Origin of the sequence: Pontixanthobacter sp. CEM42 (assembly GCF_017812015.1) — a bacterium.
In the GTDB taxonomy this organism is placed as follows: Bacteria; Pseudomonadota; Alphaproteobacteria; order Sphingomonadales; family Sphingomonadaceae; genus Pontixanthobacter.
In genome coordinates this window covers 396,288-451,266 of sequence record NZ_JADQTN010000002.1, presented here as the reverse complement: position 1 = coordinate 451,266, position 54,979 = coordinate 396,288, and the positions used below count along the sequence as shown (strand labels likewise).

General features: G+C 56.3%; 61 protein-coding genes (2 of these 61 only partly in view). 27 read left to right on the top strand and 34 right to left on the bottom strand.

Going from position 1 to position 54,979, the window contains the following annotated elements:
• A protein-coding gene (locus J9777_RS12185; RefSeq protein ID WP_209349090.1) for a PQQ-dependent sugar dehydrogenase crosses the window boundary here: on the bottom strand, positions 1-1,038 show its 5' portion. Its footprint begins 423 nt before the window's first position; the window shows 1,038 of its 1,461 coding nt (coding positions 1-1,038); its start codon is at positions 1,036-1,038; its stop codon lies beyond the left edge, outside the window.
• Positions 1,039-1,099: 61 nt separating this feature from the next.
• Between J9777_RS12185 and J9777_RS12180 the strand changes: the two genes are divergently transcribed.
• On the top strand, positions 1,100-1,582 hold the full coding sequence (locus J9777_RS12180) for a GAF domain-containing protein (protein ID WP_209349089.1): 483 nt from the start codon (positions 1,100-1,102) through the stop codon (positions 1,580-1,582).
• A 131-nt stretch (positions 1,583-1,713) separates the two neighbouring features.
• Positions 1,714-2,667 (top strand): glycine zipper 2TM domain-containing protein, encoded by a 954-nt coding sequence (locus J9777_RS12175; protein ID WP_245228726.1) that lies wholly within the window; start codon positions 1,714-1,716, stop codon positions 2,665-2,667.
• Positions 2,668-2,717: 50 nt separating this feature from the next.
• Here the strand turns inward: J9777_RS12175 and J9777_RS12170 are convergent, their stop codons facing one another.
• The 11 genes from J9777_RS12170 to J9777_RS12120 form a co-directional block, all read right to left on the bottom strand.
• Entirely contained in the window at positions 2,718-5,147 is a 2,430-nt protein-coding gene (locus tag J9777_RS12170; protein ID WP_209349088.1) for a fimbria/pilus outer membrane usher protein, read from the bottom strand.
• The gene (locus tag J9777_RS12165) at positions 5,119-5,859 is read right to left on the bottom strand and encodes a fimbria/pilus periplasmic chaperone (RefSeq protein WP_209349087.1); all 741 of its coding nucleotides are present in this window, start codon (positions 5,857-5,859) and stop codon (positions 5,119-5,121) included. The genes J9777_RS12170 and J9777_RS12165 overlap by 29 nt, the downstream gene beginning before the upstream one ends.
• Positions 5,860-5,887: 28 nt before the next feature.
• Complete coding sequence (locus J9777_RS12160; protein ID WP_209349086.1) at positions 5,888-6,376, bottom strand: spore coat U domain-containing protein; 489 nt, start codon at positions 6,374-6,376, stop codon at positions 5,888-5,890.
• Between the two features lie 218 nt (positions 6,377-6,594).
• Positions 6,595-7,101, bottom strand: coding sequence for a spore coat U domain-containing protein (locus J9777_RS12155; protein ID WP_209349085.1), 507 nt, complete (start codon positions 7,099-7,101; stop codon positions 6,595-6,597).
• A gap of 77 nt (positions 7,102-7,178) precedes the next feature.
• On the bottom strand, positions 7,179-7,646 hold the full coding sequence (locus J9777_RS12150) for a hypothetical protein (protein WP_209349084.1): 468 nt from the start codon (positions 7,644-7,646) through the stop codon (positions 7,179-7,181).
• A gap of 241 nt (positions 7,647-7,887) precedes the next feature.
• Positions 7,888-8,913, bottom strand: a complete 1,026-nt coding sequence (locus J9777_RS12145; RefSeq protein ID WP_209349083.1) for a ParB/RepB/Spo0J family partition protein — start codon at positions 8,911-8,913, stop codon at positions 7,888-7,890.
• Positions 8,910-9,686, bottom strand: coding sequence for a ParA family protein (locus J9777_RS12140; RefSeq protein WP_209349082.1), 777 nt, complete (start codon positions 9,684-9,686; stop codon positions 8,910-8,912). Before J9777_RS12140 ends, J9777_RS12145 begins: the two co-directional genes overlap by 4 nt.
• Positions 9,683-10,339: a 16S rRNA (guanine(527)-N(7))-methyltransferase RsmG gene (gene rsmG / locus J9777_RS12135; protein WP_209349081.1), complete on the bottom strand. Its 657-nt coding sequence runs from the start codon at positions 10,337-10,339 to the stop codon at positions 9,683-9,685. The genes J9777_RS12140 and rsmG overlap by 4 nt, the downstream gene beginning before the upstream one ends.
• Entirely contained in the window at positions 10,336-12,192 is a 1,857-nt protein-coding gene (mnmG, locus tag J9777_RS12130) for a tRNA uridine-5-carboxymethylaminomethyl(34) synthesis enzyme MnmG (protein WP_209349080.1), read from the bottom strand. Before mnmG ends, rsmG begins: the two co-directional genes overlap by 4 nt.
• Before the next feature lie 67 nt (positions 12,193-12,259).
• Positions 12,260-13,534, bottom strand: coding sequence for a tRNA uridine-5-carboxymethylaminomethyl(34) synthesis GTPase MnmE (mnmE, locus tag J9777_RS12125; protein ID WP_209349079.1), 1,275 nt, complete (start codon positions 13,532-13,534; stop codon positions 12,260-12,262).
• A gap of 22 nt (positions 13,535-13,556) precedes the next feature.
• Positions 13,557-13,817: a DUF6489 family protein gene (locus J9777_RS12120; RefSeq protein WP_209349078.1), complete on the bottom strand. Its 261-nt coding sequence runs from the start codon at positions 13,815-13,817 to the stop codon at positions 13,557-13,559.
• A 116-nt stretch (positions 13,818-13,933) separates the two neighbouring features.
• Here J9777_RS12120 and J9777_RS12115 point away from each other — a divergent pair, with 116 nt between their 5' ends.
• Both J9777_RS12115 and J9777_RS12110 read left to right on the top strand, forming a co-directional pair.
• Positions 13,934-15,523 (top strand): FMN-binding glutamate synthase family protein, encoded by a 1,590-nt coding sequence (locus J9777_RS12115; protein WP_209349077.1) that lies wholly within the window; start codon positions 13,934-13,936, stop codon positions 15,521-15,523.
• Entirely contained in the window at positions 15,520-15,939 is a 420-nt protein-coding gene (locus tag J9777_RS12110; RefSeq protein ID WP_209349076.1) for a nuclear transport factor 2 family protein, read from the top strand. Before J9777_RS12115 ends, J9777_RS12110 begins: the two co-directional genes overlap by 4 nt.
• Before the next feature lie 39 nt (positions 15,940-15,978).
• Here J9777_RS12110 and J9777_RS12105 read toward each other — a convergent pair whose 3' ends face one another.
• The 5 genes from J9777_RS12105 to hemE all read right to left on the bottom strand — a co-directional run bounded on the left by J9777_RS12105 (position 15,979) and on the right by hemE (position 20,446).
• The gene (locus J9777_RS12105) at positions 15,979-16,371 is read right to left on the bottom strand and encodes a BLUF domain-containing protein (protein ID WP_209349075.1); all 393 of its coding nucleotides are present in this window, start codon (positions 16,369-16,371) and stop codon (positions 15,979-15,981) included.
• A 79-nt stretch (positions 16,372-16,450) separates the two neighbouring features.
• Complete coding sequence (locus J9777_RS12100; RefSeq protein WP_209349074.1) at positions 16,451-17,398, bottom strand: 2OG-Fe(II) oxygenase; 948 nt, start codon at positions 17,396-17,398, stop codon at positions 16,451-16,453.
• Between the two features lie 42 nt (positions 17,399-17,440).
• Positions 17,441-18,706, bottom strand: coding sequence for a transcription termination factor Rho (gene rho / locus J9777_RS12095; protein WP_209349073.1), 1,266 nt, complete (start codon positions 18,704-18,706; stop codon positions 17,441-17,443).
• Positions 18,707-18,905: 199 nt separating this feature from the next.
• Positions 18,906-19,361, bottom strand: coding sequence for a CopD family protein (locus tag J9777_RS12090; RefSeq protein ID WP_209349072.1), 456 nt, complete (start codon positions 19,359-19,361; stop codon positions 18,906-18,908).
• Between the two features lie 59 nt (positions 19,362-19,420).
• The gene (gene hemE / locus J9777_RS12085) at positions 19,421-20,446 is read right to left on the bottom strand and encodes a uroporphyrinogen decarboxylase (protein WP_209349071.1); all 1,026 of its coding nucleotides are present in this window, start codon (positions 20,444-20,446) and stop codon (positions 19,421-19,423) included.
• A 320-nt stretch (positions 20,447-20,766) separates the two neighbouring features.
• On the opposite strand from hemE, the gene J9777_RS12080 reads away from it, so the two are divergent.
• The 10 genes from J9777_RS12080 (at position 20,767) to J9777_RS12035 (ending at position 27,335) form a co-directional block, all read left to right on the top strand.
• A complete protein-coding gene (locus J9777_RS12080; protein WP_209349070.1) occupies positions 20,767-21,612 on the top strand; it encodes a pyruvate, water dikinase regulatory protein in 846 nt (281 codons plus the stop codon).
• A gap of 24 nt (positions 21,613-21,636) precedes the next feature.
• Positions 21,637-22,221 (top strand): Maf family protein, encoded by a 585-nt coding sequence (locus tag J9777_RS12075; protein WP_209349069.1) that lies wholly within the window; start codon positions 21,637-21,639, stop codon positions 22,219-22,221.
• The gene (gene aroE, locus J9777_RS12070; protein ID WP_209349068.1) at positions 22,218-23,081 is read left to right on the top strand and encodes a shikimate dehydrogenase; all 864 of its coding nucleotides are present in this window, start codon (positions 22,218-22,220) and stop codon (positions 23,079-23,081) included. The genes J9777_RS12075 and aroE overlap by 4 nt, the downstream gene beginning before the upstream one ends.
• Positions 23,078-23,677, top strand: a complete 600-nt coding sequence (gene coaE / locus J9777_RS12065) for a dephospho-CoA kinase (RefSeq protein ID WP_209349067.1) — start codon at positions 23,078-23,080, stop codon at positions 23,675-23,677. The genes aroE and coaE overlap by 4 nt, the downstream gene beginning before the upstream one ends.
• A 65-nt stretch (positions 23,678-23,742) precedes the next feature.
• A complete protein-coding gene (gene dnaQ, locus J9777_RS12060; protein ID WP_209349066.1) occupies positions 23,743-24,429 on the top strand; it encodes a DNA polymerase III subunit epsilon in 687 nt (228 codons plus the stop codon).
• A gap of 57 nt (positions 24,430-24,486) precedes the next feature.
• Positions 24,487-25,062 carry a ribosome-associated translation inhibitor RaiA gene (gene raiA, locus J9777_RS12055; protein ID WP_209349065.1) on the top strand — a complete coding sequence of 192 codons (576 nt, stop codon included), beginning with the start codon at positions 24,487-24,489 and terminating at the stop codon, positions 25,060-25,062.
• 153 nt (positions 25,063-25,215) lie between these two features.
• Positions 25,216-25,677 carry a PTS sugar transporter subunit IIA gene (locus J9777_RS12050; protein ID WP_209349064.1) on the top strand — a complete coding sequence of 154 codons (462 nt, stop codon included), beginning with the start codon at positions 25,216-25,218 and terminating at the stop codon, positions 25,675-25,677.
• Between the two features lie 4 nt (positions 25,678-25,681).
• Positions 25,682-26,146 (top strand): PaaI family thioesterase, encoded by a 465-nt coding sequence (locus tag J9777_RS12045; RefSeq protein WP_245228797.1) that lies wholly within the window; start codon positions 25,682-25,684, stop codon positions 26,144-26,146.
• A 9-nt stretch (positions 26,147-26,155) separates the two neighbouring features.
• Positions 26,156-26,497, top strand: a complete 342-nt coding sequence (locus J9777_RS12040; protein ID WP_209349559.1) for a DUF1491 family protein — start codon at positions 26,156-26,158, stop codon at positions 26,495-26,497.
• Between the two features lie 190 nt (positions 26,498-26,687).
• Entirely contained in the window at positions 26,688-27,335 is a 648-nt protein-coding gene (locus tag J9777_RS12035) for a cell wall hydrolase (RefSeq protein ID WP_209349062.1), read from the top strand.
• A 58-nt stretch (positions 27,336-27,393) separates the two neighbouring features.
• Here J9777_RS12035 and xth read toward each other — a convergent pair whose 3' ends face one another.
• Genes xth through J9777_RS12020 form a run of 3 tightly spaced genes read right to left on the bottom strand, consistent with a single transcriptional unit; the run spans position 27,394 to position 28,988 of the window.
• Positions 27,394-28,182: an exodeoxyribonuclease III gene (gene xth, locus J9777_RS12030; protein WP_209349061.1), complete on the bottom strand. Its 789-nt coding sequence runs from the start codon at positions 28,180-28,182 to the stop codon at positions 27,394-27,396.
• Positions 28,182-28,511 carry an iron-sulfur cluster assembly accessory protein gene (locus tag J9777_RS12025; protein ID WP_209349060.1) on the bottom strand — a complete coding sequence of 110 codons (330 nt, stop codon included), beginning with the start codon at positions 28,509-28,511 and terminating at the stop codon, positions 28,182-28,184. The genes xth and J9777_RS12025 overlap by 1 nt, the downstream gene beginning before the upstream one ends.
• 45 nt (positions 28,512-28,556) lie before the next feature.
• Positions 28,557-28,988, bottom strand: a complete 432-nt coding sequence (locus J9777_RS12020; protein ID WP_209349059.1) for a CBS domain-containing protein — start codon at positions 28,986-28,988, stop codon at positions 28,557-28,559.
• A gap of 107 nt (positions 28,989-29,095) precedes the next feature.
• On the opposite strand from J9777_RS12020, the gene J9777_RS12015 reads away from it, so the two are divergent.
• On the top strand, positions 29,096-29,398 hold the full coding sequence (locus J9777_RS12015) for a hypothetical protein (protein ID WP_209349058.1): 303 nt from the start codon (positions 29,096-29,098) through the stop codon (positions 29,396-29,398).
• Here J9777_RS12015 and J9777_RS12010 read toward each other — a convergent pair.
• Genes J9777_RS12010 through J9777_RS11990 form a run of 5 tightly spaced genes read right to left on the bottom strand, consistent with a single transcriptional unit; the run spans position 29,395 to position 34,653 of the window.
• Positions 29,395-29,799: a (2Fe-2S) ferredoxin domain-containing protein gene (locus J9777_RS12010; protein ID WP_209349057.1), complete on the bottom strand. Its 405-nt coding sequence runs from the start codon at positions 29,797-29,799 to the stop codon at positions 29,395-29,397. The two genes, J9777_RS12015 and J9777_RS12010, sit on opposite strands and share 4 nt — an antisense overlap.
• A 7-nt stretch (positions 29,800-29,806) precedes the next feature.
• Complete coding sequence (locus J9777_RS12005) at positions 29,807-32,002, bottom strand: S9 family peptidase (RefSeq protein ID WP_209349056.1); 2,196 nt, start codon at positions 32,000-32,002, stop codon at positions 29,807-29,809.
• Between the two features lie 59 nt (positions 32,003-32,061).
• Positions 32,062-32,532, bottom strand: coding sequence for a DUF2497 domain-containing protein (locus tag J9777_RS12000; protein WP_209349055.1), 471 nt, complete (start codon positions 32,530-32,532; stop codon positions 32,062-32,064).
• 26 nt (positions 32,533-32,558) lie between these two features.
• Entirely contained in the window at positions 32,559-34,040 is a 1,482-nt protein-coding gene (locus tag J9777_RS11995; RefSeq protein ID WP_209349054.1) for a TolC family outer membrane protein, read from the bottom strand.
• Between the two features lie 4 nt (positions 34,041-34,044).
• Complete coding sequence (locus J9777_RS11990; RefSeq protein WP_209349053.1) at positions 34,045-34,653, bottom strand: protein-L-isoaspartate O-methyltransferase; 609 nt, start codon at positions 34,651-34,653, stop codon at positions 34,045-34,047.
• A 193-nt stretch (positions 34,654-34,846) separates the two neighbouring features.
• On the opposite strand from J9777_RS11990, the gene J9777_RS11985 reads away from it, so the two are divergent.
• From J9777_RS11985 to J9777_RS11975, 3 genes are all read left to right on the top strand, one after another.
• Positions 34,847-36,367, top strand: coding sequence for a fumarate hydratase (locus J9777_RS11985; protein ID WP_209349052.1), 1,521 nt, complete (start codon positions 34,847-34,849; stop codon positions 36,365-36,367).
• 97 nt (positions 36,368-36,464) lie between these two features.
• Positions 36,465-37,691: a histidine kinase gene (locus J9777_RS11980; RefSeq protein ID WP_209349051.1), complete on the top strand. Its 1,227-nt coding sequence runs from the start codon at positions 36,465-36,467 to the stop codon at positions 37,689-37,691.
• 5 nt (positions 37,692-37,696) lie between these two features.
• Positions 37,697-38,452: a LytTR family DNA-binding domain-containing protein gene (locus tag J9777_RS11975; protein WP_209349050.1), complete on the top strand. Its 756-nt coding sequence runs from the start codon at positions 37,697-37,699 to the stop codon at positions 38,450-38,452.
• A 357-nt stretch (positions 38,453-38,809) separates the two neighbouring features.
• Here J9777_RS11975 and J9777_RS11970 read toward each other — a convergent pair whose 3' ends face one another.
• Positions 38,810-39,103 (bottom strand): UrcA family protein, encoded by a 294-nt coding sequence (locus tag J9777_RS11970; RefSeq protein WP_209349049.1) that lies wholly within the window; start codon positions 39,101-39,103, stop codon positions 38,810-38,812.
• A gap of 216 nt (positions 39,104-39,319) precedes the next feature.
• On the opposite strand from J9777_RS11970, the gene J9777_RS11965 reads away from it, so the two are divergent.
• Together J9777_RS11965 and J9777_RS11960 are read left to right on the top strand one after the other, a co-directional pair.
• The gene (locus J9777_RS11965; RefSeq protein ID WP_209349048.1) at positions 39,320-39,586 is read left to right on the top strand and encodes a hypothetical protein; all 267 of its coding nucleotides are present in this window, start codon (positions 39,320-39,322) and stop codon (positions 39,584-39,586) included.
• Positions 39,559-40,335, top strand: coding sequence for a metallophosphoesterase (locus tag J9777_RS11960; RefSeq protein WP_209349047.1), 777 nt, complete (start codon positions 39,559-39,561; stop codon positions 40,333-40,335). The genes J9777_RS11965 and J9777_RS11960 overlap by 28 nt, the downstream gene beginning before the upstream one ends.
• A gap of 61 nt (positions 40,336-40,396) precedes the next feature.
• On the opposite strand, the gene rpsI is transcribed toward J9777_RS11960, so the two are convergent.
• The 5 genes from rpsI to J9777_RS11935 form a co-directional block, all read right to left on the bottom strand.
• Positions 40,397-40,921, bottom strand: coding sequence for a 30S ribosomal protein S9 (rpsI, locus tag J9777_RS11955; RefSeq protein ID WP_209349046.1), 525 nt, complete (start codon positions 40,919-40,921; stop codon positions 40,397-40,399).
• Positions 40,921-41,400, bottom strand: a complete 480-nt coding sequence (gene rplM, locus J9777_RS11950) for a 50S ribosomal protein L13 (protein ID WP_209349045.1) — start codon at positions 41,398-41,400, stop codon at positions 40,921-40,923. The genes rpsI and rplM overlap by 1 nt, the downstream gene beginning before the upstream one ends.
• 180 nt (positions 41,401-41,580) lie before the next feature.
• Positions 41,581-42,318, bottom strand: coding sequence for a hypothetical protein (locus J9777_RS11945; protein ID WP_209349044.1), 738 nt, complete (start codon positions 42,316-42,318; stop codon positions 41,581-41,583).
• Positions 42,296-42,652, bottom strand: coding sequence for a divalent-cation tolerance protein CutA (gene cutA, locus J9777_RS11940; protein ID WP_209349043.1), 357 nt, complete (start codon positions 42,650-42,652; stop codon positions 42,296-42,298). Before cutA ends, J9777_RS11945 begins: the two co-directional genes overlap by 23 nt.
• Entirely contained in the window at positions 42,649-43,713 is a 1,065-nt protein-coding gene (locus J9777_RS11935) for a COX15/CtaA family protein (protein ID WP_209349042.1), read from the bottom strand. The genes cutA and J9777_RS11935 overlap by 4 nt, the downstream gene beginning before the upstream one ends.
• A gap of 94 nt (positions 43,714-43,807) precedes the next feature.
• Between J9777_RS11935 and J9777_RS11930 the strand changes: the two genes are divergently transcribed.
• From J9777_RS11930 to J9777_RS11920, 3 genes are all read left to right on the top strand, one after another.
• Complete coding sequence (locus J9777_RS11930) at positions 43,808-44,191, top strand: MerC domain-containing protein (RefSeq protein ID WP_209349041.1); 384 nt, start codon at positions 43,808-43,810, stop codon at positions 44,189-44,191.
• Positions 44,192-44,207: 16 nt separating this feature from the next.
• Positions 44,208-45,203, top strand: coding sequence for a sulfur carrier protein ThiS (gene thiS / locus J9777_RS11925; RefSeq protein WP_209349040.1), 996 nt, complete (start codon positions 44,208-44,210; stop codon positions 45,201-45,203).
• A 289-nt stretch (positions 45,204-45,492) separates the two neighbouring features.
• A complete protein-coding gene (locus J9777_RS11920) occupies positions 45,493-46,020 on the top strand; it encodes a hypothetical protein (RefSeq protein WP_209349039.1) in 528 nt (175 codons plus the stop codon).
• On the opposite strand, the gene J9777_RS11915 is transcribed toward J9777_RS11920, so the two are convergent.
• From J9777_RS11915 to J9777_RS11905, 3 genes are all read right to left on the bottom strand, one after another.
• Positions 46,017-47,825: a long-chain fatty acid--CoA ligase gene (locus J9777_RS11915; protein WP_209349558.1), complete on the bottom strand. Its 1,809-nt coding sequence runs from the start codon at positions 47,823-47,825 to the stop codon at positions 46,017-46,019. The two genes, J9777_RS11920 and J9777_RS11915, sit on opposite strands and share 4 nt — an antisense overlap.
• A gap of 100 nt (positions 47,826-47,925) precedes the next feature.
• Entirely contained in the window at positions 47,926-49,662 is a 1,737-nt protein-coding gene (ggt, locus tag J9777_RS11910) for a gamma-glutamyltransferase (RefSeq protein WP_209349038.1), read from the bottom strand.
• A 10-nt stretch (positions 49,663-49,672) separates the two neighbouring features.
• Positions 49,673-50,704, bottom strand: coding sequence for a quinone-dependent dihydroorotate dehydrogenase (locus tag J9777_RS11905; RefSeq protein ID WP_209349037.1), 1,032 nt, complete (start codon positions 50,702-50,704; stop codon positions 49,673-49,675).
• Positions 50,705-51,016: 312 nt separating this feature from the next.
• Here J9777_RS11905 and J9777_RS11900 point away from each other — a divergent pair, with 312 nt between their 5' ends.
• From J9777_RS11900 to J9777_RS11885, 4 genes are all read left to right on the top strand, one after another.
• On the top strand, positions 51,017-52,822 hold the full coding sequence (locus tag J9777_RS11900) for a DUF885 domain-containing protein (RefSeq protein ID WP_209349036.1): 1,806 nt from the start codon (positions 51,017-51,019) through the stop codon (positions 52,820-52,822).
• Between the two features lie 110 nt (positions 52,823-52,932).
• On the top strand, positions 52,933-53,358 hold the full coding sequence (locus J9777_RS11895; RefSeq protein ID WP_209349035.1) for an SUF system Fe-S cluster assembly regulator: 426 nt from the start codon (positions 52,933-52,935) through the stop codon (positions 53,356-53,358).
• Positions 53,355-54,851 carry a Fe-S cluster assembly protein SufB gene (gene sufB, locus J9777_RS11890; RefSeq protein WP_209349034.1) on the top strand — a complete coding sequence of 499 codons (1,497 nt, stop codon included), beginning with the start codon at positions 53,355-53,357 and terminating at the stop codon, positions 54,849-54,851. The genes J9777_RS11895 and sufB overlap by 4 nt, the downstream gene beginning before the upstream one ends.
• 40 nt (positions 54,852-54,891) lie before the next feature.
• On the top strand, positions 54,892-54,979 hold the start of the coding sequence (locus J9777_RS11885) for a hypothetical protein (protein ID WP_209349033.1). The gene runs 395 nt beyond the window's last position; 88 of the gene's 483 nt are visible here — the first part of the coding sequence; the start codon lies at positions 54,892-54,894; its stop codon lies off the right edge, out of view.

Here is a 54,979-nt window from a genome sequence, read left to right as displayed (position 1 = left end):
GAGTGCGGCGACATGCGGCCCAAGAGCATATTCAGGACGACGAGCATATTCCTGCAGATAGGCCGGCATTGGCTCATCTACGCGGCGATCGACATTGTCTTTGAAATAGAGCCAAGGCCAACCGTATCGGGCGCCCAGCGGCACATTGGTCAAGTAATCAGGCACTAGGTCCGATCCGAGCATGTCGCGCTCGTTTACTGTGGTCCACAGCTCATCGCTCCATGGACTCCAATCGAGGCCGTTGGGATTGCGCAGACCGGAGGCGAAGAGCCGCGATTTTTCCTGCACCAAATCATATTCATGGATAGCGGCGCGCCCTTGCTCCATCGCCATCCCTTGTTCGCCAATATTGGAGACCGAGCCAACGGCGACATAGATCTTCGTGCCATCAGGGCTCAGTTCGATATTCCGCATCCAGTGTCCGCCGCCAGGTGGCAGATCCATCAGCTTCTTACCTTCGCCCGGAACGCTCGCGTCGCCCAGCGCGTATGGGAATGCCAGAAGAGCATTATGATTGGCGATGTAAAGCGTATCGTCACCCCAAGCGATGCCCGACGGTGAGTCGAGGGTGTCGGTTAGAACCAATTTCTCGTCAGAGACGCCGTCACCGTCTGTATCGCGCAGCAGCAGCAACTCATTGGCCGATTCGCCTTTGGCACCCGCACGGCTCATCAGCATATCGGCGATCCAGCCGGTAATTCCGCCACCGTCGGACTTTGGCGAACGGGTCAGCGTGACCAGAATATCGCCATTGGGCAGTGCGTAGACGACCCGCGGATGATCGAGGCCTTCGGCAAAGCGTGTGACTGTCAGCCCTTCAGCAGCAGTCGGAAGCTCACCGTCTTTCCAACCGACAGGCTTGGCGATGTTGATCGTCGGAAATGCTTCAGAATTGGGTTCTTCGAGAACCGGATCACCGCCGGTGACCTCGTCTACCGAAAGGCCTGCGGTATCACCGCGACTTAGCCAAAAGATTACGACCGCCAGAACAGCGATGATAGCGAGGATCCAATAAAGGACTTTGCGTTTAGTGCTCATGCGCCTTTGAATAGGCACAGTCAGGGCTTGCGGCAATGGCGCATCGCCTTAGATGGAAGTGATGTTTGATTTTGCACCAGATCCAGATTTGCCTAAAGCCGAGCGCTATCGCCAATTAGTGGGTGCCGCAGCAGCATTGATTGCCGACGAGCCAGATGGCGTTGCCAATATGGCCAATGTCACGGCGCTGATGTGGGAATTCATTCCCGATCTGAACTGGGCGGGATTCTATCGTGTGATTGACGGCGAGCTTGTACTTGGTCCGTTCGTGGGGCGCCCCGCCTGCATCCGAATCGCAATGGGTGCCGGCGTGTGCGGTACCGCCGCTGCCGAAGGCAAAACCCAACTGGTCGGGGATGTTCATGCCTTCCCCGGTCACATTGCCTGCGATTCGGCCAGTCAGTCAGAGCTGGTCGTTCCCGTCATGCGCGATGGCGTGGTCTGCGCGGTGATCGATCTGGACAGCCCCAACCTCTCGCGGTTCGATGCAGAGGATGCTGCGGGCGTAGGGGCACTCGCTGAAATCCTCGAAAGTAAGATCTAACGCCCCGAACCGACCCGAAACGGGACAGCGCGATGCGCACGCTTGGGTAACACACGGATGTAATGGTAAGTTTTCCCTTAACGCCGAGATTCGGCCGGCATTGATTTGCGTGATTACTTAAGGGGAATAGCATGACCACCCGTCTTTTCATCTCGACCGGAGCAGCCTTGGGCGCGCTCATCATCGCGACACCTGCGCTCGCACAGAATGGCGATCCGGAGATGACCTATGAGGAACGCGGCTACGAATATGCTCAGCCTGCACCACCTGCTGTTCCGCAGCCCGCCCCAATCACATATCGTCAGGAAGCTGTGGTTCAGCCGCTGCCAGCGCGCACGAATTATAAGCAGCCCGTTCGGTACGTAAAAGAACAACGCTACGTGAAGGATCATGCAGGCGCAGATTACGATGTCGAATATGACTATGAAACGGCACCGCACCCGGCTCCGGCACCACAGTATCACCCACCGCGTCATGCTGTGCCAAGCTATGCACCGCATCAGGCATCTGCTTATCCCCCCCATCATCAGCAGCCTCAATTTGATCGGGCAGCGTGGATGGACGAGTGCGTAAGCCGGGTTAGCGGGCGTCATGGCCGCAGAGACAGTAATGGTAAGGTGATTGGCGGACTGGTCGGCGCAGCCGCTGGCGGATTGATCGGCAATCGCGTCGCTGGCCGCGGTGACCGTCTGGCTGGCACTTTAATCGGCGCTGGCGTCGGCGGTCTTGCAGGCCTGGCAGTGGGCAGCGCGGTCGACGGCAAGAACAGCCGCAAGAACGGCGATGCCTACGCATATTGTGAAGATTGGCTCGCCAGGTATTCCGGCGGCCACCACGGATATGGCTATCAGCACTATGGTTACGCCTACCATGCGCGTCCGATGATGCTGGTCCCGGTTTGGGTTCAAGTGCCGCAGCGCGCCGTGACCAAAGAATATGTCACATATGAATATTACGAAGAAGAAATCGTAACCTACGAAAAGGTACCGGCACGCAAACGCGTGATCAAAGCGTCTCCGGCACCCAAGCCGGTCAAGCGCTATGTCAAGCAGCCCAAGCCTGTGAAGTACTCCAAGGGAAATTGAATTAATTCAATGGGTTAGATAGTTTCTAAAAAGTTGCGCCGCGCGACTTTTTAGGGGCTGTCTCCTATTGATTGCGGAGTAGCGGTGGCGATGTTGAGCGCCACACAATCCGCCCTCGCTTCCGGAATGTCGAAATTGTCCTCGCCGATGTCGGGTAGACGGATAATGCACGAACCACCGCCACGCTGCTGAAGCGTCAGGCTCTCGTCTCCGGACAGAGCATTGAAGTCGATCAACCCGTCGAACGCAACGCTATACGGCGTGCCAGAGGGTTCCGCGACGAGCTGTGAACCAACCGGCAGCGGTTTGCCTGCAGGATCGGTCAGTTTGATAAGCTGCGAGCGATAGGCATCGACATCCAGCTTCACCGAGGCAACCGCACCGCGTGACACAACCACGCGGCGATAGGTCGAGCGCGCAACGGCGTCGAACGGCAACTTGTCGGGATCAAGATCGAACTGCACAGGAACGAGCGGCGTGAGATCTTCCACCAGTAAGCGGCCTTTGGAGTCGGTCACACCCGCCTCGCGGTTCTCCCGTGTAACAGTGATACCGCCGACCTTGCCGGTTTGGACCAGCGCATAGGAGCCGCCCGTCTGGTTGCGGGCATAAAGCGTGCTACCAGCAAAGATCAGCGTTCCTCGGGCATTGGCCCGCGCGGCAAATGCGCCCGCATTATACTCTGCCTGACCTTCAAGGCGCGTATAGCGACTGCGCCACGCCAGGCGACCGGCCACACGGGGCCGCTCAGCAGCCAGACCTTCGATCATATAGCCCACATCGCCCGCAACCACGTCAGGGCGGAAGAATGTAGCCTGAGCGCTGTTGAAGCCTCCACTGCGGCTTATAGAGGCCTGTGCGGTCCGCTTCCGGCCCAATTGGATGTTTACCCCGAGCATTGCAGACAAATTCGACTGATCGCCCGTACGATAGGACACGTCCGCATAGAGATCGATGCGATCGTTCAGCTTGGCACGCCCGCTTACGCGGAAAATGTCCAGTTTTCGCACTTGGCGCGGGAAACGGGGGTCAAATTGACGCCTTTGCCGGCTAGCGGTCATCTGTAATCGCAAATGATCGCGTAAATCGAAGTTGATTGAGGCGTTAAACTGCTTCGCGGGCAGTGGATCACCCGCTTGGGAAGCCAAATCGCGATACCCCGAGGACGGAACGATCGCCTCCGCTCTGACCGAGAACCCGCGGCCAGCAGATTCTACCCCGCCACGTATCAAAAACCCGCTGTTTTCGACAGTTTTGGAATAGCGCACCTCGGAAAAGGCCAAAGCACGGTCAAATAAAGTCATTTCTGCCTGGGCGCCGAAGTTTCGGATTCCAATTCCTACTTCTCCAGAAACACCGAAGGAGAGACTTTTTGAAAAGCCTCTCCTCAGGAAGAACGTGCTGGTTAGGTCACGATAATCATTGCTGACTTGTCCAAACCTTCGTCGGACATAGCCTATGTTGGCAGCCCCCTCCCATAATCCGGGGGCCAGCAACTCTCTCGAGACGTATATTCGGGCGGTCTGTACGACCTCTCGCCCTAATTCGTCTCGGACAATGACCGAAACCTCGCCCCGCCCGGGGCTGATCGGGATGTTTCTAACCTGGAACTTACCAGCCTCGATATCGGCACCGGTGAAGCGGCGATCATTGACGATCAGGTCCAATCCGGTTGGAACCGCAACATTACCTTCGAAGGCCGGTAACGGACTTGTCACCAGATCCGGCCTAAGGGCAAAATCGGTTCCAACTTGCAAACCGCCAATCCTGAGCGGCCGCTGGCTTTGCGAGCCTGCAGTAATCGTATCGCCTGCGCGGACAATCAGCCCTTTTTCGGGCATCGCGAAAGTTACCCGTGTATCAAGCCGGCGTATCGCAGAGCGGTCAGGGGCTGGATTGGTCAGGAACTGTACCGCACCTTCGGCCTGAAAATTGCCATAAACAAAGCGCGGCGCAACTACGCCTGCGCCAGTTGCGTCCGAGCTCGATGCTGTCGCGGTAAGGTTATAGTCAACCAAGAGCGCCGGTAGCGGCGCGCGCTCACCGGTTCCTCCGGTATAGCGCGCGAAATTCACATCATTTGCGCCATCGCCATCGCGGAGCTTGGTGATACTCAGCCGCTGGCTAAGCTTGTCGAACGACCAATCCGCAATATTGAGGTCTTTGATCTTGATAAAGCCGGTCGTACCGGGATCGAAAGGCAGACTCGCCATTTCGGCAGAGTCGGCATCAATCGCCAACTCACCGTCGATCCATGCAAGGTCGACCATCCGGACGAGCGAGCGCCCATCGACCTGAATTGCGCTCAGCCCGGGGCCATCTGCCTCGCTTTCGCGGGCATCATCAATAGAAACATCTGTCGGAAGAGCGAACGGGTCCGCGGCCTGCGCCAAGGCAGGGTTCTGCCCTGATATTAGCGCTGCAAACGCAAACGGCAGAGCGAGTAAGGTTTTACCCGCAGGTGTTTTGCGCCTGGACATCGACATTTTCGCCGTCGATCGATGCGCTTACGCGGATCGGGCCGGTAGGGCAGCCGCCGGGCATCGCCCATTTGAGCGTGCTTCCGCCTTGAATGTAGTTGAGACCGCCGGTTTCGACCGGAATTGGCTGTCCTTGAGCATTTTTTAGGCTCAAATTAACCATACGAGCTGTTTGCTCACCGGAATTTGTCGCGGTCAAACCGTCGCTCCCGATTGACCATGCCACACTGGCCGGTTTCGCGGTTGCACGATCAATGAACATCGGAATTGTGAAGCGGATGCGGGCCTGTGCCTCACCGCCGCGGAGCAATTCGGGATCCGGCAGCTGATCGACGGCAACGCGGTAGCGGCGCTCGCCTTCAGCAGGCTTGTCTCGGCGAAGTACTCGAAAAATCTGGGTGTCACCTGGCTCAATCGTGATGATCGAGGGTGAGATCATAACATCGTTGGATGCAAAATAGACGTCTTTACCCGCCTCTTGCTTCCACCCGAATGCGCGGACTTGCACGCCGATTGCGCGGCCCGATGGATTGTAAACCCGCAGCGTTTCTGCGCGCTGGTTTCCATCCAATTCGATGCGAAGCGGTGCCAATGAAACATTTGCTCCACGCGCCAGAACATCGTCTGGAACAGGGGCTTCGTCCTGCGCTGTGGCAGCGCCGCTCGAAAGCAGCATTGCCAGCGGCAGAGCTACGCCTGCACAAAGTTTCATGGCACCGTTCGTCATCTATTCTACTCGATTAGAAAGTAACGGTGACCGTTACGCTGTCCGAGTAGCTGCCAGCTGTTACAGCTGATGCAGACGCTGGGATACGACCGTAAGCAGTCAGCGTAGCAACGCCGCCAGTTGCGGTGCCGGCAACAGTGTTACCTGCGCCAGTGCCCCAAGCAGTGCTGCGCGCAGCGTCTTGGAAGAGGTTATATGGGATACGCTGTGTAGTATCAGCGCCGTTTACGAGCTCGCGCTGCGTGCCAACACCGGCGTTCAGGCCGAGGTCAAGCGATACATCGTATGCAGCGTCTGGCGTACACGCGAGAGCGATCGTAGCCGACGAATCAATGTTTGCAGTACCGAGAGTGGTCAAAGTACCGAACGCCATTGGCGAAGCGGTTACTGTGCAGCTGTCAACGACAGTTGCAGTGACAAGCATGTCATCAGAATCTTGAGCGAAAGCTGGCGACGCCGAAAGAGCGACAGCACCGGCTGTCAGCATGATTAGTTTACGCATTATATAGTCTCCTAGCCCTGGTTAATTAGGCATCAGGAGCAATACGTAGGAGGCGTATAGAAACGGTTAATTTTGGTAAGATTTACGGATTACCCGGCGAGAGACAGCTACTGCGGCGCGCAGAAATGCATCGTTTTGACGGTTAATTTTGAATGATGCGCGGTACGGAAATTTTCTTGCGGCAACGAGAAATTGATGCGCAGCGATGTCTAGCGAGACTAGAATTCGATCGTGACAGTCACAGTGTCCGCAAACACGCCTGCGCCGGCATTGGCAGGGGCCAGATTGCGAATCTGGCCATAGGCAGTGTGACTGGCAACACCTGTCGCGCCCGAATTGCCTGACACTTTACGGTTATTCCGTGTGTCCCACTGCCCGGTAAAATTGGCGTTGCGGTAGATATTGTAGCGCATGTAGCGGTTGGTGCTCGGATTATACATCCGCCGGCGACGTGTTCCTGCGGGATGCAAACCAGCGTCGATCGAAATTTCGTAATCGGTGTTGGGAGTGCACAGCAGCGAGATTGTTGAAGTCGTTGTCGGGCGACCTGTCAGCCCAAACAGGCTACCAAAGTTCATCGTAGTTGCCGAAACCTGACAACCAGCAACCACCGTTGCTTCGACATCCATCGGCTCAGTCACAGGCTGCGCCCATGCGGGAGCCGCAGCTGAAAAGCTGGCAAAGCCGATTGTTATCAATCGGATAGAGGCGAATCGTATAAGCATGGCCGTATATTCAGACCACCCAATACAATCATATCCGTTAACAAAGTTTGCTTAGCATCAGCGGGCGGCCTTCTGCTTCAGAAATCGATGGCTACGATAAGCTCTCGATTTCCGTCCCGGGCGTGCTGCGGCATCAACTTCTTCATGCGGCTTGAGGCGACGAATTTAGCCACTCTGCCCGCAGTTGCTCGATATACGCGCTTGCCGAAGGCAACCTTGGGATCGACACGAATGGATTGTTGCTGACGCTGAGCGCGCTGGCTGGTGCGGGTAATTTTGGATTTCGTCCCAACGATCGCTCCACGAAGCGAAATCGCAAATGTAGTGGGTATCCCGCACTGCATCTTTACCTTAGTTCGACCACGCTGCTTGTTAGCTGCAGTTTTTGTGAATGGTGTCGCTGAAACCCGGCAACCTTCAGAAACTGTAGCCGTAGCAAGCATAGTGCCACGCGCATCCTTTGCCTTGGCTGGCGTAGATGCCAGAACTCCAAATAGAGCTATTGCAGCAGAGGATATATATGAGAGAAAATGAGTGGCACTCATCTGATCATATTGTGATGTATCACAAGTATTATTGTCACAATCGGTGATTTTACTCTCCTTCGCTGCACTTATGCAGCAGTTGTTTGGTAGACTAGGATAGGGGAGTAATGACCGGCTGAACAATCGGTTCCGAACTAAGTCACTTAAATCAATAGTTTTTTAGACGAAATTAACCATCATGTGTATTCCCGCCCGGTGATTGCGAGAGAATTCATTGAATATCGGTGACGCTAGTACCTTACTAAATATCGCCGCCGGTTAGTCTCTGGCAGATGAGATCGAGTTGATCGAGCGTCCGATACTTGATCGTGACTGCCCCCGAACGTGGATCGCTGTCGGTCTTGATTGTTACTGGTAGCCCCAGAAACTCCTCAAGATGCCCCTGTACCGCAGCAATATCGGCATCCTTTGCCGGATCGCGCGATGGTCGCGCTTGGCGGCGCGATGTTTCGACCTCAGGCGCATTGGCACCTTTAACCAGCTTTTCGACCTCGCGAACCGATAGTTTCGCCGAGATCGCCTTTTTTGCGAGCTGGATCGCCTCATCATGACCAATCAGAGCACGAGCATGGCCCATCGATAGATCACCAGCCTCGACAAGATCCAAAACATCATTCGGAAGCGCTAGAAGACGCTGGATATTGGCTACGTGGCTACGTGACTTATCGACGAGCCGCGCAATCTCTGCCTGAGTCATACCCTCCTGCTCGGAAAGGCGTTGATACGCGCGCGCTTCTTCAATTGGGTTGAGGTCTTCACGCTGCAAGTTCTCAATAAGCGCGAGCGCCATCACCTCGCGCTCATCCAATTCGCGGACGAGCGCCGGAATTTGATGTAATTGCGCTTTTTGTGCGGCCCGCCAGCGACGTTCGCCAGCAACAAGCTGATATTTGCCCTTAGTTGTCGGGCGAACAATAATCGGCTGAATCACTCCGCGCGCCGCAATCGATGCTGCGAGTTCATCCAGCGCCGATTCGTCGAATTTTGTTCGTGGTTGGCCCGGAAGGGGCTCAATCGACGAAATTGCAAGCGAAGCTAGGCCGGATCCAGTGGTCGATACGGTTGCTGACTCCGCTGTGGGCGTTGACGTCGAGGGCGACGTGCGAACACCACCCTCACTGCGGACCAGCGGCTCTTCCTTACGCGTTTCACCCATCAGAGCGCCTAGACCGCGCCCGAGTTTCTTCTTCTTGTCAGCCGCACGGGGTGGAACAGTCAGGCGAATCGGATCACTTGGGTCGCCTTGGGGATCACGTGTCTTATTCATGCGGCTTTCCTTTTCTCGGGCAAGCGTCCAATTAGTTCGCGCGCCAAAGCGATATATGCGCGGCTTCCGGCGCAGGAATGGTCATAGACGAGCGCCGGCAAACCATGGCTCGGGGCCTCGGACAGACGGACATTGCGCGGAATCACGGCCTCAAAGACCAGGTTGCCCAAAACTTCGCGCACATCATCAGCAACTTGGTCGGTTAGGCGGTTTCGGCGGTCAAACATCGTCAAAACAACGCCAACGATGCCCAGATCGGGATTGAAGCGTTGCTGAACCTGTTCAACGGTCTTGAGGAGCTGACTAAGGCCTTCCAACGCGAAGAATTCGCACTGTAGCGGCACCATGAGGGTGTCTGCGGCTCCAAGCGCGTTAAGCGTCAGCAGGCCGAGTGACGGCGGGCAATCGATAAAACAAATGTCATGACCGCTATGAACCGCCAGCGCAGAACTGAGCCGCGCCGTGCGGTCCTCCACCGATACGAGCTCGACTTCCGCGCCGCTAAGATCAACCGTGGCAGGGACGATATCCAATCCGGGAATATTGGTTGGCGATATGCAGGTGCATAACTCGGCCTCATCAACCAGCAAATCATAGCTTGAATATTCGCGATCTTCGCTGCCGATACCCATTCCTGTGGAGGCATTTCCTTGGGGGTCGAGGTCGATCAACAGGGTTTTCCAGCCCGTCGCCGCCATTGCGGTCGCGATATTGATAGCGGTCGTGGTTTTACCCACCCCGCCCTTTTGATTGGCAATCGCGATAGTGATCATGCTTTTCCCCGTATCCCTTTCGCCAACTTACCAACCAGTATTCCCGCTTCATCGTCGGTCACAGACTGTTCCACGTGGAACATTTTTCGGACCTTCCTCGGCATGCCGTCCAATTCTTGCGCCGCAGACCGCCCCTTGGGCAACACAAACATGGTTTGGCCTGTGGAGAATCTTGCGGACAAGTCGAGGATAGATGGCAGCGGCGCAAAGGCTCTCGCCGAGATGACCGAGGCTGGCACAGTTTCCACAAGTTCGAGCCGTGACCCGGCCACTTCGCATTTGGGGAGCGCCAATTCGGTGCGCATCCGCTCCAGCCAGTCGATTCGCTTGCGGCGCGATTCGACCAGCATCACAGGGCGCTGCGGGCGCATGATGGCGATGATGAGGCCCGGCAGCCCCGCCCCGGTACCAAGATCGAGCCACAAGCCAGTTTCGGCTATACGCTCGGATGTTCCACGTGAAACAAACTCCAGAAGTTGCGCACTATCGGCAATATGCCGCTGCCACGCGATCTCGAGCGTAGGCTTAGCGACTAAGTTCTGACGAGAGTTCTCCTCGCGAAGAGCTGATACAAATGCATTCAGCCGCTCCAAAGCTTCGGCATCACAGAGATTTGCGACGTATTGGCGCGCTTCAGTCTCATCACGGATCATGCGGCAACCTGCTCAAGGCGGCGTGCCTGCACCAGCAGCGCCGAGAGCGCTGCCGGTGTAATGCCTGGAATACGCCCGGCGGCGGCAAGCGATGTCGGCTTGGCTTTAGTCAGTCGTTCGATCATTTCATTGGAGAGCCCCGGCACACTTGCGAAGGGGAAGTTCGCAGGCAGCGCAACAGCCTCGCTTGCGCGTAAATCACGAAGCTCTGCCTCCTGCCGCGCGAGATAAGGCGCATAGGCGGCATCTTCGGCCAGCTCGCTCGCTAACTCACTATCTGGTTCGAAATCTTCTCCAAGCCACGGCATAAGCGTTTGAAGATCAATCCCGCCGAGCCGCAGCCATTCACTTAACGGCTTGCGTCCTCCATCGCGGCGCACGGGCAAGTGGGCGTCGTCGAGTTCGGTAGCTGCCACTTCCGCTTCAAGGCGCTCGCCCCAATCAAGGCGTAATTCCTCGCGTGATTCATACCATGACAGTCGCTCAACCCCCACGCATCCAACTTCTGCCGCTATCGGCGTCAGACGGGTCGTCGCGTTGTTCGCCCTGAGCCGCAGACGATACTCGGCGCGCGAGGTGAGCATCCGATAGGGCTCCGTCACCCCGTGCAGCGTCAGGTCATCTACCATCACCGCGATGTATGAATTGGCGCGATCAAGTGTAGGTGCTTTGCGATCTGTAATCTTTGCCGCGGCATGCAATCCAGCAACAAGGCCCTGCGCTGCGGCCTCCTCGTAGCCGGTTGTGCCATTAATCTGCCCAGCGCAGTATAGCCCAGGCATATCGCGTAGCTCCAACCCGCTATTGAGCGCGCGCGGATCGATATGGTCGTATTCAACCGCATAACCGGGAACGACCATTTCCACGTGTGACAGTCCATCCATCGCGCGCAGCATATCGTGCTGCACATCGACAGGGAGCGAAGTGCTGATCCCGTTAGGATAGACAAGATGCGTGTCGAGCCCCTCAGGCTCCAGAAATATCTGATGCCCATCGCGATCGCCAAAACGGTGGATCTTGTCCTCGATAGATGGACAATAGCGCGGCCCCTCCGCATCGATTGCACCGGAGAACAAAGGCGACCGATCAAGGTTCGCGCGGATGATATCGTGGCTCTTGGCATTGGTCCGCGTAATGCCGCAGAAGACCTGCTGGTTGATACGCCGGCCAGTCATGGGTGACATGGTCCAATGATCAGCATCGGATGGCTGCTCCGCCAAGCTCGCCCAATCAATCGTCCGTCCATCAAGACGCGGTGGTGTGCCCGTTTTCAGCCGCGCCATCGGTAAGTCGGCGTCGCGCATTTGCGCGGCAAGTTTCTGCGCTGAGCCCTCGCCAATGCGTCCGCCCGTCAGACGTTCCTCGCCGCGGAACAACGTCCCGCCCAGGAAAGTGCCCGTGCACAGGATGACGCTACTCGCCGCCAGTTCGGTTCCATCACCAAGCGTCAGTCCGGTAACGCGCTCACCTTCGAATAACAGAGCCGCAGCCTCACCCTCGATCAGCTCCAGATCACCCTGCTTGCGGATGGCCTGCTGAACATAAGCCTTGAATAGGGCACGATCGGCCTGAATGCGCGGCCCCCACACTGCACTGCCTTTGGAGCGATTGAGCATCCTGTAATGAATCGCAGCTGCATCTGCTGCACGGCCAATAATGCCATCAAACGCATCCACTTCGCGAACAAGGTGCCCCTTCCCGAGCCCGCCGATGGCAGGGTTGCAACTCATAGCACCGATTGCATCGAGCTCGAAATTCACAAGACCCACACGCGCACCCATCCGCGCAGCAACCGCAGCCGCCTCAACGCCAGCGTGACCGCCGCCAACAACCAAGATGTCAAATGAATGCATATCCGCCCGATAGTCGAGCGCGGTTAGAGCGTCAAAGGAGTATTGGGCAATGTTTCACGTGAAACATCTACTTCCCGATGCAGAAACGCCCAAATAAGGCATCAAGCATGTCTTCGGTTGAAGTGCGGCCAAGCAAACGATCAAATGCCAGTCGGCCAAGGCGCAGGCGCTCACCGATAAGTAACGGATCGGTCTCTCCACCAATCCCGGATAACGCGTCACTCGCCTCCGCGATGATCGCGTGTTGCCGCATATTGAGCGCAACAGCGCCTGGCGCGGGCATCGCCCGACCAGCCTGGTCGACAAGCTTCTCACACAATTCAGCGACACCCTCGCCCGTCACTGCCGACACGCTAACCATGGGTGAGGTTTTGACCGTGCGATCGGGAGTGTCACATTTGGCATCGATCTCCCACGCTCCATCAGGCCCATGTCCCTCTTCGCCCAGCCACAAAACCAAATCTGCGAGATCAGTCTGTTCTCTTGCGCGCTCGATACCGATATTCTCGATAGCATCGCCACTTTCTTCGCGAAGACCAGCCGTATCCACGAACGAGAACGGAACTCCACCTAGCGAAACCGCACGTTCGAGCACATCGCGTGTCGTCCCCGCTGTCGGCGCCACAATCGCAGCTTCATCATCCAACAAAGCATTGAATAGATTGGATTTACCCGCATTGGGTGGGCCTGCCAGAACCACGCGATAACCCTCACGCAACTTTTCCGCTCTCGGGCGCTCCAGCCATTGGCGAAGTTCTGCCGCAAACGCGTCTGCCTCGACCGAAAATGCGTCGGGCAACGCCGAAACGTCGTCTTCGTCGGAGAAGTCGAGCGCTGCCTCTACCTGTGCAGACAGCCTCAGCACCGTTTCACGCCACTCCTCAGCCTGACGCGACAAGGCGCCGCCCGCCAATGCCATGGCCGAGCGGCGTTGTAGCTCGGTCTCCGCAGTTAAGAGTTCGCCCAACCCTTCGGCCTCGGCCAGATCAATCCGCCCATTTGTAAAAGCGCGGCGCGTAAATTCGCCGGGTTCTGCGCGACGCAAGCCATCTTGTTCACCTAACGCGGACTCAACTGCAGCGATAACGGCCCGCCCGCCATGCAGATGCAGCTCAGCGATATCCTCGCCTGTCGCAGTGCGCGGACCTGGCAGCCACAAAACCAGTGCATCATCAAGTATATGACCCAAATTGTCTTTGAGTTTACGAGCACTGGCCCGCCGCGGTTCAGGCAACGATCCCGCAAGCGCTGCAAGCGCATCGCCAGCCGCTGACCCGCTGACACGGACCACAGCGATACCTGCAGGTGGATTGCCGCTGGAAAGGGCGTAGATCGTATCCATAGCGCCCCGCTAGACTATCGGATCAGTCTTTCTTGGAAGGCTTCGAACCGCCGGTCGCAGCCGTACTCGCGCCTTCTACAAAGTTCTGGAACAGCTTGAAGCCAATTTGGCCCATCGGCGCGAGCTGCTTCGCAAATTGTTGCAGCTGGTCAGGGTTGCTGACACCCTTCATCGCTTTCGAAACGGTATCAACATAGATATCGTTTGCCTTTGAAACATCGGGAAGACCGAGAAAGCTCCGCGCCTCCTCAGGAGTGCATTCAATTTCGATGTTAGCCTTCATGGTTTTTCCTCTCTGGATCCCGATGGTCTTTTAACAATCTGGGTTTGGCAAAGCCTCAGCACAAGGGCTAAGCCCTTTTCGATGAAATCCCAAGGATTAACCCCAAGGACCACATTATGACAGCAACTGCGCCGCGCTACGCGATACCACTCGCGTTGATCGTGTTGACCATCTTGATCGCTGCGTCTCCCGCCACCCGCATCGGTTTGGTTGCGGTGACTCCGCTATTGCTCGTGGCTTTGTGGGATTTCTTTCAGACCAAACACACTCTGCGCCGAAACTATCCGCTAATTGCACGAACCCGTTGGGTGATGGAGGATTTACGGCCCTTTGCGCAGGCATATCTGGTAGAGAGCGACCTGGAAGGGCGGCCCTTCAGCCATCAAGAGCGGGCGCTGGTTTACGCCCGGGCCAAGGGCGATCTGGACTCGCACCCGATGGGGACGGAGCTCGATGTTTATTCGGACGAGTATGAGTGGCTGAGCCATTCGGTTGTGCCCAATGACGAGGCACCGCATGAGTGGCGCGTTGACATTGGCGGTAGCGATTGTGCCAAACCCTACTCCTCCGCGCTCCTGAACATTTCCGCGATGAGCTTTGGATCGTTGTCTGCACGCGCAATTGAGGCGCTCAATCTCGGCGCAAAGCTTGGCGATTTCGCGCATAATACGGGTGAAGGCAGTATCAGCCGTTACCACCGTATGCATGGTGGTGATCTGATCTGGGAAATCGGGAGTGGCTATTTCGGATGCCGCGCCAGCGATGGTGGGTTTGATGCAGGTTTATTCGCCGAGACCGCTGACAATGATCATGTGAAGATGATTGAGATCAAGTTCAGCCAAGGGGCGAAACCCGGCCATGGCGGAGTTTTACCTGGCCGAAAGGTCACCGAAGAAATAGCCGAAGCGCGCGGGATTCCTGTCGGGGAAGATTGTTTGTCACCGGCAGCGCATTCCACTTTCAGGACACCGATTGAGATGCTCGAATGGGTAGCGCAACTGCGCGAACTGAGCGGCGGCAGGCCTGTCGGGATCAAACTCTGCGTTGGCCAACCGCACGAAGTCTTCGCAATGGTAAAAGCGATGCTTGAAACCGGCATTACACCCGACTTTATTACGGTCGACGGCGCGGAAGGCGGCACCGGCGCTGCACCGCTTGAACTTTCAAACAGCGTTGGCATGCCCCTGCGTGAGGGATTGATTTTTGTGCGTAATGCACTGGTAGGCACTGGTCTCAAAGACCGAGTGAAGATCGCGGCATCAGGCAAGATCCACTCAGGTGCGCAGATGGCAAAGGCTTTTGCGTTGGGAGCGGATTGGTGCAACGCGGCCCGACCCTTCATGTTCTCGCTCGGCTGCGTGCAATCGATGCAATGCCATACAGGTCACTGCCCCAGTGGGGTGGCCACTCAAGAGGCCTGGCGTCAAAGCGGATTGATCGTCGAGGATAAGGGTCCGCGTGTCGCGCGCTTCCAGAAGCAAACGCTGCACAGCCTGCGCGAGATTGTTGTTGCGATGGGATTGGAGTCTCCGTGGGAAATCAAACCCGAAGATATGCGCGAACGGCTCAATGGCGCGCGTTCCAACGCGATCAGTGCGATCTATAATTTTGTCGAACCGGGGCAGTTCGTCGAAGGTGGCGTAACCGGCCAGCTTGCTGACCATTGGAAAGCAGCCCGGGCGGATAGTTTCAGGAGAGTATCATGAGCGCAGCAGCAGGTGTAGAACATTGGCACCGGGTGGCCAGTTCCGGCAGCAATCCTGATGATCTTGCCGAGATACTAGCTGAGGATGCGGTGTTCCACTCGCCCGTTGTGCATACGCCGCAAGAAGGCCGCGCCAAAGTCATTGCCTATCTCTCCGCCGCTGGATCGGTGCTTGGCAGCGACTCATTTCAATATGTCCGCGAAGTTATCGACGGCGACAATGCAATCCTCGAATTCACCAACGAATTGGATGGTATTCACGTCAACGGCATCGACATGATCCGCTTCAATGAAGACGGCAAAATTGTCGATTTCAAAGTGATGGTTCGCCCGATGAAAGCCATGAACAAGCTATGGGACATGATGGCCGCTCAGCTTGAGGCCAATCACTCAGCTACGGGCGGATCCAAGAAGTAGGCCCCACTTCCCTGTGGGTTCATCGTGAGTGAAAGAACACTAGTTCAGTGCGGCAAAATTCAGGATCGTTCGCCGAACACTCGGCGCAAGGCTCACCGGCAGAACTGCATCAAGATCGGCCCTCCGTTCGTTGACCGGGTCTATCAGGCGTAACCGTGTCATTGCCCAATCTTCACAGGTTCGCGTACCGATAGGAATATCTTCCAGCCGAACAATACCGCTATGGCGGCTATCCCGCGCGAGCTGGTTCATCAGCGAGAGTAGTGCCTCTTCCGATCCTTCGACCAATTGAAGAAAATTGCGACCATTGAAAATCAGGAAGCCGGTAATCCCGCGATCCGGATTGTTGCGCTGTGAGGATTCAAGAATCTTCGCGACGTCATCATTCGAAACGTCATGCGCAGCCGTGCTGATATAGACAAATTGGCGCATGTTATGACCCCCATTTCAACAGCTTGCCGCGTCAGAAACGCTCGCCACAACACCGGCCATTTGTCAATGACGCCCAGCCTTATGCACCCTCCCAAGGATGATAGCGTTCGCCCCTGATCCAGCGGGTTGCAATCCACTTTTCACCACCAGTAACGAGTAGACCCGCATGGAAGCTACCATCGTGCTGTTTGCCGCTCTCATCAAGATTGTCGAACAGCAGCAAGTCACCCTGCTCAGCGCGAATTTCCAAGTCGAGTTTGGGAAACACCGTTTCACCACCTTCAAAACCCGTATTGAGAAACAATATAGCCGTCTTCCGCCGTTGGTTCTCTGCCCCTGGAATCGCATCAAAATGCGGTCGGTATTGTTGGCTAGGGCGATAGCGCAAAATATGCAGTGGCTCTCCGGCGCTGAAGGCCGTGTCGCTGTGCTTCGCAATCCGGCGATTGATCCGGTTCACAACGAGATCTTCCTGCGCAGGACCAATACTCGTTCCATCAGAGGTTCTGATGGGGTGCGGTATGCGCTTGCCGGTGCGCGGATCTTCTACAAATGAGGGTTCAACATGCGCTTCAGACACCATCTTGATCCAATCGCATTCGGCACTGGATGCAAAGGAACGAAGCAATTTTATTGGCGGATCGCTGGACAATTCCTCCTCGGCAATCTCACCAGATTCAGGGTTTTCTTCCAAAACCTGCAATTGATAAGCACAAATGGAATCATGATCTTTGATCTGCTCGACAATCCGCCGCGCCCTGCCGGTATCTTCTGCCGTTCCCGTGCCGGTCAACAACAACGGGTAAAGCCGCCACAAACTCTGAATATGATCTTGCTTCGCGCCCTGCTCCAACAAAGCAACCGCACCAGGAACATCGCGCGGGATACCTTGCCCGATCAGCTTCCAGTCGCCTAGGCAGAAACAGGCCCAAGCATCGCCCTCGCTTGCACCCTGCTCGGCGCAAGCGATCGCTTCGGCATATTTCCCGGCTTGCATAAAGGCACCGACTTGCTGTTCGACAGTCATCGAGGATCCTTCATGCTTTAGCGCTCATTGATCGAAACCAGATTACTGGTTCATATTGTCGAAGAAGTCCTCGTTCGTCTTGGAATCCTTCATCTTATCGAGCAGGAATTCCATCGCATCGATCGTGCCCATCTGCATGAGGATGCGGCGCAAGACCCACATCTTCGAGAGCTTGTCCTTCTCGACCAGCAGCTCTTCCTTACGAGTGCCGGATTTACCGACATCGAGAGCCGGGAAGATACGCTTGTCGGCAACCTTGCGATCGAGCACGATTTCGGAGTTACCGGTACCTTTGAACTCCTCGAAGATAACTTCGTCCATCCGGCTGCCAGTATCAATCAGCGCCGTTGCGATAATCGAAAGCGAGCCGCCTTCCTCGATATTACGCGCGGCACCGAAGAAGCGCTTCGGACGTTGGAGAGCGTTGGCGTCAACACCGCCGGTTAAGACTTTGCCTGAGCTTGGAACAACAGTGTTGTAGGCGCGGCCCAAACGCGTGATCGAATCGAGCAGAATAACAACGTCGCGCTTGTGCTCGACGAGACGCTTTGCCTTTTCAATCACCATTTCAGCAACTTGAACGTGGCGCGTTGCAGGTTCGTCAAAGGTTGAAGAAATAACCTCACCTTTCACGCTACGCTGCATATCGGTGACTTCTTCCGGACGCTCATCAACCAGCAGAACCAGCAAGAACACTTCGGGGTGATTATCGGTAATGGCCTTGGCAATGTTCTGCAGAAGAACCGTTTTACCGGTCCGCGGTGGTGCAACGATCAACGCACGCTGGCCCTTACCTTGCGGCGAAATAATATCGATCACCCGCGCTGATTTGTCTTTGACTGTCGGGTCAAGCGTATCGAGCGACAGCTTTTGCTCTGGGTAGAGCGGCGTGAGGTTGTCGAAATTCGTCCGCGTGCGAACCTGATCGGGGTCTTCGTAATTGACGCTGGTGAGCTTGGTCAGTGCAAAATAGCGCTCACCCTCCTGAGGTGCGCGGATTTCGCCTTCAACAGTATCACCCGTGCGCAAACCCCATTTGCGGATTTGATTGGGTGATAGGTAAATATCGTCGGGCCCAGCAAGATAATTCGCTTCGGGGCTACGCAGAAAGCCGAAGCCGTCCTGCAGCACTTCGATCGTGCCAATGCCCATAATGTTTTCGGTATATTCGTCATCCTCGGCCAGTTCGCGCAGGATGCAGAACATCAAATCCTGACGGCGCATGGTTGAGGCACCCTCAACGCCGAGCTCTTCAGCCATGCTGACAAGCTCGGCCGGTGCTTTGAGTTTCAAATCTTTAAGATGCATGTGTGGTGTCTTTCACAGTCGTATTCAGACGCCTTCGTAAAGGCGGATATGGAAATGGCCGGCAAGTCATTAAGACGGGTCATGGGGCTTGGAGAAAGCAGACCCGGTTCGCCGATGCGAAACCTCAGCCGGTGTGTGATGCGGGACTAGGCGCGCGGGAACGCAGCGTCAATTCAGATTCTATCGGAACGGTCCGGATTTACGGCAAATAGAGTTTTCCGACGATCACCAGAATGACAATGATCGCCGCGGATATACCTGGCACTTCATTAAGTAGTCGCAGTCTCTTGCCCTCAAGCGGCCGCTCGCCGCGCGCCAATTTCTTAGCGTAGCCCGCCATGTATCCGTGATATCCGGATAGCAACAACACAACCAAAAACTTGATGTGGAACCATGTCTGTGTGTGCGATGCTGTCGCCGACATCAGTGCAAGACCCAGAACCCAAACCACAATCAGCGACGGTGCGAGTATGATCTTCAGCAGTTTCCGCTCTCGGTCGATCCAGACCGCATCCATTTCTGATCCCGGCGGCCCATCTTCTTGGTGGTAGACGAAGAAACGCGGCAGCATAAACAAGCCCGCCATCCAGAAGATGACGAAAATGATATGTCCGGCCTTAAGCCATTCGTAAATTGGGATCAGATATTCCTGCATTTCACTCACCTAGGGATTGAAACCGATCCAGTCATCCCCGCAAATGTCATCCGTTCAAATCAAGCACGCCAGTTTCTGACAGTTTCGACCAATTGTTCGACATGCGCAATTGGAGTGAATTGTCCGATACCATGACCCAGATTGAACACATGCGGTCGATCAGCGAAAGCCTCAAGAATCCGCTTGGCTGCAATATCCAGCGCCTCACCGCCCGACAGCACCAGCAAAGGATCGAGATTGCCCTGAACGGGCAACCCGTCCGCAAGGACACTCGCTGCCCATACAGGATCGACAGTCTCGTCAATGCCGGCCGCGTCTACATCGGTTTCGCGAATGTAAGCTGGCAGCTTCTCACCTGCACCTTTGGGAAAGCCGATAATCGGAGTGTCCGGATGGATTTTACGGAGCTTGGATACAATCGCCGCATTGGGCGCGATGACCCAGCGCTCAAACTCGGACGGTGCAAGCGTGCCCGACCAGCTGTCGAACAATTGCACAGCTTCGGCGCCCGCTTTGATCTGACCGCTTAGATATTCGACCGTCATTTCACCGATTGCATCGATGATAGCGCCAAATGCTTGGGGATCACGATAGGCCATCGCCCGGGTTTCGTGCTGATCGCGGCTACCCTCGCCCGCGGTCATATAAGTCGCGACAGTCCATGGAGAGCCTGCAAAGCCCAGCATGGTGGTCTCAGAGCCCAATCCGGCTACCACCTTAGCCACAGTGTCATAAATTGGAAAAAGGCGCTCAGGCACCGCTTTAAGGTCACTCAGAGCATGATCTACAAGCCTGGGTGAGAGCTTGGGTCCCTCGCCTGCCAGAAATTCGAGTTTCTGACCCATCGCGTAGGGAATGATCAGAATATCGGAAAACAGGATTGCCCCATCAAAACCGAACCGGCGGATCGGTTGCAGAGTAACCTCGGCTGCACCATCAGTATCGTATACCAACTCGAGAAACCCGCCTTTGTCAGCGCGGAGTTCACGATATTCAGGAAGATAACGGCCAGCCTGACGCATCAGCCACATCGGAGTCTGTTCAGCACGGTTTCCGCACAACGTATCTAAGAGAATTCCTGGCATCGAAGGCCCTCTTACTAAATAATATTATATTATAAATAGGATGATGGAGTCTGTTGGCCCTGTGGATTTCGGGGACAAGCGGGCTTTGTCCGACTTCTCCCGCGTTGAACAGCGTTTTGCATATCGCGACTCCGCAGAAATGCGAGTCCAGTGTTTGTTGTCCACGTTATCCAGCACCTGTCGAAAAGCTAGCTTTGCTGTCCACAAACTGACTCGGCAAGGACTCGCATTGGGCATGGAATCGCACCTCCGACTTGTCGCCAGCTTTATCCCGTGGTTTATGCCAATCACTATCCACAGCCCGGACACGACCTCCTTTCATGAGCCGTTTGCATCTTCATCTCGTATCGGATTCGACTGGCGAGACTTTGGAAATGATTGCCAAAGCTGCGCTGGCGCAGTTCGAGGATGCAGACATTGTCCGTCACTTCTGGCCAATGGTCCGCTCGAAACAGCATTTGGACCGGATCGTACCGGAGCTTGCCGCGAATCCCGGGCTTGTTCTGTTTACTCTGGTTAACCCCGATACACGCGAACGGCTGGAAGATCACTGTCGGCAACTCAGCCTGCCTGCGGTGCCTGCAATTGATGCCGTAACCGAAGCGCTTGAAGATCAATTGGGGCAAGAGGCACATGGTCGTCCGGGCCGGCAGCACTTGATGGACGACGCCTATTTCAAACGTGTCGATGCGATCCATTATACGATCGCACATGATGACGGGATTGGATCGGACAATTGGGAAGAAGCCGATATCGTGCTCGCAGGCGTCTCACGCTCCTCCAAAACACCAACCAGCATCTATCTTGCCAATCGCGGGTATAAGACGGCGAATATTCCTTTGGTGATCGAAAGCCCGCCGCCCGAGAATTTGTACCGGCTCAAAAACCCGCTTGTTGTCGGCCTCACTACGGCGCCCGAGCGGTTGGTCCAGATCCGCCGCAACCGGCTGCTTAGTTTGAATGAGAATTCCGAAACCTCTTACATCGACGACGAGCGCGTTCGCGAAGAGGTAAAATTCGCGCGACGCATGTTTGCGGATAATGGCTGGCCAGTGATCGATGTAACCCGTCGGTCGATTGAAGAAACGGCCGCAGCCGTGATCAATCTGGTTGGTGAGCGCGAACGGCGCGAAATTCCGCCGCGCATTGGGCCCAAACCAATATGACCAAACTAATATGAAAAGCCCGATATGATTGTCCTTGCATCCAAAAGCGCCTCGCGTCGCGCGATGCTCGATGCGGCCGGTGTGGCTTATGAAAGCGCGCCCGCTTCGCTTGACGAGCGCGCGACCGAGGCGGGTATGGTCGGTGCCGAGCCCCCAACAATCGCCGAAGGGCTGGCAGTCGCGAAGGCGCAGGCCGTTTCCCCACTTAAGCCCGATCAAACTATTCTCGGCAGCGACTCTCTGGTCGTTGTGAGTGGTCAGAGGTTCGATAAACCCGTCAATCGTGATGCCGCCGCGGAGCATTTGCGGTTCTTTTCGGGCAAGGAAATGCACTTGCATAGCGGTGCGGCGCTTGTGCGTAATGATGAAGTGCTCTGGCAGGGTAGTGATTTGGCCAAACTGCACGTTCGCACTCTCTCTGGAGAGTTTATCGAATCCTACCTTTCCGCCGAATGGCCCGCGGTTGCAGGATGTGTCGGGGTATTTCGCATCGAAGCGATGGGTGTGCAGCTGTTTGAGCGGATTGAGGGCGATCAATTCACTGTTCTTGGAATGCCACTGCTCCCCGTTCTTGGCGCGCTGCGTGAGATCGGCGAGTTACCATCATGAGCTCCGAGTTTCCTTTCGCGCAGGTCATTGGTGACCCAATCAAACAATCGAAATCGCCCGTAATTCACGGGTTCTGGCTCGAAAAACTTGGCCTCACTGCTGAGTACGGGAAAGCCCACGTTCAACCGCAGGGACTCGCGGATTATCTTTCGCGATCGCGGGTCGACGCAAATTGGCGAGGCTGCAATGTGACAATGCCGCATAAGCAGGCGATCATCCCTTTGCTTGATAGTCTAGATCCGCTCGCGCAGCGGATCGGCGCGGTGAATACAGTCGTCAGGCAAGAAGACGGATCGCTGCGCGGTTTCAACACCGACGTCGCCGGCTTCCTGGAACCACTGACGGACACACTTGCCAAAAAACACTTGTTCCGGATGGCGCGCATATTGGGAACAGGCGGTGCAGCACGGGCCATTATCACCGGGCTTTCGGACAATGGAATGGTTATCGTTCTGGCGGGCCGCAATCAGGAAAAAGCACAATCCATGATCGATGAACTCGCGCCTCAAGGCGATCATCATATTGCACCGCTCGATCATTTTGCCCAACCGACCGATTTTGAATTTGATGACCGCGAGGGCTGCTGTGACATAATCGTAAATGCCAGCCCCTTGGGCATGCGCGGCCAACCGCCTTTGGCATTTGATTTCAGCCACGCGCCGCCCGGCAGCATTGCCTATGATATTGTGATGGACCCGCTTGAGACCGATTTTCTCCGGAACGCCAAAGATGCCGGGTTTCGCACTATTGACGGGTATTCGATGCTGATCGGGCAAGCTTCCGCTGCGTTCGAGTTGTTTTTTGGCGCTGCCCCGCCGCGCGAACATGATGAAGAGCTGCGCGAAAGGCTGATGGCATGAGCAGGCCACTAATAATCGGCCTGACGGGATCGATCGGCATGGGCAAATCGACCGTTGCAGCGATGTTTGAAGCAGCAGGTGTGCCGGTCTTTGATGCCGATGCAACTGTGCGCTCTATGCAAGGCCCCGATGGGGAACTCCTTCCTGCTATCGAGGTGGAGTTTCCGGGAAGCACTAGTCCGGATGGGGTAAATCGCGATGCGCTTGGCCAGCATGTCTTCGCCAATCCCGAGGCTTTGGCGCGGCTCGAGGCGATTATTCATCCGGCAGTCGGTGAGAGGCGCCAGGCATTTCTGCTGGAGAATGCCAAAGCCGCGATGATTCTATTCGATATTCCGCTGTTGTTCGAGAAAGGTGGCCATGAGGCCGTTGATACCGTCGTTGTCGTCTCTGCTCCTGCAGAAATTCAGCGCGAACGGGTGTTGGCGCGACCCGATATGACCGCCGAAAAATTCGAACATATCCTGTCTCTTCAAACACCCGATGCAAAAAAGCGCGATCGCGCGGACCATATTATCGACACGGGTTGCACGCTCGCCGAAACCGAAGCGCAAGTTGCGCGTCTAATCGAACGGTTAACAGGACGGGCAGCATAAAAAACTCGGCCAAGCGCCTCAAAGACCCCTTGCCTAACGCGATTTGCAGGCCGATATCATGTGTAATGCGTGAGATCGTCTTTGACACCGAGACAACCGGCCTAGACCCCAAAAGCGGGGACCGGATGGTTGAAATGGGCTGCGTTGAAATGGTCAATCGAGTCGCAACGGGCGCGACCTATCACGCCTATTACAATCCAGAGCGTGATATGCCTGCAGGCGCTGAAGCGGTGCACGGTCTTTCTGCCGCGTTTCTTTCCGACAAACCACTGTTTCGCGATACCGCACAGGAATTGCTCGATTTCATCGGCGACGCTCCGCTGGTTGCGCATAATGCCGGGTTCGATTTCGGCTTTCTCAACAATGAGCTGGAGATGATTGACCGTGCGCCGGTCAATCTCGACCGGATGGTCGACACGGTGGCTATTGCGCGCAAGAAACATCCCGGCGCGAAAAATTCGCTCGATGCGCTTTGTTCGCGTTACGGCGTCGATCGCAGCCACCGGGTGAAACATGGTGCGCTGCTTGATGCCGAGCTGCTTGCGCAAGTTTATGTAGAATTACTCGGCGGCCGGCAGATCGGCCTCGAACTTGCGGCTGAAGCCAAGGCTGAGACCGTCCCCGAGGCCGCCGCTGCGCCGCAAACACCCCGCGAATTTCGCGCGCCGCGTGCCCATGCACCCTCGGCAGAGGAATTGGCGCGGCATCAAGCGTTTATAAAGACAATCGAGGCACCCCTATGGAGCAAGTAATCATGGGGTAAATAATCCGGGACACTTCACGTCCCGATAAAAAGGAGAAGGTCGACTATGGATATTCGTGTTTCAGGCCATCAAGTGGAAACCGGTGCAGCACTTCAGGATCACGCTGCCGATCGTCTGAATGCCATTGTCGACAAGTACTTTAGCCGAGCGATCTCCTCCCATGTCACCTTTGGAAAGGCGCCGGCAGGCGCATTTAGCTGTGATATTGTGACGCATGTCATGCAAGGCATTGTCCTGAAGAGTCATGGTGAAGCACATGACGCGCACCAAGCGCTTGATAAGGCCGCAACTAAAATCGAGACCCAGTGCAGGCGATACAAAAGGCGCCTCAACGATCGCCATGAACAAGCCGATCACGCAGCTCGTGAGGAAGAGGCTGCCTACACGATCTTCGCGGTAGCTGAATCCGAAGAACCCGAAGCCGAAGAGGCTGGCGATGATGCGCCGATGATTGTCGCAGAGACCAAAGTGGACATTCCCGAGGCCAGCGTAGCCGATGCGGTAATGATGCTCGATCTGCGCCATACCAATGCGATGTTCTTCAAAAATGCTGGAACTGGGCGGCATAATATGGTTTATCGCCGTCAAGATGGCTCGATAGGATGGGTGGAACCAAGCTAGGGCCCAAGAACAAGGCACGACCGGCGCCCCTCACGCCGTATCAAGCCCCTCGACATACGCTGTGATTGCGACGCTGGATTTCCGGCGAAAACGCTTTGTTTCTCTGCGACTTGTCGATTTTACACCGACTCAAATTTTCAAAGTGCGTAACACATGAATGTAAATGTAAAGATATTGCCCGAAGCGGTCGGCACCATCGGTGCTGATAGCAAAGAGGCAATTTTAGCGGCCTTGTCGCAGCGATTCGCCGAGGTTTACGGCGTAGACAGCAGCATTGTGCTTGAGTCTCTGGAAGAGCGCGAAGCGTTAGGCAGTACAGGTTTTGGCCGCGGTGTCGCGATCCCGCACGCCCGTATCGATGACATTTCTATGCCGGTTGCGGTGCTGTTCCGGCTGGACGCTCCGGTAGATTTCGGCGCTGCAGACGGAATGCCTGTCGATCTGGTGTTCGGGTTGCTTTCACCGACCAATGCCGGCGTTGGCCATTTGCACGCGCTCGCGGCAATCTCGCGGACAGTGCGCGATGATGCTATCCGGCAGGCGATGAGCGAAGCGCAAACGCCTGAAGCACTCTATTCCATGCTGACCAATGTGTCGGATCGTGACGTCGCCTGATTCGATGAGCGATGGCAGTGCGACACCGGGTTCGGAGCTGCATTTTCGGGCGCTCGAGCGGCTCTATCAATCGGCGCCGGTCAACCAACTGTTCGATTCTACGCTGGAGATCACCGAGCGCGGGCGCTCGCGGCTCGTATTTGATGTGACCGAAGCATCCTATCATGCGGCGGGTGCTGCGCATGGGACGATTTACTTCAAAATGCTCGACGATGCGGCGTTCTACGCCGCGAATACACTGGTGACTGACCGGTTCTTGCTCACCACCTCATTCAATTTGCACTTTACCAAGCCCGTACGCGAAGGGCGCGTTATTGCCGAAGGCCACTGGGTTAGCGGCAAGCGCCGTGTATTTGTGGCAGAATCGCGGCTGATCGATGAAGAAGGTGACGAGATCGGCCGTGGAACCGGCACGTTTATGCGTTCCCATATCGCGCTGTCCGGTCTTGACGGATATAGCGCTGAATAGGCGCACATGATGGACGCTCGCCTACCCGCCCACCTTGAAATCTCGGGAATGATCCGTGCTGTTCAGGCGGAAGGTGGCTTTGCCACCGTGCTTTCCAAAGGCGAGCGTGATGCAGGTGCAATTATGATTGTAACGCTCGACCGTGAGGGCCTCGCACGCCTTTACGAGCGGATGCCGCAGATGGACGGTTCGCGACCCTATGTTTTGTCGCGTGAACAGAATCCCGATAACCCTCTAGAATTTAACGAATATTTAGTAAAGCGAGGTACGCAGGACCCAGATTTATGGGTGTTGGAGCTGGACGTCGCAGATCCAGAACGCTTTGCCGCACTGCAACATAAAGCTGGTTGACTTAATTTCAATTGAAACTATTTGCACCATCGAACTTCCGATGCGCAGGCGGCGGAATGACATTCGGTCATTCGGTTAGCACGCAGACGGGGGACGGCCGGCAGGCCTTTTCTGGACCCTAACAATTTGAATATCCCCTCAAGGTCCCAGCCTGCGCCAGTGCTCGTCCACCGCTCAATGTAGTAGATTAATGGCTCGTAAGACCCACTTTGCAGGTGCCGTGACTTTTGTAACCGCACTTGGATTCACTTTTGCAAGCGCCGAACTCTCGGGCGCGAACGCTCAACAGGGCGTCGAAGCAGAGATTACAGATTCTACACAGGCGCCAGCTCTCACCGACGAGACAGTACCTGTATTCGTTTCTGAACCAGTGATCCAACCGCTACCCGAAGCGGAAGAAGTCACTGAAGCACCGCAAGCATCTTCGCTGCGTGAGCTGGTACAGATTACCGATATCAGCGCTGACCTTTCGCGCGAAATGGAATGCCTTGCAGGCACTGTCTATTTCGAATCGCGTGGTGAGCCACTGACTGGCCAGCTTGCGGTTGCGCAAGTTGTAATTAACCGTGCGGAATCGTCGCGTTTTCCATCAAGCTATTGCGGTGTTGTGTATCAGCGTTCGCAGTTCAGCTTCGTGAAGGGCGGCAAGATGCCGCGCATCGCACGTAGCTCGACCGCGTGGAAACGCGCCAAAGCAATCGCCCGGATCGCCCATGAAGGCCATTGGGATAGCGAGGCACAGGATTCGCTGTATTTCCACGCAACCTATGTGCGTCCGAGCTGGAGCTATCGCAAAGCCAAGCGCGCAGCGATCAGTACGCATATTTTCTATCGCTAAAGCGACCGGCAGATCGAATTAGGAGAGCCCTCTTCGCCCGGTGCGGAGGGGGCTTTTTCTATGGAGCGGCGATCTCGACCCAGACAGGCGTATGATCGCTCGCCTTTTCGCGTCCCCGATATTCCCTATCGACACCGACGGCTGTCATCCGGTCAGCCAATTCGGGCGTGAGTAGCAGGTGGTCGATGCGGAATCCGTGATCGCGCTGCCAAGCACCGCGTTGATAGTCCCAGTAGGTCCACACCCCACCGCGCGGATTGAGTGTGCGCACCGCGTCGGTCCAGCCATCCGCGAGCAAGCGATTATACGCGTCGCGCGATTCTGGTTGCATCAGCGCATCCGATGCCATGCCTTTGACCGCCCAAACATCATCGTCTTCAGGAATAACATTGTAATCGCCAACAATAGCGGTTGGGATCTCTTGGTCCCACAATTCCTCCATCCGCGCGCGCAACCGCTTCATCCACGCAATCTTGTAGTCGAACTTAGGTCCCGGATGGGGATTTCCGTTGGGTAGATAGATGCAAGCTACGCGGACACCCTCGATATCTGCTTCGAGATAACGGGCTTGTTCGCCCTCGCCCTCTTTGGGGCCATCAATGCCAAGACCGCGCTTTGTTTCGATCGGCTCGGTGCCATCGGCTAGGATGGCCACGCCGTTGAAGCTCTTCTGACCATGCCAAATCGCTTTGTAGCCGATCTTTTCGAACTCTTCGGCCGGAAAGCCTTCGTCTTGCGATTTAATCTCTTGCAAACACGCGACTTTAGGGCGCGTTTCATCCAACCACTCGAGCAGCCGCGGAAGCCGCGCCTTGATCCCGTTGATGTTGTAAGTCGCTATTCTCACTAGATGCCGAAGCTCGAACCGCAGCCGCAACCTGCTGCAGCCTGAGGGTTTTCGACTTTGAAAGCTGCCCCGCCAAGCGATTCGACGAAATCGACAACGCTTCCACCCACTAGATCGAGGCTGATCGGATCGACCACCAGCTTCACACCGTCGGTTTCGCTGACGGAGTCATCGCCATCTGCGCTGTCGGCAAGATCAAACTTGTATTGAAAACCCGAACAGCCGCCACCTTCAACAGACAGCCGCAAAATGGCCGGTTTCGCCTGCTTCTCGGCGATCCAAGCAATGCGCTTGGCGGCAGATTCGGTAAGAGTTAGCGTGTCAGCCATAATTTCCATGTAGGTAGTGTCGCCTCTCGGCTCAAGCACTGCAGCTCAGGCGGTCTGAATATAGTTCCGCATTGCCTCGGCCTCGCCTGCGATTTCGTCCATTCGTGATTTCACCAGATCGCCAATGGAAATGAACCCGCACATCGCCCCGTTTTCAGTAACTGGCAGGTGACGGATACGCCGACGCGTCATCAGACCAAGCGCTTCGATCACTGTAGAACTGGATTCGACGGTGATTGCAGGTGCTGTCATCACTTCGCCAACTGACTTCTCCAGACAGGCAGCGCCTTCGTCAGCCATCCGGTAAATCAAATCGCGTTCCGAGAATATTCCGGCCAGCTGACCGCCCTGCATGACGGGCAATGCACCGATCCGTTTTTCCGCCAACATAGCAACCACTTGGCGTACGCGATCATTTACGTCGCAAGTATACACATCCGCTGCTGCCCGATCGGCAATAAGCTGGGAAATATCCATATGAGCAACTCTCCTTGCTTAACGAGTGTGCCACGAAGCTCCCAAAAATGCGAATCCCTGCGTTAACGGGCATTGCCAGCGCGCAATCACAGGAGCATGAGGCGCTCATGATTCCCAAGTCCCCTCTTGAAGATCCCGAAACCGCTGCGTTTGCATGGGCGCGATATAAACGCCTGATGCGCTTTATGCTGTTTGTCACCATTGGTGTGGTGATTCTGGCGGTGGCCTTGCTGTATGACGGTGAAAGCCCGGCGTCGGTGCATTTCTATATCGCTACCGCCCTTGGCGTTGGCTTTATGATGTTGCTCACGTCAGCGCTAATGGGGCTGGTGTTCCTGTCGAGCGGCACAGGCCATGATGAATCGGTAACCGATCTGGCCAAGGATGACGACGATACTTGGGAAGACTAGGGCAGATCGCCACTATGCGCAGCATCGCGTAAGCGAAATTCCTCAACGGGTTCGCCGCCAATCAAGTGCTGTTGTATAATCCGCTCGAGCACTTCTTCGGTGCAGGAGTGATACCAAACCCGGTCAGGCCATACGACGGCGATGGGACCAGAGGCGCAAATCTGTAGGCAATCGGCTTTCGCGCGCTGCACCCCGCCCGATCCGTCGGCCTGTTTCGGTCCGACGAGACCGAGCTGCTTCAGGCGCTTCTTTAGATAGTTCCACGACCGCTTGCCATCGTCGGCACCACAGCATTTCTGCTTTTCCGAGACTGCGCACAGGAAAATCTGCCGATCCAGCGTTTCACCGCCGATCTTGCCAAGCGCCAGCTGTGCCTTGAGTAGGTCGGCATTGCGGCTCATCGGTGAATTACTCGGCAGCTATGGGTTCAGCGTCGGGTGTTGGCTCGACAGAATCATCATCCAACCAGCGGTCGAGCCAATCGAACACTGTGTTGTGCCATTGGAGCGAATTCTTGCGGCCTAGTACCCAGTGATTCTCGTCCGGGAAGACCAGCAATTGTGACGGGATTCCGCGTTCCTGCAGGGCCGTGAAGCTTTGCAGGCCTTGCGAATAGGGCACCCGGTAATCCCTCTCGCCAGTGATTACGAGCATTGGGGTCTTCCAATTGTCGACGTAATTGACCGGGTTCCATTTCTCGTATTCTTCCGTGGCTTCGGCATAGGAGCCGCCAAAATCCCAACGCGGGAACCACAATTCCTCGGTTGAATAATAGAAGCTGCGCATGTCGAACAAACCGTCATGCTGGACAAGGCAGTCGAACCGGTCCGGCCATTTACCCGCAATCCAGTTCAGCATGTAACCGCCGTAGGAAGCACCCATTGCACAGGCTTTTGTACCATCGATCTGCGCGTCCATTTCCAGCGCAGCAGCCAGACCTTTTTGGAGGTCCTCTAGCGGCTTCCCGCCCCAATCCTTGTTGATCGCATCGGTAAACTCCTGCCCGTATCCGGTGCTTCCGTGGAAATCGACCGAGATTACTGCATAGCCTTGGCTTGCAACGGCCTTTGCGTTCCAGCGGCTGGACCAACCATCGTTGAATGATCCTTGCGGCCCGCCATGGACATACAGGATCGCGGGCATGGTCCCTTCGTGATCCTGCAGCTTAGTGATCTGGCCCCAAACCGTGTCACCATTTGCCCCCGTGAAGCTGAATCGTTTGGTGGTGACCGGCGCGCGGGCAGCCATCAGTGAGGTGCCGACATCAGTCAGTTGTTCGGCTTGCTTCCAACCCTCCGACAGAAACATTTCGGACGGTCCCGCGATCGAGTTGCGGGTGAACAGCAGGCGGCCACCTGCGATTGGTGTAACGCCGCTGATGCGCGCTTCATTACCCTTTATCAGATCGAGCCGTTCGACCTTGCCACTCTTAGGATCAATCTTGAATGCTGGTGTGTCGAGCACGTCCTGCGCACCACCAATGATCCACTTTGAATCGGGCGTCCATGCGATCGAACCGAAGGAACGGTCAAAGCCTTCAGTCAGCGCGCGTGTTTCGCCGGTAGCGATATTACGCAGATGGATGACAAGCCGATCCGCCTCGTAATTGGGTCGTTCCATCGCAGTGTAAGCGAGCCATTTACCATCGGGTGATGGAACAGGTTGATTGTCATAGGCTGCGTTGGCTTCGGTCAAGTTGGTCGGGGCTGAGCCATCGAGTGCTGACCAGTAAATATCGACATTGGTCGACATAGGCTCTTGTCCGTCTGCCTGGCGCGCCGAGAAATAAATGCCCGAACTGTCCGCCGCCCAAGCGATTTCTTCACCGCCGCCAAAGGGTTTGGTAGGCGTATCGCCGGCCAGCGCGCCTTTGCCGTTAGGACCATCGGCGGCAACGCCATTACCCACGGCTTTGCCGCCTTCTAGATGGAATGCGAATACGCGGCTGAATGTACCGGGTGTCTCCCACGTGTCCCAGTGGCGATAGAAGCCGTCCGCACCGTCATAGAGGCGGCCTGTGCCAGGACCCGGAAGGTGTGCAGTTCCATCATTTTCACAACCGAAAGTCGGGCAATCGCGTCTGACATCGCCGAATACGGCAATCCGTTTCGCGTCTGGTGAGACGTGAAAACCATGTACATCGGTCGGCAGATCAGTGACTTGCATCGGACCGGTCACATTGCCATCGCCCTCCAAAGCAGCACGCCACACTTGGGTGGAGCTTGCCGCATCTTCGTCGGCATCATAGCTTGGGCGATCCGAGAGGAAATAGAGCCAGCTATCGGAAGTGAAGACCGGGCTGGAGGCAGAACCACCCAGATCCACTTCGACTGGATCGGCACCGGTATCGCGCAAGTCTTGAAGATAGAATGTAGTAGACCGGTCGAACGTGTCCTGATCGGTGGTACGCACGTAATAGAGTGCATAATTGCCATCAGGAGTGACAGTCGGAGAGCCGAGGCCCGGCATGGTGACCAGATCCTGTGCGCTCATTGGCGGGGCATCGGCGGATGCGCTGGCGTGATCGTCGGCAAATGCCGGTCTCGCAAAAGCCAAGCTAGCGAGTGCAGCGAACGAGGCGGTGAGTCTGAATGTGTTTTTCATGGAGCGAAGAACTAACCGCTCATCCGCTTGACGCAAGCGCAAAGCCAACTTTGGGGGATTTAGCCGCGCTTGCCGGCGATCCGCGAAATCTCCGCTTTGACCATCTTCTCGACCATGCCGGGCAGATTAGTATCAAGCCACTCAGCCAGCATCGGCCGCAGCATTTCACGCACCATTCCTTCCAGCGAAGTCTCACCGGTGCGGACGATTTGTGGAGGAGCGCCGGGTTCGGACAACATGGCCAATGCGGCCAAATTATCGCGCATTGTGTCGCGCGTGGTTTCGGTAATCAGCGAACTCTCGTCATCAGTATCACCGGGTTCGATGAGCTCTGCGGTGCCGAGGTCGAGAATATCCTCATCTTCTTGATCGCTCAATGATTCGGGAGCCACTTCGAGCGCTTCTTCGGCCACGCCTTCCTGTTCCCGCTTGCGGCGGTCGATGACTGCACTGGCCCTATTGTCGCGCGCGATGACTTTCTTGATCGATTCAAGAATCTCTTCGACAGACGCTTCGCCTTCTTGGCGCATGAACTTAACCCCCGATTCCGTTGGCCCTATTGGCCGCCGTCACTTGATTCGGCATTTGCCGTTTCAGCCGGGGGAATGTCAGCGTCTGGCGCGGGAATGTCAACGGTTCGTGTGGCGGTCGCAGCTGGTTCAGGGTCGCGATCCCAATCCCAGATCTTGCCTTTCACCCGGTCGTAATTGAGTGTTGGATCGTAGAGCAACCCCTCATCACCGAGGCCAAGGTCACGCGCTTCGGCGCGGCCCATCGCAGCCAAAAGACTGAAGCCGGCCACATACGCATTACGGCGCGCGGTCACCAATTGCACTCGGGCAGAAAGTAATTCCTGCTCGGCATTGAGCACGTCGAGAATGGTCCGATTGCCGATGGAATTTTCGGCGCGCGTACCTTCGAGGCTCAACTCAGCCGCAGCTACAGCGGTTTTTGAGCTCTCGATAATAGCGTTTGAGGCCTGCCAACTGGAATAAGCTGCACGGACCTGAGCGATGGCATTGCGTTCGGCGGCGATCACTTGTTCAAATGCAGCGGAAGCGCGCGCGCCGGCCTGGCGCTGCAATGCGGCGGTACGCCCGCCTTGGAAAATCGGGATCGATACTCGCACACCGGCATTTGCGGTAAACTCGCTGGTGATCCGTACCGCTGGCGACCCGTAAAAGTTTGAATAATCGCGATTGGCGAACAGCGACACCGTCGGGAGGCGACCAGCCCCGGCAACCTCAACATCATAGCCAGCCGCTTCTGCGTTCTCTTTGGCTGCGGTCAGGTCTGGATTGTTCTCCAGCGCCGCATAGACCGCATCTTCGACTGTGTCGGGCAAGCCGGGCAGTGGCGGCGGAGGCTGCAAATCATCGGGCCCCGAACCGACCAGCTGGATGTAGGTCTCACGCGCTGTAATCAGATTGGCCTGCGCGGTGCGCAGATCGCTTTGCGCCACGGCGAGCCGGGATTGCGATTGTGCAATATCGGTGCGGGTCAGATCGCCAATTTCAAACCGATCCTCGGTGGCCTGTAGATTGACCGAAAGCACATCGACCTGATTGGCGGACAGGCCGACAATTGCTTCGTTGCGGATCACATCCATATAGGCGGCGACCACCTGGCTGAAGACCGACGATTCGGTTCCGCGCAAATTGGCTTGGCCAGCAGCAACGCGCTCCTTCGCTGCCTTGACCCCATTTTTGACCGAGCCACCCGAATAGATCGGCACGCCCAAAGCGAGGTTCACGCCAAGGTTGCGCTGCGGCGCAAGGAATGAGTTGTTCGAGGGGTCGACAAATTCGGTATGGGTCACGGTCGTATTCAGGCTTGGCAAGCCGCTCGACTTCTGGATTGGCACATTTTCATCGGTGGCGCGCTGGTTTGCCCGTGCGGCCTGCAACGTCGGATTGGTGTTGTAGGCTTCAACCAACGCTTCACGCAGCGTATCTGCCTGCGCGGGAACGGCAATTACCGCCGCACCGGCCAGAAGTGCCAATTTACCATATCCCCAAGACTCAAACCGACCTGACATAATTCTAGAAGCTCCAGCCCTCGGGCGTATCAAATTCAGCAAGGCGCGGAATGCCCAATTCTGCCAATGGCAACAGAGCAACGTCGCTGGTGGATTTGCGGCCAACCGCGAGCTTGGTAACGCCTTTCGCCGCAAGGCCAGTAACAATCCGTCCGCCATCCGCCATCCGCTTTGCGAGCGTGGCCGGGACTGATTCGACAGCCCCATCAACGACAACCAGCGAGTATGTTTTGCGTTTGCCTGTCTTGGCAACCGCTTCTTCAGGCGAAATCACATCGACTGTGCTTACGAGCGGCTTGAGCAGCGCGGGAAGATACCCGCTGCCTGCATCGACCACTAGCACCGTGTCTTCGCTACGCGGTTGAGACTCAGCCAAAACCATACCGTAGAACAGCGGCGCACCGATCCGGCGGCCATTATCCAACGTAATTGCACGGTCGATATAGGCAGTACCGCGGGCCCCTTGGGGCACGTGTTCCTCACGCGGAACCGCCAGCATCCGCGCAAGCACGAATTCGTCGTTCACACCGCTGGTGCGCAATTGGCTATCCACCATGGCACGGCGCGCGGCGGCAAAACTCGCTGGATCAGGTTTGGTCTTGGTCAGTGTCATAATTCTCTACTCAACGCACCTTGCTTGGGGCTGTATTACATCAATAACACAGTCCGTCAATCACCCTTCAACCTGTTGGTTCAAAAGGCACAGACCGCCAATAGGGATAAGCGCAGCACGGGCCAAGTGCTTTGACGCTAACGGGTACGCGCGCCTATGGGAGATGCAATCGACCGGCAGGAGTATGGAATCGATGAGCGACATTGTTGCAATACGTGAAGAAGACCTGATCGAGAGCGTCGCCGACGCCTTGCAATATATCTCTTATTATCACCCGATGGACTATATTCGCGCCTTGGGTGAGGCCTATAAAGCCGAGCAGGGGCCAGCCGCAAAAGACGCGATTGCCCAGATCCTGACCAACAGCCGGATGTGCGCAGAGGGGCACCGCCCGATCTGTCAGGATACCGGGATCGTCAATGTGTTCGTGAAATGGGGGCAAAACTGCCAACTCGAATCCAGCCGCAGCCTGCAGGATGTGATCGATGACGGCGTGCGCAAGGCGTATCTCCATTCGGAAAACAAGCTGCGTGCGTCGATTCTGGCTGACCCCGCCTTCACTCGTCGCAATACCCGCGATAACACGCCCTGCGTGCTCTCGGTGGAGATGGTGCCGGGCAATACAGTCGAGATCGACGTTGCGGCGAAAGGTGGCGGCAGCGAGAACAAGTCTAAATTCAAAATGATGAACCCGAGCGACAATATCGTCGAGTGGGTGCTTGACCAGATTCCGTCGATGGGTGCGGGTTGGTGCCCCCCTGGAATGCTCGGCATCGGTATTGGCGGGACCGCCGAGCACTGCATGAAGCTGGCCAAGCAAAGCCTGATGGACCCGATTGATATGGGTCAACTCAAAGAACGTGGGGCGAAGACAGATATCGAGCAGCTGCGGATCGACATATTTGATGCCGTCAATGCACAGGGCGTTGGTGCGCAGGGGCTGGGAGGTCTGTCGACTGTGCTCGATGTGAAGATTTACGACGCACCCTGCCATGCCGCTGGCAAGCCTGTCGCGATGATCCCCAATTGCGCTGCGACACGCCATGCGCACTTCACCCTAGATGGATCAGGCCTGACTTATCTCGAACAACCCAACCTTGATGATTGGCCTGACGTAAACTGGCAGCCCGACAGCGAGGCAAAACGCGTCAATCTCGACACGCTGACACAGGACGAGGTTGAAAGCTGGGAGCATGGCGACCGATTGTTGCTCTCGGGCAAGATGCTAACCGGACGCGATGCCGCCCATAAACGCATCCAGGACATGATCGCCAAAGGTGAGGAATTGCCGGTCAATTTCAAAGGCCGTGCGATCTATTATGTCGGTCCGGTCGATCCGGTAATGGGCGAAGCGGTTGGCCCGGCTGGCCCGACTACAGCGACACGGATGGATAAGTTTACCGCGATGATGCTGGATCAGGGCCTGCTGGCGATGATTGGCAAGGCAGAACGCGGCAATGATGCAGTTGACGTGATCAGCCGTTTCAAAGTGGCCTATTTGATGGCTACCGGTGGCGCAGCGTATCTCGTATCGCGCGCCATCAAGGAAGCCAAAGTGGTTGGCTTTGAAGATCTCGGCATGGAAGCGATCTACGAATTCACCGTCGAAAACATGCCCGTTACCGTCGCGGTCGACAGTGCGGGCAACAATGTCCACACACTCGCACCCGCCCGGTGGAAAGAGAAAATCGCCAAAGAAGGGCTGCTCGCCTGACCGCTGGAGTGACCATATACCTCGACGAAGGACAGAGTCATTTCGACGACCGTGCTGGTCAGTTCATCGCACAGCGCGCTAGGGCTGCACTGTGAATATGGATAGTGAACTTAAGGAAAACCGGCCCGCCCGGGTGTCTTTCAAGACCGTCATCATCTCGATGGTGGCGTTGTGGTCATGTTATTTTCTGCTGACAACGCTGCGTGGTTCGATTGTCGGGCTCGAAATGCAGTATGAGCTGTTGTGGCGGCGCGGTGTCGTCACACTCGCCGGCCTAGCCACGACGCTGGTCTTGTGGTCGCTGCTCCGCCTGTTCGATGCGCGCGCACTTTGGATGAAAGTGATCGCAGCGCTCATTTTGGCACTGCCAGCTGCGATTCTGGTCGCTCAAGTGAATCAGGTGGTCTTTGCGCCAGTGCAGGGCAAAGTCGCGGAGAAGATGGCGAATGAGCGCGGAGTACCGATTCGCCGCGATGCCGCGGGTAATATCTTTATCGAACTTCCGCCCGAGCAAACCACTTCGGCTGATCCGACCGATGAAGATCTGCCAACGCGCGAGGTGCTGATTTACAAATCCGCCCCCGATGGCCTCGATAGTTGGCGGATGATCGTCGACATTGCGATCGGTCGCTACTTCCTGCTTCTCGCATGGGCGTCGCTCTATTTTGCTCTTCTTGCGGTAGCGCAGGTGAAATTGGCCGAGCGCCGCGAGAGCCTGTTCCGGAGGCAGGCAAAAGAGGCCGAGCTCCGTTCGCTCCGCTACCAAGTGAACCCGCATTTCCTGTTCAACTCGCTCAATTCGCTGAGTGCACTGGTGATGACCGGCAAGACCGATCGTGCAGAGGAAATGATCCAGACATTGTCGAGCTTTTACCGGCACAGCCTCGCGGATGACACGACATCCGATGTCGATCTGGCCGACGAGTTCGCCTTGCAGCAGCATTATCTCGAAATTGAAGCGATCCGTTTCCCTGACCGGCTGGTTTCTGAAGTCGACTTGCCCGAAAACCTCAAAGATGCGCGCATTCCCGGAATGATTTTACAGCCCTTGATCGAAAACTCGGTCAAATATGCGGTTGCGCCGCTCAAGCGCCCGGTAAAAATTCGGGTCATTGCCTCTGAGGATTACGGGCGGCTAGTTATTACCGTTAGTGACGATGGTCCTGGTTCCAAGGATATCGCCGAACCCGGCTTTGGCATCGGCCTTGCCAATGTGCGCGACCGATTAAAGGCTCGTTTTGGTAAGGAGGCGACGATTGTAGCTGGTCCGACTGATACCGGCTACGCCACCGAAATCCGCATCCCCCTCAGAAAGCATGACTGACCAGAATGGCTGAAACCGGAAAAGACGGCGCGCTGCGTACCCTGATCGTCGATGACGAGCCGCTTGCAGTGGAGCGGATGCAGGTCATCTGCGCCAAGCTCAAAGATTTGGCGGTTGTCGGCACGGCTAGCGATGGCTCGGCGGCGTTGCGGCTGATCGAAGCGCTCAAGCCCGATCTGGTGCTGCTCGATATGACTATGCCGGAAGTTGACGGCTTGTCAGTCGCGCGCGCGTTGACCGATGCCGATCACCGCCCGGCGATTATTTTTGTGACTGCGCATGACAATTTTGCAGTCGAGGCATTCGATCTCGATGCTGTTGACTATGTTTTGAAGCCGGTCGCGACGGACCGGCTGGAGCGGGCCATAGAGCGCGCGATGACGCGGCGCGGTGCCAGCGATGCCAAAGCAAGTGAATGGCTGGCCGAATTGTGGGTTCCGCATCGCAGCGAGCTATTGCGGATCGAGGTCTCGCAAGTCAGCCGGATCGATGCGGAACGCGACTATGTTCGCCTCTATGTCGGCATGCCCGGCGAAGCCGAGCGGACCTATCTGCTGCTACAGACCATCGCCGGCTTGGAGAAGCGCCTTAATCCCGAAGAGTTTATCCGGATACACCGCTCGACCATTCTGCGCCGCGAAAACATCCGCGGCCTTCGGCATGACGGCCTGGGCGTATGGTCAGTCGAACTCGAGGATGGAGAAGCCCTGCGTATTGGCAGGACATATTTGCCGAAGGTAAAGGCGATGGCGGGAAGATGATTTTTTGTTTTTCGCAAGCGCATCCGCACTTGCGTCCTCGGCGCTGATCCCTTCGCTGCGTGCGGCCGGTCGGCCTTGCGGTCAGCTGGCCGCTGACCGGTCCATTCTATGCCTATTGCGCCGGTTCCTGGTCGCGGCAGCCATAGGGCCAAGCGGCCCCGCCCGCAGCGAAGTGACCGATAGGGAGCGAAAGCGAGGATAGCCAAGTGAGCTGATGCGAACGCCGGCGCTTGAGGCTGATCAAAAAAAGCCGAAAAAAGCCCGAACCGGGGGACTGGACCGGTTCGGGCTAGGGTCTCTGCGTAATTAAGGGGTACACAGAGAGTGGTTATGTGAGCTTCTGGTGCTGGGGATTGATCAGCCGCCGAGACGCTCACTATCCACTATCGCTGCCATCTTCTGCGTGGCCTGCTTTTTCGCGGTTTGATAACATTTCCGGATTTCGGGGTTGGTCATACGTGAACCGGTGCGCAGACGGTTATATTGGCACACATCCTTGGCGGCTTTGTCGATCCGGCGTTCAAGGGCTTGTTGGCCTTTGGCAGTGCTTAGATTGAGATCGTTGTACTCGATCGCAACACCTCCGGCGAAAGCCGGTGCAGCGGTGAACATCGTGCCGATAGCGGCCAGTGCAATAAGGGACTTTTTCATAATACTTCCTCCTGCGAGCCTTTCCAATGAAGGGGGGTGAAAGGCCCTTTTGCCTCTTGGGCGAATATTGGAATAGGCCAGCTGTGTTAGGGTTGCACCACAGCGTCGATGGCGGTTGGCCAACGCTCGACAAAAACACCAGCGCGCTGACCGATGACATGGAATGCCCGACGAACCGCGCTTGCTAAGCGACGGGCGATTATGCAGAAGCGCGGCATGGCAATCGCGCTTATCTTCATGCTCGGGATCGGCAATTTCGCGCTGCATAAGGCGGTGATGGAGAGTGGGCATCCGCTGCTGGGACAAATCCCATGGTTCGCCAACAATCGGGGCCGGCGGATCGCATTCGGGTTGGAATTCGCGGTGCTGCTGGCGGCCATGCTGCTCGCAGCCAATGGCTGGCCCGCGATTGGCTGGGGTTATCTGATGTATACAGGCCTCAACGCGATGTCTGGTTGGCTGATCCTGTCGGGCAAAGTGTGACTCAGCCCGTTCGCCTGTTCCACGTCAGCGATGTGCATTTCGGGGTCGAGCACCGCGAAGCGCTGCAATGGTTCGCCGACGCCGTGCGTGACGAGAGGCCTGATGCTGTCATCTGCACGGGTGATCTGACACAGCGCGCGACACACGCACAGTTTGATGCTGCACGCAGATTTTTCCAAAGCCTTGATACCCCGGTGACGCTGGAGCCGGGGAATCACGACATGCCCTATTACAATTTGTGGGAACGCTTCACACAGCCTTACAAACGCTATGGCGCATTGGCTGATTCAGTCGGTGCGCCGCTTTCGTTCGAGCATTGTGTTATCGTTTCGCTGAAAACGACCGTTCGAATCCAGCCACGTTTTCCTTGGTCGGATGGTTACGTACATAAGGATGCATTGGCTCAGACGTTAAGAGAGATAGCCGAGCTACCCGATGATGATCGCTATCGTATCGTGAGCTGCCACCACCCCCTGCTTCCAGCAACGCCCGACGGTAAGAATCCCACCATTGGCGGCGATAATGCGTTCGCGGCGTTGGCCGATGCGGGCGTCGATGCGATTTTGACTGGCCATGTCCACGTGCCGTTCGATCTGAACCGAGCATCGGGGAACCAGTCAGTGAGGATGGTTGGCGCAGGAACGCTCTCGACCCGGCTACGCGGGGCCGAGCCGGGTTATAATGTTGTAACCTATGATCCTAAGGCTGGTCTTGAGGTTCAGCAGCGCGTCTTCGGCACGGGCGATTAACTGCCAAACAAAAAAGGCGGCCCGTTTCCGGACCGCCCCTTTTGCATCGAAAGCGTAGAACTTAACGTTTCGAGAACTGGAAGCTACGACGAGCTTTCGCGCGGCCGTATTTCTTACGTTCAACCACACGGCTGTCGCGGGTCAGGAAGCCAGCGGCTTTAACCGTGCTGCGCAGTGCAGGTTCGTATTTCGCAAGCGCTTGGCTGATGCCATGCTTGACCGCACCGGCTTGGCCCGAAAGGCCGCCGCCGCGAACGGTTGCGATGATGTCATACTGGCCTTCACGCTCAGTGATGGTGAAAGGCTGGTTCAAAACCAGACGCAGAGTAGGGCGTGCGAAATACACTTCCTGATCGCGTCCGTTCACAGTGATCTTGCCTGTGCCAGGCTTCAGCCACACACGGGCTTTCGCATCTTTACGGCGGCCGGTTGCATAAGCGCGGCCGAGATCGTCGATCTCTTGCTCACGCAGAGGCGCAGCTTCGACCACAACGTTTTCGGCAGTTTCAGCATCCGCAGCAGGTGCGTCAGCGGCGATGTCTTTCAGATCGGCGAGATCGGAGACGGTATCTTTGGTATCGGCCATTATGCAGACGCCTTATTCTTGCGGTTCATCGAGGCAACATCCAACACTTCGGGGTTGTTGCCGGCATGTGGGTGCTCGGTGCCGTTATAAAGGTGCAGCGCACGCATCTGGTCACGGCCAAGCGGGCCGCGCGGGATCATGCGCTGGATGGCTTTTTCAAGCACGCGCTCAGGGAATTTGCCTTCGAGGATTTTCTCGGGCGTGGTTTCCTTGATGCCGCCGGGGTGTCCGGTGTGCTTGTAGTAAATCTTGTTCGCAGCCTTGTTACCGGTGAATTTCACCTTGTCGGCATTGATAATGATCACGTGATCGCCGCAATCAACATGCGGGGTGTAGCTGGGCTTGTGCTTACCGCGCAGCAGGTTCGCGACGATAGCGGCGAGGCGTCCGGGGACGAGACCGTCGGCATCGATAAGGTGCCATTTCTTTTCGACATCAGCCGGCTTAACCGACTGAGTCATTTTGCTGAGAGCCTTCATGGGCTGAATCCATTCCTAAAAATTGATGCAGCACACTAAGCACCGCCTGACTCGCGAATCTATTTGATAGGTCCGTGAAGAGCGCGCCAAATGATGGTTTAGGGCGCATAAGTCAAGCAAATCCGCGCATCACAGAGGAGGTAAAATAATACCGTGTCGCCTTTTGCGCTGATCCGGCGATCAGATTGGCCCTAGAGACCATTTTTCTGCCGAGGTGCGCTCGGAGTCGCCGATGCGGGTTGTGACCATACGGCTAGCTTTCTGCATTAGGCCGGTTTGCGCGGATATTTCGGCGCTAAACTCGATCAGCACCGTACCCTTCGTACCATCTGGCAGCGGCAATGTGCGCTCATCAACTGCCGACATCTGCTGTGGCTGGAACAAATCGCGAGGCAGACGACTCGTTGCCTTCTCTGCGGACGATTGAAGGGCTCTTAGAAACTCACGGCTTGCCTTCCGATCTGCTTCTGACGAGGCGCGCGCGGCCACTTCTTGGCTCGCCAGCTCAATCGCCCGATCAATTACTGATTTCTGCGCAACTGAGCCGCTGTTGCCCATAATCACACCATCGCTTGTCAACATCAGCGGAAAAAGCCCGATTTCGCGCTTGCGTCGCTCTAGATCGGCGAGTGCTTCCAGCCCCGGAGGAGCCGATACCTCGACCGAAATTTGCTCGCCATCGAGCATAAACCCTTGGCCAGCGGGTGCGAAAAGAACTTTCCATGTTCGCTCGACGATGATCTGTTTGCCGTCGGTCAGATTACGCACAAGCCTACGCGAAAACCGCATCGGCCCTGTTGGTGGGGCGAATTTTTGAGCGGTTTGTAGAGCGTTCGCACTCAAAGGCCTGTCAATTGACGCAAGAGCAGAAAGAGCGCCAAGCGCTTTCAGTGCATCACGCCGTGGAACTGCCTTCATGCCCGTCACTCCCATTGCCATCGGACTCACCCAATTCGCTGAGCCATGCATCGGTTGCGACCCCGACTTCGTTGCATTGCCAACCTAGAATGGCGGGTGTTTCGTATGGGTGCAAGTTCTCAAGCCGGTCGATTGCTGCCTGTAGAAGCGAATGATGGGTTTTCAACAATGCACCACATTCTTTTTGCTCGTCGATATTGCCCTGCCAAATAAAAACCGAATCCAGCCCCTCTGAAAGATTGGCACAGGCAATCAGTTTTTCTTCAAGAAGCGCTGCCAAGATCGGCTCGGCTTGTGCTTTGTCGCGAAACACAGTCCAGATGAGCGCGCTCATTTCGTGCGACCGAGTAAATGAATGCCCCAAGCAGTTGCGGCCACCAACAGGGCGCCGACGGCTTGGTGCGCGGTCGCGACCCAAATGTTCACGCCGGTCCAGACGGTGGCGATACCCAGAATGATCTGCAGGCCAAATGCAGAATGAATAGCGACGGATGCCCGGCGATCGAACGCGCGTGTTCTTCTCGCGAGAACTATCAGAGCAATAACTGCAACCCATGCCCACCAGCGATGCAGGAAGTGCAGCAGGTACGGATCGTGCGTCAGTGCCCACCATAGGCCTTTTGAACTGTCGAACTCTGGTACCAACCGTCCTTGCATCAGCGGCCAGCTATCCGATGCCAGACCAGCGTTCAGACCGGCGACCCATGCGCCGAGCAAAAGCTGAATGAACAGCACGATACTGACAATCCAACCGACACCTGTAAGTTGGGCAGGGCGCGCATTCGGGATCTGCTCCAGACGCCTGAGGTCGAGCGCGGTCCAGATTAGACCCGCCAGTGTGAACAGTGCTGTCAGTAAATGGATCGAGAGCCAGAAGTGGCTGACATCCGTAACCTCGGTCGAAAGGCCCGAGCGCACCATATACCAGCCGAATGTGCCCTGAAGCCCGCCGAGGGCGAGCAGTGCGAGCAATCGTGGTTTGTAGCCGGTCGGAATCGCCCCTTTGAACCAGAACCAAGCGAGTGGAACCGCATAAATCAGTCCGATGAACCGCCCTAGCAATCGGTGGAACCATTCCCAAAAATAGATGAACTTGTAGTCTGCCAGCGTCATGCCTGCGGGACCATTGATTTGCTGATACTCGCCAATCTGCTGGTACGCTTCGAACTCGGCCTGCCACTGCGCCTCGTTGAGCGGCGGTAGGGTGCCGGTCACAGGCTTCCACTCGGTAATTGAGAGGCCGGACTCGGTGAGGCGGGTGATGCCACCCACAATCACCATTACAACGATGACTCCAGCCACAGCCATTAGCCATCTCGCTAGAGCGGCAGGCCGACCATAACGGCGCGGTGTGGCAAGCGCTTGTGCATCTTCGGAGTGTTCCTGCGAATCCATGCGTCCCCAATGCTGACGTGTATGGCGCTAGGCAAGACCAATTCGTGCAACCTCACTTGCAGAATGTTACACTATCACATACATAGCGTCGGCAATGCGTAGCGTTTTCCCCACGATTCGCGCGAGACTAGATCGCGCCGGTGTGGTCCTCTCGGGCCTCTGCGCCGCGCATTGTCTGCTGAGCATTCTGATTGTGTCCTCTCTTGGTATCGGTGGAGAATTGTTCTTTGCACCAGCAATTCACCGCGTCGGACTGGCGATTGCTTTGGTGATTGCTGCGGTCGCTATTGGTTGGGGCGCGATTCAACACCGCCGCACAGCTCCTTTCGTGATCGCGATGATGGGCCTGACCTTTATGGGCGGCGCCTTGGCGGTTCCGCACGGCGTGCATGAGGTGGTTTTGACGGTAATCGGTGTGACTCTGGTTTCGGTTGGCCACATATTGAACTTGCGTTCGCACTTGCCTGAGAAGCGTTGACCGCTATTTGGCTGGCATGAGCCAGTCCCTTTCCCTGACCGTTAACGGCGAAAGCCGCCAATCCCACGCCAGTTCTATTGCTGCTTTGGTAGCCGAATTGGACCTCGACCCTGCGAAAGTGGCGGTTGAGCGTAATGGTGAGATCGTTCCGCGCTCAACGTTGGCTGAGGCCACGCTAGCCGATGCCGATATTTTGGAGATCGTGCACTTTGTTGGTGGCGGTGATCACGCCGAAAACTATGATGATGATAGCTGGGAAGTTGCGGGAAAACGCTTCACCTCGAGGCTGATTGTCGGGACCGGCAAGTACAAAGACTTTGAACAAAACGCAGCGGCTGTTGAAGCGTCCGGTGCGGAGATCGTTACTGTCGCCGTGCGCCGGGTGAATGTGTCTGATCCCAAAGCGCCGATGCTCACCGACTATATTGATCCGAAGAAGATCACTTACCTTCCCAATACTGCAGGCTGCTTCACTGCCGATGATGCGATCCGAACCTTGCGCTTGGCGCGCGAAGCTGGCGGCTGGGATCTGGTGAAACTGGAAGTGCTTGGCGAGGCGCGCACACTCTATCCCGACATGCGCGAAACCCTCAAAGCGACCGAAACGCTTGCTAATGAAGGCTTCAAGCCAATGGTCTACTGCGTCGATGATCCGATCGCGGCGAAGCAATTAGAGGAAGCAGGCGCAGTCGCTGTGATGCCGCTCGGGGCACCGATAGGCTCGGGTCTTGGCATCCAGAACCGCGTTACCATTCGCCTGATTGTTGAAGGCGCTAGCGTACCGGTACTGGTCGATGCAGGCGTTGGCACGGCATCGGACGCAGCGGTCGCAATGGAGCTGGGCTGTGATGGCGTTTTGATGAACACCGCAATTGCCGAGGCAAAAGACCCACTTCGCATGGCGCGTGCGATGAAGCTTTCTGTGGAAGCAGGGCGGCACGCCTACCTGTCAGGCCGCATGGGAACACGCAAATATGCTGATCCCAGCAGCCCGCTGGCAGGGTTGATTTGAGATTTTAGTCCGTCAGTAGCCGGGCGCCTGCATCCGCAGGCTTTGCTATTTCGCATAAGCTCGGGCGGCCAGTCGGCCTTGCGGTCGGCTGGTCGCCGACCGGACCGGAGCAAGCCGTCATGGGAGCATCCGATCTTGGTCGCGGCAGCCAGAGGGCGACTGCCTGACGGCCGGTCAGGCCGGAAGCCTAACGGGCCGGATGGCCCCGCCGGCGTTTGAGGTTAAACAAATAAACCCAAAATTAACCATGTTGCGCGAGTGTCTCCTCACAACAGAGGGAATTATCGCTATGGCGACCACCAGTACTGCATCGCTGACAATCGCCGAAATGCGCGAGTTTGCGAATTTCGAAGCGGCCGAGCAGCGCTACATCAAGCGTAGCCTCGATATCGGTTTGGGGCGTCAGGACGCATTCAAGCTTTGGGCGCGTGATGCGGCAGAGAACGCTGCGATCCGCAGCCAGTATGTTGCCTATCAGGAGCTCAAAACCCTGCGCGATAGCATTCCGAATGCGACCGGATTCGACTCTATCGAAAACTTCATTGGCAAACTAACTCGCGTGGCGGCTTTCGATTTGGCACAAGAACGCCTTAGCTGCTTCTCATCATTCCGTTTTCTTTATGAGCGTTTGCTTGGTGCTGATGCCCGCCCATGGCTGCCGAGCGCCTTCTGCGCCGCTGCCGCGCTACCGCAGATTCGCCCCGAGCGCCGCAAAATGCTGCTGCAGAGCCTAAGTGAAGCCGCCGCCACAGCGCCCGGCTGGTCCGACGCTCGCCCCAGTTTCTTTCCGGAATTTATTGAGAAAGAAGCCGCCTAACGCCGGTACAACCCATCCAACCGTTCTTGATAGCGATCTCGGATCTTGTGGCGCCGGATTTTCATGCTTGGCGTCATTTCTTCGTTTTCGATGGTGAAAGCCTCGTCTGCAAAGGCGAATTGGCGGACTTTCTCGACCACTGACAAATCTTTGTTCACGCGCCCTACGGCATCGCTCACGGCGCTGCGGAAGGCGGGTAGATCTTGTAGCTGTGCCATGTCGAACTTCTCGTCATTGGCGCGCGACCAATCAACCGCCCATTCGGCATCCGGAACAATCAATCCGACGACATAGGGGCGCTGCTCCCCGGCAACCATCGCCTGTGCGATTTCGGGTTGCAGCGTCAGCATGCCTTCGATCTTTTGCGGCGCGACATTGTCACCCTTGTCATTGACGATCATGTCTTTCTTTCGGTCGGTAATTTTGATCCGGCCTTTGTCGTCGAGATGCCCGATATCGCCGGTGTGCAACCAGCTATCTTGCACTGTCTTCTTGGTTTCAGACTCGTTCTGCCAATAGCCGTGCATTACCAGCTCGCCGCGCACGAGGATTTCGCCGTCTTCGGCAATATTGACTTCGACGCCTTTCATTGGCGGACCAACTGTATCCATCGCGATACCAGCGGCAGGCCGGTTACAACTGATGACCGGCCCGGCTTCCGTCTGGCCGTAGCCTTGCAGCATGGTCAGGCCCATTGCCTCGAAGAAGATACCAACTTCGGGATTGAGCGGCGCACCGCCGGAAACCATTGCCTTAATCCGGCCGCCAAATTTCTGGCGGATTTTAGGGCGTAGTGCTTTCTCAAGAATCAGATTCATCGGTCGGTCGCGCAGACGCATCCGGCCCTTCGCCTTATGCTCACCGATAGCGAGCGCGCGCTCCATCATGTAATTGGCGGCTTTGCCCTGCTGCCCGATCTGCTTCATGATACGCGTACGCAGGACCTCGAACAGACGCGGGACCACGACCATGATCGTCGGGCGTGTTTCCTCGATATTGCTGGCGAGCTTGTCCAGTCCTTGCGCATAGTAGATCTCGGCACCTGCACCGATGGGCAGATATTGTCCGCCTGAATGCTCATAGGCATGGCTCAACGGCAGGAAGCTGAGGAAGCGCTCGTCATCATCCAGGCCGAAATCATTGGCTAGTATTTCTGCCGCGCCTGCGACGTTGCACAGGATTGAACCGTGGTGTTGCATGACGCCGCGCGGGGCACCGCCGGTGCCGCTGGTATAGATGATGCAGGCTGTTTCATCGCGCCCGACTTTGGTCATCCGTTCTTCGACCGCCTTGCGCGCTACGTCCGGATCGCCTTCCAGCAATGTCTCCCATGAATCGTAATCGAAGCTGCCCGACTGCTGCCGGTGCAAGTCCTCAATACCAATCACATGCTCTGCAATACCCGTCGCGAGCAATGCCGGATGAAGCGGCTTGAGCAGTTTCTCGTTCGATACGATGACCGCTTTTGCGCCGGAATTGTCGAGAATGTGAACGTGGTCGCGTTCGGTATTGGTGATGTAAGTTGGAACAGAGATGCAGCCCGCGGCCATGATTGCCAGATCGGCAATGCACCATTCGGGGCGGTTTTCGGACACCAGCATTACGCGGTCGCCATCCACCAGGCCGATTTTGCGCAAATTTTCGGCCAGCAAGCACACTCTATTGGCGGCCTCCTGCCACGAGATGGTTTGCCACTCGCCATCAATTTTCGCGCCAAGAAAAGGTGCATCGCCCTTTTGGTCGGCGCGCTTGAGGAATAGTTCGACCAGATTATTGGCCGTGTCGACGTCAGCTAGCTGCAAAATGCGCTCCTGCTCCCAGATGTGTTTCGCGGATTTCTGTGTTCCGGATAACGATTGAATGCGATTTAGGCTCCCCGAAGGTTAGCGGCAAGCCGGATTCCGCTTATTCGGAGGTGGTTTCCAGCAAACCGTCGAGGCGTGGATCCCGCGCAGATACCCATTCGGCCCCATTCCAATGCACTGCGCCTGCTTTCAGCGGCGGTTTGCGAGCAATGATTTGATCGTGACCAAAGGCTTTGAAGGTGTCTGTTTGCTCTTCGAACCAAGTGCCTTCTTCGACCAAGACCCGCTCACCAAATGCCATCAGCAATGGCAGGCCTAGCGCTTCATCGACTGGCAGGCTGAAATCGATCAGACCGATAATGCCGCGTGCGGTCTGCACGGGAATGGTGGTCCCGCCCGCTGCGCCAATTGCCGCGAACGGTTTGCCATCGGGATCGTAGACAATGGTCGGAGCCATCGAACTGCGCGGGCGTTTGCCTCCCTCGACACGGTTGGCAACCATTCTGCCATCACGCTCGGGCGAACGGCTGAAGTCGGTCAGCTCGTTATTGAGGTAGAATCCGCCAAAGATCAGACCCGAGCCAAATGGCCCCTCGATGGTCGAGGTGTAGCTAACCATAGTTCCGTCTTTGTCGACCACCGCAAAATGTGATGTTCCGTTCTCTGGCGGCTCGTCACCGTCAGCCCATGCGATTGAAGGCGCGCCATCGGGTGTTCCCGGCATAGCCTTTTCGATTGCTTTGGCAGGGTCAATCAAAGCACTGCGCTGAGCCATGTAGCTTGGATCGACCAAGCCCTTAACCGGCACATTTACGTAGTCGCTATCGGCAAGATATATCTCCCGATCTGCGTAAGCGAGACGCTGTGATTCGAGAAACAGATGCCAGGTGACCGGATTGTCGGCACCGAGCGAAGCGAGATCGAAACGCTCCAATTGGCCGAGAATTTGCACAACCGCGACCGCGCCTGACGACGGCGGGCCCATACCGCAAACTTTGTAGCCGCGATATCTGCCACAGACCGGCTCACGCTCCTTAGAGACATAGCCATTCACGTCCGCTGCCGTCATCCCGCCGTTGCGCGGCGTTTTCAGACGGACAGTGTTGGCGAGTTCAACCGCATATCCTGATTCGTAGAACCCTGCGGTGCCCTTCTCGGCCAACGTTTCGAGCGTGAAAACAATGTCGGGATTGGTGATGATCGTGCCGACAGGCTTCGGCTCGCCATCCGGAGTGTAGTAGGTTTTGCGCCCATATTCGGTCAGTCCCGCGCGACCAAATTGCCCGTCGAGCGATCGATTGAGCCGGCGATTGACAGCGAATCCGTCTTTGGCGAGCTTGATTGCCGGTTCGAACAATTTTGCCCATGGTAGCTTGCCATGTTTTTCATGGGCTTTGGCCACCATCGCGATATTGCCGGGAACACCTACGCTCAATCCGCTGAGTAGTGCTTCGCGGTAAGGAAGTAGCTTGCCGTCTTCGCTCATAAACCATTGTGGGTCGGCTCCGGCTGGAGCTGTCTCGCGGCCATCCAGTGTTTCAACCTGACCATCAGCAGTTCCGCGCACGTAAAAGCCGCCGCCGCCAATGCCGGAACTTTGGGGTTCGACCACGGTTAGAGCCAGCATAACCGCGATCGCCGCATCAGTTGCCGATCCGCCAGCCGCGAGCATTGCTTCACCCGCCGCTTGCGCCCTAGGGTCCGCCGCGCTCACCGAGCCTGCGATAGCGATTTTGGTCTCGGGGACGGAATTAACCGACATTTCTTCAACCATCGGGGTTGCGCACCCTGCAATCAGAAGCGGTGCGGACAGGGCGGCGATCAAATGATATGTCATAGGTAGCGTGCTATTCGCTCCCGACTGCCTCTGCAATGGTGGAGAAGCCATCGCGCTTCATCAGGCTTTTCAAACCGCGCGTGATTGTCTTGGGCAGACCGGGCCCCTCATAGACCATCGCGCTGTAGAGCTGGACTAGGCTGGCACCTGCGCGAATGCGTTCCCACGCATCTTCTGCACTGCCAATGCCGCCAACCCCGATCAGTGGGACTTCACCGCCTGTTGCTTTGCGAAAATCACGCAGCCGCTCAAGCGCCAGCGGTTTGAGCGGAGCGCCGGACAGCCCGCCTGTCTCACCCATGTTAGGTGACCGCAATGAAGCTGGACGGCTGATTGTTGTGTTCGAGACGATGAGTGCACCAAGTCCTTTGTCTGCCGCAATGCGCGCAATCGAATCCACATCCGATGCTGTTAGATCAGGTGCAACCTTTAAAAAGACCGGTGGACCATCTTTCCCGCGCGCTTCGAACACTGCGTCAAGAAGTTCGATGAGCGCGCCCTCATCTTGCAAAGCGCGCAGGCCCGGTGTGTTGGGGCTGGAGATATTAACTGCCAGATATGTCGCGAGCGGCGCCATAATGCGTGTCATTTCCGCATAATCAGCAATCCGGTCGCTTGAATCCTTATTCGCGCCAATATTGATGCCAACAACACCGCCTTTGCCTCTCCGCGCGGCCAAGCGCTTCCCGGCGATGGCAGCGCCGCCATTGTTGAAGCCCATCCGGTTGATAACGGCCTTGTCTTCAACCAGCCTGAACAGGCGCGGCTTGGGGTTGCCCGCCTGCGGGCGCGGGGTAATCGAACCCACTTCAGCAAAGCCGAAACCGAGCCCCAAAACCGCGTCCGGTACTTCTCCGTCCTTGTCAAAACCCGCCGCCATTCCGACCGGATTGGGGAATGGTATGCCAGCCACATCGACGGCGAGCTTCCCGGCTTTTGGCGGTGATCCGCTGGGGGCAGCGCGAAGCGCCGCAATCGTCAACCGGTGGGCGCGTTCAGGATCAAGCGTAAATATGGCGGGTTTGAGAAGTTCAAAAATCATCGTGATTCGCTATGCCAACGGGCAAGACCGCTGTCGATGATGAGTTTTTGTATCACGAAATTTTCTTGTTATTTCAGCACTTCAGACAGGTTTTTTGAGATTTGTCGTTTCCATACAATCGGTTCGAGGCACTTTTGCCTATCCCACCAATGCGACCCGAAGGGCTCTAGCAAAACGCAAAGAGTTCCTCGACTTCAGGGGCAGTTTCGGAAACGGAGCTGCCCCTTTTTTTGCGCGCATTTTCGACGAGCGTTCTGGCCAAACCACTATTCGCACGATTAGGAAGGCAGCGATTAGTTTTAGGAGAATACAATGTCGCGCAAGTCCCTGATGATTTCCTGTGCAGCCCTTGGTTTGATGCTTGCTGGAGGCGCTGCCACTCACGCCCAAGAGCAATCTGCTGAAGCGGCTACTGACGCAGCTGTAGAGGCAGCAGACATCAACATGCTGTTTGAAGAGTATGATGCGGCGCAACTCGAACTTTCGCCCCTGTCGAAATCATTTCGCGGGATGCGCGACGATGACTATGCTGAGTGGGGAGATTTCAGCGATGCCGCCGCCGTGGCCGATGAGGAACTGCTCCAAGCGACTGCCGCTAAGATGCGCACAAATTTCAATGTCAATGAGCTGAGCGAGGGCGATGCGCTGTCGTACCGCCTGTTCGACGCGATGGCGAAGCGCAGCGCTGAGCGCTTTAAGTTCCGCAAATATGATTACATTTTTGACCAGATGCGCGGTGCCCAAAGCCAGCTTCCCGCGTTCTTGATCAATATTCATCGTGTGTCCGATGCGGATGATGCTGCGGCCTATGTCAGCCGGCTCGAAAAGCTGGGCCCTGCGGTTGATCAGCTGATTGTTGCGACCCGCAACCAAGCCGATGATGGTGTGCTGCCGCCTGATTGGGTCTTCCCCTATGTGATCTCCGATATCGAGAATATTCTCGATCAAAGCGGCAATCCGGTGCTCGAAGACTTCGATAAGAAGATTGACGGTCTGTCGATCGAAGAGTCGGCCAAAAACGCGCTCAAGCTGGAGGCTGCTACCGCCTGGAATAGCCGGGCACGCCCAGCATTTGCCCGCCTTCTGGATGAAATGAAGCGTCAGCAAGCGGTTGCACCAACCGATGATGGTGTCTGGCGCTTCCCCGAGGGTGAAGCATATTACAAAGCACTGCTTGCCAATTACACCACTACCGATCTGAGCGCGGACGAAATTCACAATATCGGGCTGCGCGAAGTCGAGCGGATCCATGGCGAAATGCGCGCCATCATGAAGCAGGTCGAGTTTGAAGGCAGCCTGCAGGATTTCTTCCAATATACCCGCAATGGTGATCAGTTCTTCTACACCAGCCGCGAGGAATATATCGCTGATGCGCAGGCCAAGATCGATGCGCTCGGTGAAAAGATGCCCGAATTCTTCGGTGTTCTCCCGACCGATCCTTTGCAGATCAAAGCGGTTGAGGCTTTCCGGGAAAAGAGCGCAGGTAAAGCGTTCTACCAGCGTCCTGCGCCTGACGGCTCACGCCCCGGCACTTATTATGTGAATCTCTACAATCTTCGCGATATGTCGAAGAATGAATTGGAAGCGCTGGCCTATCACGAAGGGCTTCCGGGTCACCATTTGCAGCTTTCGATACAGACGCAGCTTGGTGATGTTCCGCCGTTCCGCCGGTTTGGCGGGATCACCGCCTATTCCGAAGGTTGGGGCCTTTATTCGGAGGAATTGGGCAAGGATATGGGATTCTACACTGACCCCTATTCCGACTTCGGCCGATTGGGCATGGAGTTGTGGCGCGCATGCCGATTGGTGGTCGACACCGGTCTTCACCACAAGCGCTGGAGCCGCGAAGAGGCGATCCAATACCTGACCGACAATACGCCGAACCCCGATGGCGATATCCGCAAGGCCATTGAGCGTTATGCGGTTTATCCAGGCCAAGCGACTGCTTATATGATCGGTAAGCTCAAGATCATGGAGCTGCGCGAACGGGCCAAGACCGCGCTAGGCGGCGAGTTCGATATTCGCGGCTTCCACGACACAATCCTGAAAAGCGGCCCTGTTCCGCTGTCGATCATGGAAGAGAATGTCGACGCATGGATCGAGGCGGAGCAAAGCTGACCAGCACAAGATGCTAACGACTCGCAACAAGGTCTTTGTGCTTGAAGGGCTGCGAAACCATCTCTAGCTGCAATTCGGAACGAATTAGTCCGAATTAGAGTTTAGGGACCATGCGCCTTTCAAATCTTGCCGATTATGCTGTTGTCACAATGACTGCTGCCGCGCGTCATTGCGGTGGTGGGCGCGTGTCGGCGAGCGAGTTGGCTGCAGAGACCGGCCTGCCTGCGCCCACAGTTCAGAAGGTCGTAAGTAAGCTGACTGCGGCTGGCCTGCTGCGCTCCGTGCGCGGGGCGAAAGGTGGCCTGCAATTGGCGCGTCCGGCTGCGGCAATAACGGTCGCGGATATAGTCGAGGCGATAGAAGGCCCGATTGCGCTTACCGCCTGCGTAGATGGCAGCGCGCCGGATTGCGGTATCGAACAAAATTGCGCGGTCCGGCCTCATTGGCCGGTAGTCAACCAAGCATTGCGCGGCGCGCTGGCGGATATTCCGCTGACACAATTGGCCCAAGATATTCCTCAACGAGAACTGGCATGAACGAGCAAACCACACTTCCTGAAGAGGAAATCCAAGACCAGGCGGCGCGTGATGCGGCAAAGAAGCTCGAGACTTACGAGCACGGCTTCTCGTCGGATATCGAGCAGACTTTCGCACCCAAGGGTCTCAACGAAGATACCGTTCGCTTTATCAGTGAGAAAAAGGGCGAGCCTGAATGGATGCTCGACTGGCGGCTAAAAGCATTCCGTCTGTGGCAGACCATGGAAGAGCCCGATTGGGCGAAACTTGGCTACCCGACAATCGACTACCAAGACGCCTATTATTACGCCGAGCCAACCAAGAAACCGACACTCGGATCGCTTGACGAGCTCGATCCCGAGATCAAGCGCGTTTACGACAAGTTGGGCATTCCGATTGCCGAGCAGGAAGTGCTTGCCGGTGTCGAAGGCGCACGCAAAGTCGCCGTGGATGCTGTGTTCGACAGTGTATCGGTCGCAACAACTTTCCGCGAAGAGCTGGAAAAAGCAGGTGTGATCTTCCGAAGCATTTCGGAAGCGATCAAAGAATATCCAGACATGGTCAAGAAGTGGCTCGGCAAGGTCGTGCCGCAGCACGACAATTACTTTGCAACGCTCAACTGCGCGGTCTTTTCAGACGGGACGTTTGTGTACATTCCAGAGGGTGTTCGTTGCCCCATGGAACTCAGCACCTATTTCCGGATCAACGCCGAGAATACAGGCCAGTTCGAGCGCACTCTGATTGTGGCGGAGAAGGGCAGCTATGTGTCCTATCTCGAAGGCTGTACCGCGCCGATGCGCGACGAAAATCAACTTCATGCTGCTGTCGTGGAATTGGTCGCGATGGAAGATGCCGAGATCAAATACTCGACCGTCCAGAACTGGTATCCGGGCGACGCCGAGGGCAAGGGCGGGATCTACAACTTCGTGACCAAGCGCGGGCTGTGCCAGGGTGCGCGATCTAAGATCAGCTGGACGCAAGTCGAAACCGGCAGTGCAGTGACGTGGAAATACCCGTCTTGCGTGCTCAATGGCGAAGACAGCGTGGGCGAGTTTTACTCGGTTGCGGTGACCAATAATTACCAGCAGGCCGATACCGGCACCAAGATGATCCACAACGGCAAAGGCAGCCGTTCGACAATCATCTCCAAGGGCATCAGCGCTGGTAAATCGGATAACACCTATCGCGGGCTCGTTCGTGTTGGTGCGAATGCCGACAATATCCGGAACTTTACCCAATGCGACTCACTGCTGCTAGGTGACACATGCGGCGCGCATACCGTGCCTTACATTGAGGTGAAAAACCCGACCGCACAGATTGAGCATGAAGCGACCACCAGCAAAATCAGCGATGATCAGCTTTTCTATGCAATGCAGCGCGGCCTAGGAGAAGAAGAGGCGGTTGCCTTAATCGTCAATGGTTTTGCCAAAGAAGTTTTGAAACAATTGCCGATGGAGTTTGCCGTAGAGGCACAGAAACTCCTCGGTATCAGTCTCGAAGGAAGCGTCGGATAATGATCGTCCGCCCGAAACCACTCCAGCCGGAGAATCTACCATGTTAAGTCTAGCCCTTGCTTCACTTCTGTTCTCCCAGCAGGCCCTGCCGCCGAGCAAACCCGCTCCTGTAGGTGCGCCTCCGCTCA

Excerpts from the sequence above, each read along its gene's own strand:
- J9777_RS12180 (WP_209349089.1), top strand. The coding sequence starts at position 1,100 with ATGTTTGATTTTGCACCAGATCCAGATTTGCCTAAAGCCGAGCGCTAT.
- J9777_RS12175 (WP_245228726.1), top strand. The coding sequence starts at position 1,714 with ATGACCACCCGTCTTTTCATCTCGACCGGAGCAGCCTTGGGCGCGCTC.
- J9777_RS12170 (WP_209349088.1), bottom strand. The coding sequence starts at position 5,147 with ATGTCCAGGCGCAAAACACCTGCGGGTAAAACCTTACTCGCTCTGCCG.
- J9777_RS12165 (WP_209349087.1), bottom strand. The coding sequence starts at position 5,859 with ATGAAACTTTGTGCAGGCGTAGCTCTGCCGCTGGCAATGCTGCTTTCG.
- J9777_RS12160 (WP_209349086.1), bottom strand. The coding sequence starts at position 6,376 with ATGCGTAAACTAATCATGCTGACAGCCGGTGCTGTCGCTCTTTCGGCG.
- J9777_RS12155 (WP_209349085.1), bottom strand. The coding sequence starts at position 7,101 with ATGCTTATACGATTCGCCTCTATCCGATTGATAACAATCGGCTTTGCC.
- J9777_RS12150 (WP_209349084.1), bottom strand. The coding sequence starts at position 7,646 with ATGAGTGCCACTCATTTTCTCTCATATATATCCTCTGCTGCAATAGCT.
- J9777_RS12145 (WP_209349083.1), bottom strand. The coding sequence starts at position 8,913 with ATGAATAAGACACGTGATCCCCAAGGCGACCCAAGTGATCCGATTCGC.
- J9777_RS12140 (WP_209349082.1), bottom strand. The coding sequence starts at position 9,686 with ATGATCACTATCGCGATTGCCAATCAAAAGGGCGGGGTGGGTAAAACC.
- rsmG (WP_209349081.1), bottom strand. The coding sequence starts at position 10,339 with ATGATCCGTGATGAGACTGAAGCGCGCCAATACGTCGCAAATCTCTGT.
- mnmG (WP_209349080.1), bottom strand. The coding sequence starts at position 12,192 with ATGCATTCATTTGACATCTTGGTTGTTGGCGGCGGTCACGCTGGCGTT.
- mnmE (WP_209349079.1), bottom strand. The coding sequence starts at position 13,534 with ATGGATACGATCTACGCCCTTTCCAGCGGCAATCCACCTGCAGGTATC.
- J9777_RS12120 (WP_209349078.1), bottom strand. The coding sequence starts at position 13,817 with ATGAAGGCTAACATCGAAATTGAATGCACTCCTGAGGAGGCGCGGAGC.
- J9777_RS12115 (WP_209349077.1), top strand. The coding sequence starts at position 13,934 with ATGACAGCAACTGCGCCGCGCTACGCGATACCACTCGCGTTGATCGTG.
- J9777_RS12110 (WP_209349076.1), top strand. The coding sequence starts at position 15,520 with ATGAGCGCAGCAGCAGGTGTAGAACATTGGCACCGGGTGGCCAGTTCC.
- J9777_RS12105 (WP_209349075.1), bottom strand. The coding sequence starts at position 16,371 with ATGCGCCAATTTGTCTATATCAGCACGGCTGCGCATGACGTTTCGAAT.
- J9777_RS12100 (WP_209349074.1), bottom strand. The coding sequence starts at position 17,398 with ATGACTGTCGAACAGCAAGTCGGTGCCTTTATGCAAGCCGGGAAATAT.
- rho (WP_209349073.1), bottom strand. The coding sequence starts at position 18,706 with ATGCATCTTAAAGATTTGAAACTCAAAGCACCGGCCGAGCTTGTCAGC.
- J9777_RS12090 (WP_209349072.1), bottom strand. The coding sequence starts at position 19,361 with ATGCAGGAATATCTGATCCCAATTTACGAATGGCTTAAGGCCGGACAT.
- hemE (WP_209349071.1), bottom strand. The coding sequence starts at position 20,446 with ATGCCAGGAATTCTCTTAGATACGTTGTGCGGAAACCGTGCTGAACAG.
- J9777_RS12080 (WP_209349070.1), top strand. The coding sequence starts at position 20,767 with ATGAGCCGTTTGCATCTTCATCTCGTATCGGATTCGACTGGCGAGACT.
- J9777_RS12075 (WP_209349069.1), top strand. The coding sequence starts at position 21,637 with ATGATTGTCCTTGCATCCAAAAGCGCCTCGCGTCGCGCGATGCTCGAT.
- aroE (WP_209349068.1), top strand. The coding sequence starts at position 22,218 with ATGAGCTCCGAGTTTCCTTTCGCGCAGGTCATTGGTGACCCAATCAAA.
- coaE (WP_209349067.1), top strand. The coding sequence starts at position 23,078 with ATGAGCAGGCCACTAATAATCGGCCTGACGGGATCGATCGGCATGGGC.
- dnaQ (WP_209349066.1), top strand. The coding sequence starts at position 23,743 with ATGCGTGAGATCGTCTTTGACACCGAGACAACCGGCCTAGACCCCAAA.
- raiA (WP_209349065.1), top strand. The coding sequence starts at position 24,487 with ATGGATATTCGTGTTTCAGGCCATCAAGTGGAAACCGGTGCAGCACTT.
- J9777_RS12050 (WP_209349064.1), top strand. The coding sequence starts at position 25,216 with ATGAATGTAAATGTAAAGATATTGCCCGAAGCGGTCGGCACCATCGGT.
- J9777_RS12045 (WP_245228797.1), top strand. The coding sequence starts at position 25,682 with ATGAGCGATGGCAGTGCGACACCGGGTTCGGAGCTGCATTTTCGGGCG.
- J9777_RS12040 (WP_209349559.1), top strand. The coding sequence starts at position 26,156 with ATGGACGCTCGCCTACCCGCCCACCTTGAAATCTCGGGAATGATCCGT.
- J9777_RS12035 (WP_209349062.1), top strand. The coding sequence starts at position 26,688 with ATGGCTCGTAAGACCCACTTTGCAGGTGCCGTGACTTTTGTAACCGCA.
- J9777_RS12025 (WP_209349060.1), bottom strand. The coding sequence starts at position 28,511 with ATGGCTGACACGCTAACTCTTACCGAATCTGCCGCCAAGCGCATTGCT.
- J9777_RS12020 (WP_209349059.1), bottom strand. The coding sequence starts at position 28,988 with ATGGATATTTCCCAGCTTATTGCCGATCGGGCAGCAGCGGATGTGTAT.
- J9777_RS12015 (WP_209349058.1), top strand. The coding sequence starts at position 29,096 with ATGATTCCCAAGTCCCCTCTTGAAGATCCCGAAACCGCTGCGTTTGCA.
- J9777_RS12010 (WP_209349057.1), bottom strand. The coding sequence starts at position 29,799 with ATGAGCCGCAATGCCGACCTACTCAAGGCACAGCTGGCGCTTGGCAAG.
- J9777_RS12005 (WP_209349056.1), bottom strand. The coding sequence starts at position 32,002 with ATGAAAAACACATTCAGACTCACCGCCTCGTTCGCTGCACTCGCTAGC.
- J9777_RS12000 (WP_209349055.1), bottom strand. The coding sequence starts at position 32,532 with ATGCGCCAAGAAGGCGAAGCGTCTGTCGAAGAGATTCTTGAATCGATC.
- J9777_RS11995 (WP_209349054.1), bottom strand. The coding sequence starts at position 34,040 with ATGTCAGGTCGGTTTGAGTCTTGGGGATATGGTAAATTGGCACTTCTG.
- J9777_RS11990 (WP_209349053.1), bottom strand. The coding sequence starts at position 34,653 with ATGACACTGACCAAGACCAAACCTGATCCAGCGAGTTTTGCCGCCGCG.
- J9777_RS11985 (WP_209349052.1), top strand. The coding sequence starts at position 34,847 with ATGAGCGACATTGTTGCAATACGTGAAGAAGACCTGATCGAGAGCGTC.
- J9777_RS11980 (WP_209349051.1), top strand. The coding sequence starts at position 36,465 with ATGGATAGTGAACTTAAGGAAAACCGGCCCGCCCGGGTGTCTTTCAAG.
- J9777_RS11975 (WP_209349050.1), top strand. The coding sequence starts at position 37,697 with ATGGCTGAAACCGGAAAAGACGGCGCGCTGCGTACCCTGATCGTCGAT.
- J9777_RS11970 (WP_209349049.1), bottom strand. The coding sequence starts at position 39,103 with ATGAAAAAGTCCCTTATTGCACTGGCCGCTATCGGCACGATGTTCACC.
- J9777_RS11965 (WP_209349048.1), top strand. The coding sequence starts at position 39,320 with ATGGCAATCGCGCTTATCTTCATGCTCGGGATCGGCAATTTCGCGCTG.
- rpsI (WP_209349046.1), bottom strand. The coding sequence starts at position 40,921 with ATGGCCGATACCAAAGATACCGTCTCCGATCTCGCCGATCTGAAAGAC.
- rplM (WP_209349045.1), bottom strand. The coding sequence starts at position 41,400 with ATGAAGGCTCTCAGCAAAATGACTCAGTCGGTTAAGCCGGCTGATGTC.
- J9777_RS11945 (WP_209349044.1), bottom strand. The coding sequence starts at position 42,318 with ATGAAGGCAGTTCCACGGCGTGATGCACTGAAAGCGCTTGGCGCTCTT.
- cutA (WP_209349043.1), bottom strand. The coding sequence starts at position 42,652 with ATGAGCGCGCTCATCTGGACTGTGTTTCGCGACAAAGCACAAGCCGAG.
- J9777_RS11935 (WP_209349042.1), bottom strand. The coding sequence starts at position 43,713 with ATGGATTCGCAGGAACACTCCGAAGATGCACAAGCGCTTGCCACACCG.
- J9777_RS11930 (WP_209349041.1), top strand. The coding sequence starts at position 43,808 with ATGCGTAGCGTTTTCCCCACGATTCGCGCGAGACTAGATCGCGCCGGT.
- thiS (WP_209349040.1), top strand. The coding sequence starts at position 44,208 with ATGAGCCAGTCCCTTTCCCTGACCGTTAACGGCGAAAGCCGCCAATCC.
- J9777_RS11920 (WP_209349039.1), top strand. The coding sequence starts at position 45,493 with ATGGCGACCACCAGTACTGCATCGCTGACAATCGCCGAAATGCGCGAG.
- ggt (WP_209349038.1), bottom strand. The coding sequence starts at position 49,662 with ATGACATATCATTTGATCGCCGCCCTGTCCGCACCGCTTCTGATTGCA.
- J9777_RS11905 (WP_209349037.1), bottom strand. The coding sequence starts at position 50,704 with ATGATTTTTGAACTTCTCAAACCCGCCATATTTACGCTTGATCCTGAA.
- J9777_RS11900 (WP_209349036.1), top strand. The coding sequence starts at position 51,017 with ATGTCGCGCAAGTCCCTGATGATTTCCTGTGCAGCCCTTGGTTTGATG.
- J9777_RS11895 (WP_209349035.1), top strand. The coding sequence starts at position 52,933 with ATGCGCCTTTCAAATCTTGCCGATTATGCTGTTGTCACAATGACTGCT.
- sufB (WP_209349034.1), top strand. The coding sequence starts at position 53,355 with ATGAACGAGCAAACCACACTTCCTGAAGAGGAAATCCAAGACCAGGCG.